52 protein-coding genes and 1 riboswitch (1 of these 53 cut by a window edge) are annotated in these 57,671 nt (G+C 56.5%); of the genes, 13 read left to right on the top strand and 39 right to left on the bottom strand.

Annotation, left to right across the window (positions count from 1 at the left end; translation table 11 throughout):
* Nucleotides 1-301 precede the first annotated feature (301 nt).
* Nucleotides 302-1,108 (top strand): MBL fold metallo-hydrolase, encoded by an 807-nt coding sequence (locus DWV16_RS09180; protein ID WP_118478887.1) that lies wholly within the window; start codon nt 302-304, stop codon nt 1,106-1,108.
* Nucleotides 1,109-1,147: 39 nt separating this feature from the next.
* Here the strand turns inward: DWV16_RS09180 and DWV16_RS09185 are convergent, their stop codons facing one another.
* Genes DWV16_RS09185 through DWV16_RS09200 form a run of 4 tightly spaced genes read right to left on the bottom strand, consistent with a single transcriptional unit; the run spans nt 1,148 to nt 4,032 of the window.
* Nucleotides 1,148-1,513, bottom strand: a complete 366-nt coding sequence (locus DWV16_RS09185; RefSeq protein WP_066457884.1) for a hypothetical protein — start codon at nt 1,511-1,513, stop codon at nt 1,148-1,150.
* A gap of 30 nt (nt 1,514-1,543) precedes the next feature.
* Nucleotides 1,544-2,815 carry a DUF1576 domain-containing protein gene (locus DWV16_RS09190; RefSeq protein WP_066457882.1) on the bottom strand — a complete coding sequence of 424 codons (1,272 nt, stop codon included), beginning with the start codon at nt 2,813-2,815 and terminating at the stop codon, nt 1,544-1,546.
* A 15-nt stretch (nt 2,816-2,830) separates the two neighbouring features.
* Nucleotides 2,831-3,643, bottom strand: coding sequence for an EcsC family protein (locus DWV16_RS09195; RefSeq protein WP_066457880.1), 813 nt, complete (start codon nt 3,641-3,643; stop codon nt 2,831-2,833).
* The gene (locus DWV16_RS09200; RefSeq protein WP_118478891.1) at nt 3,640-4,032 is read right to left on the bottom strand and encodes a hypothetical protein; all 393 of its coding nucleotides are present in this window, start codon (nt 4,030-4,032) and stop codon (nt 3,640-3,642) included. The genes DWV16_RS09195 and DWV16_RS09200 overlap by 4 nt, the downstream gene beginning before the upstream one ends.
* Before the next feature lie 226 nt (nt 4,033-4,258).
* Between DWV16_RS09200 and DWV16_RS09205 the strand changes: the two genes are divergently transcribed.
* The gene (locus tag DWV16_RS09205; protein ID WP_158572839.1) at nt 4,259-6,598 is read left to right on the top strand and encodes a diguanylate cyclase domain-containing protein; all 2,340 of its coding nucleotides are present in this window, start codon (nt 4,259-4,261) and stop codon (nt 6,596-6,598) included.
* Nucleotides 6,599-6,663: 65 nt separating this feature from the next.
* Here the strand turns inward: DWV16_RS09205 and DWV16_RS09210 are convergent, their stop codons facing one another.
* From DWV16_RS09210 to DWV16_RS09240, 7 genes are all read right to left on the bottom strand, one after another.
* Nucleotides 6,664-7,845 (bottom strand): sugar MFS transporter, encoded by a 1,182-nt coding sequence (locus tag DWV16_RS09210; protein WP_199719775.1) that lies wholly within the window; start codon nt 7,843-7,845, stop codon nt 6,664-6,666.
* Between the two features lie 101 nt (nt 7,846-7,946).
* On the bottom strand, nt 7,947-9,251 hold the full coding sequence (locus tag DWV16_RS09215; RefSeq protein ID WP_066457872.1) for a TRAP transporter large permease: 1,305 nt from the start codon (nt 9,249-9,251) through the stop codon (nt 7,947-7,949).
* A gap of 117 nt (nt 9,252-9,368) precedes the next feature.
* Complete coding sequence (locus DWV16_RS09220) at nt 9,369-10,673, bottom strand: TRAP transporter large permease (RefSeq protein WP_066457864.1); 1,305 nt, start codon at nt 10,671-10,673, stop codon at nt 9,369-9,371.
* 4 nt (nt 10,674-10,677) lie between these two features.
* Nucleotides 10,678-11,190: a TRAP transporter small permease gene (locus DWV16_RS09225; protein WP_066457863.1), complete on the bottom strand. Its 513-nt coding sequence runs from the start codon at nt 11,188-11,190 to the stop codon at nt 10,678-10,680.
* Nucleotides 11,191-11,460: 270 nt separating this feature from the next.
* The gene (locus DWV16_RS09230; RefSeq protein ID WP_079988216.1) at nt 11,461-12,534 is read right to left on the bottom strand and encodes a TRAP transporter substrate-binding protein; all 1,074 of its coding nucleotides are present in this window, start codon (nt 12,532-12,534) and stop codon (nt 11,461-11,463) included.
* Nucleotides 12,535-12,714: 180 nt separating this feature from the next.
* A complete protein-coding gene (locus DWV16_RS09235; protein ID WP_066457861.1) occupies nt 12,715-14,289 on the bottom strand; it encodes a response regulator in 1,575 nt (524 codons plus the stop codon).
* Nucleotides 14,274-15,818 carry a sensor histidine kinase gene (locus DWV16_RS09240; protein WP_079988215.1) on the bottom strand — a complete coding sequence of 515 codons (1,545 nt, stop codon included), beginning with the start codon at nt 15,816-15,818 and terminating at the stop codon, nt 14,274-14,276. The genes DWV16_RS09235 and DWV16_RS09240 overlap by 16 nt, the downstream gene beginning before the upstream one ends.
* Before the next feature lie 183 nt (nt 15,819-16,001).
* Between DWV16_RS09240 and DWV16_RS09245 the strand changes: the two genes are divergently transcribed.
* The 3 genes from DWV16_RS09245 to DWV16_RS09255 all read left to right on the top strand — a co-directional run bounded on the left by DWV16_RS09245 (nt 16,002) and on the right by DWV16_RS09255 (nt 19,301).
* Nucleotides 16,002-16,751, top strand: coding sequence for an N-acetylmuramoyl-L-alanine amidase (locus DWV16_RS09245; protein ID WP_066457858.1), 750 nt, complete (start codon nt 16,002-16,004; stop codon nt 16,749-16,751).
* 22 nt (nt 16,752-16,773) lie between these two features.
* Nucleotides 16,774-17,412 (top strand): superoxide dismutase, encoded by a 639-nt coding sequence (locus DWV16_RS09250; protein WP_066457856.1) that lies wholly within the window; start codon nt 16,774-16,776, stop codon nt 17,410-17,412.
* Between the two features lie 368 nt (nt 17,413-17,780).
* Complete coding sequence (locus DWV16_RS09255) at nt 17,781-19,301, top strand: sodium/proline symporter (protein ID WP_066457854.1); 1,521 nt, start codon at nt 17,781-17,783, stop codon at nt 19,299-19,301.
* Nucleotides 19,302-19,353: 52 nt separating this feature from the next.
* Here DWV16_RS09255 and DWV16_RS09260 read toward each other — a convergent pair whose 3' ends face one another.
* The gene (locus tag DWV16_RS09260) at nt 19,354-20,088 is read right to left on the bottom strand and encodes a DUF975 family protein (protein ID WP_066457844.1); all 735 of its coding nucleotides are present in this window, start codon (nt 20,086-20,088) and stop codon (nt 19,354-19,356) included.
* 174 nt (nt 20,089-20,262) lie between these two features.
* Here DWV16_RS09260 and DWV16_RS09265 point away from each other — a divergent pair, with 174 nt between their 5' ends.
* The gene (locus tag DWV16_RS09265; RefSeq protein WP_066457842.1) at nt 20,263-20,655 is read left to right on the top strand and encodes a Fur family transcriptional regulator; all 393 of its coding nucleotides are present in this window, start codon (nt 20,263-20,265) and stop codon (nt 20,653-20,655) included.
* Between the two features lie 17 nt (nt 20,656-20,672).
* Nucleotides 20,673-21,209, top strand: coding sequence for a rubrerythrin (gene rbr / locus DWV16_RS09270; protein ID WP_066457840.1), 537 nt, complete (start codon nt 20,673-20,675; stop codon nt 21,207-21,209).
* A 145-nt stretch (nt 21,210-21,354) separates the two neighbouring features.
* On the opposite strand, the gene gatB is transcribed toward rbr, so the two are convergent.
* From gatB to aspS, 4 genes are read right to left on the bottom strand one after another with little or no spacing between them, the layout of a single operon-like run.
* The gene (gatB, locus tag DWV16_RS09275) at nt 21,355-22,773 is read right to left on the bottom strand and encodes an Asp-tRNA(Asn)/Glu-tRNA(Gln) amidotransferase subunit GatB (protein ID WP_118478897.1); all 1,419 of its coding nucleotides are present in this window, start codon (nt 22,771-22,773) and stop codon (nt 21,355-21,357) included.
* Nucleotides 22,770-24,212, bottom strand: coding sequence for an Asp-tRNA(Asn)/Glu-tRNA(Gln) amidotransferase subunit GatA (gene gatA / locus DWV16_RS09280; RefSeq protein WP_118478899.1), 1,443 nt, complete (start codon nt 24,210-24,212; stop codon nt 22,770-22,772). The genes gatB and gatA overlap by 4 nt, the downstream gene beginning before the upstream one ends.
* A gap of 6 nt (nt 24,213-24,218) precedes the next feature.
* On the bottom strand, nt 24,219-24,497 hold the full coding sequence (gatC, locus tag DWV16_RS09285) for an Asp-tRNA(Asn)/Glu-tRNA(Gln) amidotransferase subunit GatC (protein ID WP_118478901.1): 279 nt from the start codon (nt 24,495-24,497) through the stop codon (nt 24,219-24,221).
* Nucleotides 24,498-24,509: 12 nt separating this feature from the next.
* The gene (gene aspS, locus DWV16_RS09290) at nt 24,510-26,258 is read right to left on the bottom strand and encodes an aspartate--tRNA ligase (RefSeq protein WP_118478903.1); all 1,749 of its coding nucleotides are present in this window, start codon (nt 26,256-26,258) and stop codon (nt 24,510-24,512) included.
* A gap of 221 nt (nt 26,259-26,479) precedes the next feature.
* On the opposite strand from aspS, the gene DWV16_RS09295 reads away from it, so the two are divergent.
* Nucleotides 26,480-28,108, top strand: a complete 1,629-nt coding sequence (locus DWV16_RS09295) for a DUF1653 domain-containing protein (protein ID WP_118478905.1) — start codon at nt 26,480-26,482, stop codon at nt 28,106-28,108.
* A gap of 61 nt (nt 28,109-28,169) precedes the next feature.
* Here the strand turns inward: DWV16_RS09295 and lpdA are convergent, their stop codons facing one another.
* The 23 genes from lpdA to hrcA all read right to left on the bottom strand — a co-directional run bounded on the left by lpdA (nt 28,170) and on the right by hrcA (nt 51,685).
* Nucleotides 28,170-29,552, bottom strand: a complete 1,383-nt coding sequence (lpdA, locus tag DWV16_RS09300; RefSeq protein WP_118478907.1) for a dihydrolipoyl dehydrogenase — start codon at nt 29,550-29,552, stop codon at nt 28,170-28,172.
* Nucleotides 29,553-29,677: 125 nt separating this feature from the next.
* Nucleotides 29,678-30,655 (bottom strand): lipoate--protein ligase, encoded by a 978-nt coding sequence (locus DWV16_RS09305; protein WP_118478909.1) that lies wholly within the window; start codon nt 30,653-30,655, stop codon nt 29,678-29,680.
* Complete coding sequence (gene gcvPB / locus DWV16_RS09310; RefSeq protein WP_066457821.1) at nt 30,648-32,084, bottom strand: aminomethyl-transferring glycine dehydrogenase subunit GcvPB; 1,437 nt, start codon at nt 32,082-32,084, stop codon at nt 30,648-30,650. The genes DWV16_RS09305 and gcvPB overlap by 8 nt, the downstream gene beginning before the upstream one ends.
* Entirely contained in the window at nt 32,081-33,397 is a 1,317-nt protein-coding gene (gene gcvPA / locus DWV16_RS09315; RefSeq protein ID WP_118478911.1) for an aminomethyl-transferring glycine dehydrogenase subunit GcvPA, read from the bottom strand. The genes gcvPB and gcvPA overlap by 4 nt, the downstream gene beginning before the upstream one ends.
* Nucleotides 33,398-33,401: 4 nt before the next feature.
* Nucleotides 33,402-33,782, bottom strand: coding sequence for a glycine cleavage system protein GcvH (gcvH, locus tag DWV16_RS09320; RefSeq protein WP_066457816.1), 381 nt, complete (start codon nt 33,780-33,782; stop codon nt 33,402-33,404).
* Nucleotides 33,783-33,964: 182 nt separating this feature from the next.
* A complete protein-coding gene (locus tag DWV16_RS09325) occupies nt 33,965-35,131 on the bottom strand; it encodes an aminomethyltransferase family protein (protein ID WP_118478913.1) in 1,167 nt (388 codons plus the stop codon).
* A gap of 143 nt (nt 35,132-35,274) precedes the next feature.
* Nucleotides 35,275-35,353: riboswitch (glycine riboswitch) on the bottom strand.
* A 69-nt stretch (nt 35,354-35,422) separates the two neighbouring features.
* On the bottom strand, nt 35,423-35,899 hold the full coding sequence (ybaK, locus tag DWV16_RS09330) for a Cys-tRNA(Pro) deacylase (protein WP_118478915.1): 477 nt from the start codon (nt 35,897-35,899) through the stop codon (nt 35,423-35,425).
* 97 nt (nt 35,900-35,996) lie between these two features.
* A complete protein-coding gene (locus DWV16_RS09335; RefSeq protein WP_066457809.1) occupies nt 35,997-36,701 on the bottom strand; it encodes an ABC transporter ATP-binding protein in 705 nt (234 codons plus the stop codon).
* Between the two features lie 11 nt (nt 36,702-36,712).
* The gene (locus tag DWV16_RS09340; RefSeq protein ID WP_066457807.1) at nt 36,713-37,480 is read right to left on the bottom strand and encodes an ABC transporter ATP-binding protein; all 768 of its coding nucleotides are present in this window, start codon (nt 37,478-37,480) and stop codon (nt 36,713-36,715) included.
* Complete coding sequence (locus DWV16_RS09345) at nt 37,473-38,519, bottom strand: branched-chain amino acid ABC transporter permease (RefSeq protein ID WP_066460365.1); 1,047 nt, start codon at nt 38,517-38,519, stop codon at nt 37,473-37,475. The genes DWV16_RS09340 and DWV16_RS09345 overlap by 8 nt, the downstream gene beginning before the upstream one ends.
* 9 nt (nt 38,520-38,528) lie before the next feature.
* Entirely contained in the window at nt 38,529-39,413 is an 885-nt protein-coding gene (locus tag DWV16_RS09350) for a branched-chain amino acid ABC transporter permease (RefSeq protein WP_066460363.1), read from the bottom strand.
* Nucleotides 39,414-39,689: 276 nt separating this feature from the next.
* Nucleotides 39,690-40,907: an ABC transporter substrate-binding protein gene (locus DWV16_RS09355; RefSeq protein WP_066460362.1), complete on the bottom strand. Its 1,218-nt coding sequence runs from the start codon at nt 40,905-40,907 to the stop codon at nt 39,690-39,692.
* 188 nt (nt 40,908-41,095) lie between these two features.
* Complete coding sequence (locus DWV16_RS09360) at nt 41,096-41,332, bottom strand: hypothetical protein (protein WP_118478919.1); 237 nt, start codon at nt 41,330-41,332, stop codon at nt 41,096-41,098.
* Between the two features lie 31 nt (nt 41,333-41,363).
* A complete protein-coding gene (locus DWV16_RS09365) occupies nt 41,364-41,927 on the bottom strand; it encodes a zinc dependent phospholipase C family protein (protein ID WP_066457802.1) in 564 nt (187 codons plus the stop codon).
* A 33-nt stretch (nt 41,928-41,960) separates the two neighbouring features.
* Nucleotides 41,961-43,286 (bottom strand): glycosyltransferase 87 family protein, encoded by a 1,326-nt coding sequence (locus tag DWV16_RS09370; RefSeq protein ID WP_118478921.1) that lies wholly within the window; start codon nt 43,284-43,286, stop codon nt 41,961-41,963.
* A gap of 103 nt (nt 43,287-43,389) precedes the next feature.
* A complete protein-coding gene (locus DWV16_RS09375) occupies nt 43,390-43,962 on the bottom strand; it encodes a hypothetical protein (RefSeq protein ID WP_066457797.1) in 573 nt (190 codons plus the stop codon).
* Nucleotides 43,963-43,965: 3 nt separating this feature from the next.
* The gene (locus DWV16_RS09380; protein ID WP_118478923.1) at nt 43,966-44,748 is read right to left on the bottom strand and encodes a D-alanyl-D-alanine carboxypeptidase family protein; all 783 of its coding nucleotides are present in this window, start codon (nt 44,746-44,748) and stop codon (nt 43,966-43,968) included.
* A 42-nt stretch (nt 44,749-44,790) separates the two neighbouring features.
* Nucleotides 44,791-45,516 (bottom strand): 16S rRNA (uracil(1498)-N(3))-methyltransferase, encoded by a 726-nt coding sequence (locus DWV16_RS09385; protein WP_066460361.1) that lies wholly within the window; start codon nt 45,514-45,516, stop codon nt 44,791-44,793.
* Between the two features lie 84 nt (nt 45,517-45,600).
* Nucleotides 45,601-46,524, bottom strand: a complete 924-nt coding sequence (gene prmA / locus DWV16_RS09390; RefSeq protein ID WP_066460360.1) for a 50S ribosomal protein L11 methyltransferase — start codon at nt 46,522-46,524, stop codon at nt 45,601-45,603.
* Nucleotides 46,525-46,674: 150 nt separating this feature from the next.
* Nucleotides 46,675-47,835, bottom strand: coding sequence for a molecular chaperone DnaJ (dnaJ, locus tag DWV16_RS09395; protein ID WP_066457791.1), 1,161 nt, complete (start codon nt 47,833-47,835; stop codon nt 46,675-46,677).
* A 78-nt stretch (nt 47,836-47,913) separates the two neighbouring features.
* Entirely contained in the window at nt 47,914-49,767 is a 1,854-nt protein-coding gene (gene dnaK / locus DWV16_RS09400) for a molecular chaperone DnaK (protein WP_066457788.1), read from the bottom strand.
* A gap of 228 nt (nt 49,768-49,995) precedes the next feature.
* Nucleotides 49,996-50,580: a nucleotide exchange factor GrpE gene (gene grpE / locus DWV16_RS09405; RefSeq protein WP_118478925.1), complete on the bottom strand. Its 585-nt coding sequence runs from the start codon at nt 50,578-50,580 to the stop codon at nt 49,996-49,998.
* A gap of 28 nt (nt 50,581-50,608) precedes the next feature.
* Nucleotides 50,609-51,685 (bottom strand): heat-inducible transcriptional repressor HrcA, encoded by a 1,077-nt coding sequence (gene hrcA / locus DWV16_RS09410; RefSeq protein WP_147349453.1) that lies wholly within the window; start codon nt 51,683-51,685, stop codon nt 50,609-50,611.
* Between the two features lie 249 nt (nt 51,686-51,934).
* On the opposite strand from hrcA, the gene DWV16_RS09415 reads away from it, so the two are divergent.
* The 5 genes from DWV16_RS09415 to DWV16_RS09435 form a co-directional block, all read left to right on the top strand.
* Nucleotides 51,935-52,159: an HPr family phosphocarrier protein gene (locus DWV16_RS09415; protein ID WP_118478927.1), complete on the top strand. Its 225-nt coding sequence runs from the start codon at nt 51,935-51,937 to the stop codon at nt 52,157-52,159.
* A 271-nt stretch (nt 52,160-52,430) separates the two neighbouring features.
* The gene (locus DWV16_RS09420) at nt 52,431-53,807 is read left to right on the top strand and encodes a hypothetical protein (protein ID WP_066457779.1); all 1,377 of its coding nucleotides are present in this window, start codon (nt 52,431-52,433) and stop codon (nt 53,805-53,807) included.
* Nucleotides 53,808-53,971: 164 nt separating this feature from the next.
* Complete coding sequence (locus tag DWV16_RS09425) at nt 53,972-54,673, top strand: winged helix-turn-helix transcriptional regulator (protein ID WP_147349454.1); 702 nt, start codon at nt 53,972-53,974, stop codon at nt 54,671-54,673.
* Nucleotides 54,674-54,709: 36 nt separating this feature from the next.
* On the top strand, nt 54,710-56,341 hold the full coding sequence (locus DWV16_RS09430; RefSeq protein WP_118478931.1) for an efflux RND transporter periplasmic adaptor subunit: 1,632 nt from the start codon (nt 54,710-54,712) through the stop codon (nt 56,339-56,341).
* A 6-nt stretch (nt 56,342-56,347) separates the two neighbouring features.
* On the top strand, nt 56,348-57,671 hold the beginning of the coding sequence (locus tag DWV16_RS09435) for an efflux RND transporter permease subunit (RefSeq protein WP_066457769.1). It continues 1,760 nt past the right edge of the window; the window shows 1,324 of its 3,084 coding nt (coding positions 1-1,324); its start codon is at nt 56,348-56,350; its stop codon lies off the right edge, out of view.

A 57,671-nucleotide genomic window follows, 5' to 3' on the forward strand; every position in this document is an offset into this window, starting at 1 on the left:
CCCGCGTCCGGGTGCGAGATGATTGCAAAGGTACGGCGTTTTTCAATTTCGCTTTTTAAATTCGACAAAGATGATTCCTCCAGATGCTATTGAGACGGCCTTTCGCCGCACTGCGCGCCGTTCGCGCTCTAAGTTTTAATATTACCATTTTTGCCTGTTTGACGCAATAGATTGTAGCTTTGCGGACAAAAATTTTCTTTCCGCGCACCAAAACAACTTCTCCGGGCGGTTCCCGCCTTGCATCCCGGCTTCTGTACGGTTATAATAGAGACTGTTTGAAACAATTCGGGAGGGACATCCAATGGATCAGCTCATTGTACTCGGGACGGGCAACGCAACCGTCACCAAATGCTATAACACCTGCTTCGCCATCCGCGGGGGCGCCGGCACGCTGCTGGTGGACGCGGGCGGCGGCAACGGCATCCTTGTGCAGCTCGAAAAGGCCGGGATTGGGATCGGCGACATCCACGATCTCATCGTCACCCACAAGCATTCCGACCATGTGGTCGGGGTCATCTGGATCGTGCGGCTTGCGGCCACGCTGATGAATAAAGGTAAATACGAAGGCGACCTGCGCATCTACTGCCATGACGGCCTCATTGATCCAGTCGTCACTCTTTGCCAGCTCACATTGGACAAAAAATTCCTAAAGCACATCGGGCAGCACATCCACTTTATCCCGGTCGCGGACGGCGAGACCCGGGAAATCTGCGGATACGAGACCACCTTCTTCGACATCCACTCCACCAAGGAAAAGCAGTACGGCTTTTCGCTGCTGCTTTCGGATGGGCAAAAGCTCTGCTGCCTGGGGGACGAGCCTTATAATCCCGCCTGTGAGCGTTATGTTTTGGGCGCGGATTGGCTGCTCTGCGAAGCATTCTGCCTCTACGCAGACCGGGAACGCTTCAAGCCCTACGAAAAGCACCACAGCACAGTCAAGGAAGCCTGTGAACTCGCCGGACAGATGAAAATTCCGAACCTGGTGCTCTGGCACACCGAGGACAAAAACTACGACCGCCGCAAGGAGCTTTACACCACCGAAGGCCAGAACTATTACCAAGGCAATCTCTTCGTGCCGTACGACCTGGAAACCATAACCCTCCGCTAAAAAAAAGCGAAAGCCATCTTGGCTTTCGCTTTTTTCGTATTATCCGCGCGGGTGGTCGAACTTTTTGAAGAGGGTCACCGCAACCGTCCGCTCTCCGATCTGCACCTCAGCCTGGTCAATCATCTGGCCGATCAGGTGGATTTCGCTGTCGCTGCCGGAACTGCTCACCCCCGCTACCTGCCAGAAAAACTCCTCAAGCCCCTCGTCCTTCTCCTTAACTGTCAAAAACCGGTTGAGATCCTCCAGCCGCTCGCGCTGACCGGGCAGATAGTTGCTGGTAATTTTCAGCTGAAATCCCTCGCTGAGCTTCCGCAGCTCCATCTGGATATCATCCGCTCCCATTCGCAGGAAGAAACCCGTCATCTCATCGATGATCTTTGACATTTTTTTCGCCGTGTAGTTCATCTCTCTAACCTCTTTTTTTCCTTGTCCTTGTTAACCTGTAAAGGCGTCTTTCTTTTGCAGCGCTTCAATCAGCGGGATCAGCACGATGCACACCAGGCCAGCCGCAAACCCGTTGTTATACAGGTTCAGCCCGCCGTGCAGGAATCCCACATTGAGCACCACCGACGCATGTACGACGCCCGCTATAACGCCCCATTTCCATCCAAACTGTCCCGCGATCGGCGCGAGCCCGGTGGAAAAAAGCGCCGCCAGCAGCACATCCGGATCGCTGAGCCGCCAGACCATAAAGAAAGAGCTCAGCACTACGCCCGCCATCACCGGGATGATATTGCGCAGATGTTTTCCAAACGCGCCAAACCCGCAGATGCTCAAAATACCGCCGATGGTCGGCCCGTTAAGCGAACCGCCCACCACCAGCACATAGACGGTGGCGAATGCCCCAACAATCCCCATGTTGATCAGCGTCACCGGGTAGTCGTCCAGCAGCACAAAGTCCGCAACCGCGCGGCCGGAGTGCCGGGTAACCGCAACCACCCCTTTAAAACTGCAGCCATTGTGCGCCCAGCCGCTCACGACCATTAAAAGGAACAGGGTGAACAAAAAAATGGCGAGTATCGCGTTGTTCCCGCTGCTCCATTCAAAGCGAGTTTCGAACACCCGCCCCATCGAACGGAAGAGCGACGCCATCACCATGCCGATAAGCCCGGCCGTAAAGCCGACGTTATAAAGGTTATAGCCCTGATGCACCCGCATGGTGAAAGCCGCGATCGGCGGCAGCAAAAATCCGATCAGGATCCCCATCCCGATGGTCAGCAGAAAACTCAGGGTAGGATCGGCGGTGATGGTCCGCATTTCAGTGACAATCGGCGCGAGCGCCGTGCCAAACAGCGAAATGTAGATGTACCGTCCAAAATGTTCATGCTGGTAGCGCGAATAGAGAAAACCGCCCAGGATGATGGGGAAAATATTGTACACATCCTTGCCGAAAAGCGCAAAGCCTGCCATCAGGAAAAGCGCGGCCACACTGATGCCGGAAAAGGTCAGTTTACAAAGCCGCAGCAGAACAATCGAGATCAGGGTCACCAGGCCGGAATTCACAAATGCCGCCCCCAGGCCGCCGACCACGATCGAGTCGGTGATGAGCCCCGCCTGCGTCCTGACAATGGCAATCACGCCGTCAAAAATATTGCGCGGCGTATCACACACGAAACCAAATGAGATCAGCAGCAATGAAAAAATCACCATTGTCCCATAAACGAAATCTCCCTGCTTATTTTTGTCGTAGGTGAGATATCTATACAAATTTTTGCTCCCTCCTCATTTTATTCCGTTTTGCCTGTTCAGGAAACGCTTTTTATACTTGAGCCCCGCCATCCGGCCCACCTGCCCGATCATTACGCTGTTGGTCACGCCGCCGACCACGCCGACCACCGGAAGCCCCTGCACCGATTTCGCGGCCAGCATCCGGTCGGCGAGCAGCGCGGACGCTTCCCGCAGGAGGTCATCCGGCTTCTGTGGGAATACCTTTCCCGTATCGATGGCATATCCGATCCGGTCAGCGCGCGCTGACCACTGCTGTTTCTCGTCCCCTTTGCTCACGCCCGCGCAAATGACCGCCAGCACAAACGTCCGCTCCGCTTCGTCTTCATAGGAAAAGCCATAGCTCACCGCCGCTTCATAAACCGTTTTAAGGATCACCCCAATGAACACCGGGACATCCGGCAGCCCGATCCCAAGCACGCCCAGCAGCGCGCCTTCCGCCGCCGAAAGCGCCTGGTTTCCGAGCGCCGCCCGCCCCGCCGCGCAGTCAAACCGCTTAAAATTTTTGCGGCTGGGGTCCCTTTGCAGCGCAAACGCGTTCAGCTCGTAGGAGTCGCGCTTCTTTTGGGCTGCGCCCGCCTTTTCAATGACGCCGGTGCCGTTTTGGAACACAAACGCAAACCCCTTCTCAAACGCGGCCCGCATGGCGTCGAGCGCCGGCTCCGGCAGCTTCTGCTCCACCTTTTTCCCAACGGCGGAAACCTTTTTCCCCAGCGGGGATTCTTTTTTTGCAAGGAGTTTTTGTTCCTGCTTTTGCACCTTGGCAAACTGTTTGGCAATCGTTTTGTTTTCCGGTTTCATCGGTCTCATGTTTTCTTCACGAACTGGGTTCTGCAGTTCGGGCAGGTGATGCTGAGTTTCCCTTTCCCGCGCGGCACGCGCAGCTTCTGCCCACAGGAAGGGCATTTGAAATGGCAGTGGGTGCGCGAATCCTTCACGGCGCTCACCGCGCTCGAAAAGTGCCGCCGCACCGGCCCAAACACCTGCAGGAAGCGCTGGTTTTCCTGGTAGCGCCGCGTGACATCACGTGAAAACATCCGCAGGTAGCAGACGGCCAGCGCCAGGAAGGAGAACAGATAGAGAAAATGCCATTCCGCCAAACGTTCCAATAACATCAGCGTCAACGCGAGCGCCAGCAGCGTGTAGTTGAGCTGATCGGTCCCATAGCGTCCCATCATAAACCTTCGCAGCCAATTCATCTTTTGAAAATCCCCTTTATACCGGTATCCTCTGTGCCGGTTTTTGTATAGATATTATTATTTTAACATACGCGCGGCAGCCTTTCATGAACGTAAAGTAAATACCATATTCTTAAGGTATCCCATCTATGCAAATTCCGAAATTCCTATTGTGTTTTTATGAAAAGTAGGTTAAATTAATGATATGGAAATGAATTCAGGGGCAAAGCGGAAAGGAGGACGTCCGATGGAACTTTTAGAAACCAGCGCTGTATCCTTCGTGCAAAAACTCTTGCACAGCTATCTGGTTTCCCGTGATATCCCGGCCGTCCTGTCCGCGTTGGATGACCGGATCACCTGGATCGGCACTGGCAAATTCGAAATCTGCCACAGTATCCAGAACGCCCGTGAGCTGTTGTTTGCCGAACGGGACGATTGGGGCGGCCGGTTTTCGATCACACGGGACTGGTATAAGGCCGTGGCTTTCGACTCGAAAATTGTGATTGTGTATGGGGAATTCTCCGCCGAACCCGATCTTCCAAATTCGGAAACCAGCGGGATCGATACCCGTTTTTCGGTTGTTCTGCGCGTTTGCGGGGATTCCTTCCGGGTTTTGCACCTGCACCATTCGGTGCCGAACCCGGAGCAGATCGCGGGGGATTATTTCTCCCGAAGCCTTGCGGGATTCAACGATCAGGATCTGCGCGAAAAAATTGAAGAAAAGGTCGGCGAGCTTGAACAGATCTATGCCCAGGCGCATGAAAATGAAGCGCGTTACCGGCTGGTACTGGAAGCAACCAACGATGTGATTTTTGAGATCGATTATGAAAAACTGCTCATCATTTGCAATGATTCCCCTTTGAGCGTCGAAATCGGCCTGCAGCCGGTCTATAAGATCACACCCGAAGACCCGTTCCCCCATCAGGCGTGCATCCATCCGGACGACCGCGAAAACTTCTACTGGACACTCTCCCGCCAGCAGATTTCCCAGATGGCCGCTGAAGACAAACGTTCGCTCACCTTTGAATGCAGGGTGCTCAATTCCCATAAGAAATATATCTGGATCAGTGTTACCATCGTCCCCATTGAAAATTCCCGTGGTCAGATCGTGAAGCTTATTGGAAAGGTCAGGGACATTGACGAACAGAAAAAGAAACTGCTTTCCATCGAGATGCAGTCAATGCGCGATCCGCTGACCGGGGTTTATAACAAGGCCTGCACCGCATCCCTGGTGGACGAATACCTGGCCGGTGAAGGCAAGGATCTGCTCGGGGCGCTTTTTATCATCGATATCGACGACTTCAAATCGATCAATGACAATTTTGGCCACCTGCTTGGCGATGCGGTGCTCAGTGACGTTGCGGCAAAAACCCAGAGCCTGTTCCGTTCCGACGATATTGTCGGGCGGATTGGCGGGGACGAATTCCTGGTCTTTATGAAGGGCCTGAAGGATGAATCGGTTATCCAGCAGAAAGCCCAGGCGCTGACCGAGATCTTCCGCCGCACTTTCACCGGGCGGCAGAGCGATTATAAAATTTCCGGCAGCATCGGCATTGCCATAAGCCCACGGGACGGCAGTTCTTACAGCATGCTCTTTGAAAACGCTGACAACGCCCTTTACCGCGCCAAAGACGGGGGAAAGAACCAGTATGCGCTTTACGACAGCCAGGTGGACCGGGAGTATGTTTACCGGGAGCGCACTCAATTGGAGCCGCCGCACAGCGGGCACAAGCTTCTGCGGGAAAATATCTCGGAATATATTTTCCACATCCTCTATGAGGCCAAGGATCTCGACAGTGCGGTCAACATGGTCCTGGAAATTATCGGGCGGTATTTCGGTGTCAGCCGGGTCTATATTCTGGAAAATTCCGACGACAACCAGCGGACCACCAACACCTTTGAGTGGTGCAACGACGGGATTTCTCCCGCCATGCCCATGCTGCAGGACATCCCGATCGCACCCGGTTATCTCGATTACTTCCGACCGGACGGCGTTTTTTACTGCGAGGACATCACCCGGCTTTCCCGAGCGGTGCGCGATGTGCTGGACCCGCAGGGAATCCATGCCATGCTCCAGTGCGCGCTCAAGGACGAAGGGGCGTTCAAGGGCTTCGTCGGATTTGACGAATGCGGCGGGCAGCGGTTCTGGACCCAGGAAGAGGTGGACACCCTTGCTTTCATTGCCAAAATCCTGAGCACCTTCCTCATTAAGCTGCGCACCCAGGCGCGGCTTCGGAAATCTTTCCAAATCGCTCAGTCAATACTCGACCACCTCAATACGCTGGCCTATGTCACCGCGCCAGGCAGCTATGAACTTCTTTTCCTCAACCGCAGACTGCTGGAACTGCTCCCCTATGCGCGGGTAGGGGATCTCTGCTACAAGGCCCTGTGGAACCGGCAAACCCCTTGTGAGCAATGTCCGATGGCTCTGATGCTCCGCGACCAAGCCGGCAATTACACGCGGGAGATGTATAATCCTTACCTGAACAAATGGGTCAATGCCACGGCGTCTCACATGCCGTGGCTTGACGGAAGCAATGTCGCACTGATCTCCTGTTACGATATTACACGTTTCCGAAAAGCATAAACGAAAAGGGCGGCTGCAAAAAATGCAGCCGCCCTTTCCTGTGTTATCCTGAAAAGAGCCTGTTTTCAGTCCGCTTTCCTCGAAAAGATAAAGTTGACAACAGTCAGCAGGAACAGGATCACCAGCGCGACCGAAATCGCCGCCATGCCCCCCGCGATGTCGGTGTGCTGAGCGATCGCGCCCACTACCATCGGCATGAGCACCGAACCAAGACTGGCCAGCGAGATGCAGGTGCCGACCGCCGCCGTGGAGGATGTGTGGCTGGGGTCCATGCAGGAAAGCGAGGTCGGATAGAGTCCCGCCATACTGATACCAAGGCCCATCAGCGTCGGAAAAATGATCCGGATATCCCGCGTGGAGATCATCAGCAGGTAAAAGCCCGCGATCGCGGCGCTCATCACGACCAGGAGCTTGTGCTTATCCACCTTGTAAGAGAAAGCCGCGCAAAGCAGACGGCCGGCAAGCATCATCATCCACAGCACAGAGGAGGTGCTCTGCGCCAGTGTCCCGCCCATAATACCGCTGTCCTTGAAATAGGTGATGAGCCAGCCCATAATGGTGGCCTCGGTACACAGGTAAGCAAACAGGATGGCGGTGACCAGCCAAAAGCGCGGCGAACGCACAAAGCTCTTACCGCCCTCTGCGGCCACCTTGGGGGAAGGCGTATCCGAGAGGGACGAACGCCCAAAAACAACAAGCATCAGAAGGCCAGCGGCCGCAACCAGCCACGCCGCGCTGCGCCAGTCAAGGCGCATGGGGCCGGTGAACAGGATGGTCAAAAACGGCGCCAGCAGCGCTCCAACCGCAAAGGTGGCATGCAGAAGGTTCAGGGAGCTGGTTTTGTTCACCGTGATCTCCGAAACGACCACATTTGCGATATTGCTCATCGTTCCGCGCCCAATCCCAGTGGCGGCGAACGCGATGAGCATCAGGATGGGATTTCCTGTGACGCTCATCAGCAGCATGCCCACCAGAATTCCCGCACCGAGCGAAATGGTGGATTTTTTCCGCCCGAGCAGGTACGGCAGGAACCCCGCGATAAATACCGCAGCCTGATTGCCGATCTGGTGCGCCGACAGCACCATGCCGCCCAGCGCGTAGCTCATCTTATATTCGGCCATCATGAACGGCAGAAGCGAGCCGAGCATGGTGCTCATCATGCCATTGGTAAAAAACGCAAAGAAAATAACAAGCAATAGCTGCGGATCGCTGGTTGCATTTTGCAGTTTTTCTTTTAACAGGTTCAACGGAATTGTCCTCATTTCTCAGATTCCCAAGGGCACGGAAACGGGATGCCAAATGGCACCCCGTTTCGTAAAATTGGGAAAGGAAGTTGTCGTATTCGGGTTTAGACGGCGGCCGGCATAACCAGGTTCGGCAGCCACAGAGAAACCTGCGGGACAAAGGTGACGACCATCAGCATGAAGAGCATGCCCAGATACATTGGAATCATCGCCTTGACCGTCTTTTCCACCGAAATGCCGCCGATGCCGCAGCCCACGAACAGCGCGGAACCGACTGGCGGAGTGCAAAGCCCCACCGCCAGGTTGAAGATCAGCACTACGCCGAACTGCACCGGGTCCATGCCGAAAGACTGCACAACCGGGACCAGGATCGGGGTGACAATCAGGATGAGCGGGGCCATATCCATGATGCAGCCGAGGATCAGCAGCATCAGGTTGATCAGCAGGAACACAACAATCTTGCTCGAGCTGACCGAAAGAAGCATCCCGGTGATCATTTTCGGTACCTGCAGGTAAGCGAGAATCCATCCGAACGCGCCGGCGGCGGCAATCAGGCTGAATACCATCGCAAGCGTCTTGACGCAGTTCATCAGGATACCGGGGATCATTTTCACCTTGAGTTCCCGGTAATAGAGGAAGGAAATGATCAGCGCATAGATGCAGGCGATTGCCGCGGATTCGGTCGCGGTAAAGATGCCGGCCGAAACGCCGACCAGAATGATAATTGCGGTGAAGAGCGCCGGGATCGCGTCAAGCGACATTTTGAGCGCCTGCTGCGGGGTGAGTTTTTCCCCCTTCGGGTAGTTGCGCTTGATTGCGATAAAGCCGCAGATGATCATCAGCACAATGCCCATCAGCACGCCCGGCACCAGCCCGCCCATGAAGAGGCGGCCAACCGAAACGCCGCCCGCGGCGACCGAATAGATGATCATGTTGTGGGAAGGCGGAATCAGGACGCCCTGGCAGGACGAGGTGACCGTGATGCCGACCGAGAAGTCCTCATCGTAACCGGCTTTTTTCATCATCGGGATGAGGATGGTGCCAAGCGAGGAAACGTCCGCGACAGCCGAACCGGAAAGGTGGCCAAAGAACATCGAAGCCAGGCAGTTGACCTGCGCGAGCCCGCCGCGGAAGCGTCCCACAAATACGTTTGCAAAATTGAGCATACGGGTGGAGATGCCGCCCGCACCCATGATTTCACCCGCCAGGATGAAAAATGGGATTGCCATCAATGAAAAACTGTTGATGGCTTTTGCCATCTGCTGCACCATGGACATCAGCGGAATATCCAGATAGAGCATGGTCATCGTCGACGAGGCAGCCAGTGCAAAGGTGATCGGCAGTTTGCACAGGATCATCACGAAAAAGCTGCCCAGAAGGATTGCTATGGCAAGATTGGTATCGATCATAGGTATTTCTCCTTCATTCATCTTTTCTCAGCGTGTATCCTGCGAAGATGAACGTCTTGCCACTGACCGGAAATTCTGTTCTCTATTGGAAAACCTGCCGCCGGACCCCTATGCCGGTTACACCGCCGCAGGCATGATCCACTGCGGGATCGCCAATGAAAGCGACGGAACAAAGGTCACCAGCATCAACACAACCACCATGCCCGCATACATCGGGAGCATCGCCTTGACCACCTTTTCCACCTTGATCTTGCCGATTGAGCAGCCCACAAAGAGCGCGGAGCCGACCGGCGGGGTGCACAGTCCAATCGCAAGGTTCAGGATCAGCATGACGCCGAACTGAACCGGATCCATGCCGAACGCGGTGACAACCGGCAGGAGGATTGGCGTGGTGATCAGGATGAGCGGGGCCATATCCATAATGCAGCCGAGGATCAGCAGCATCAGGTTGATCAGCAGAAAGACAACGACCTTGTTGTCACTGATCGTAAGCAGCATGTTGGTGATGAGCGACGGCACCTGCAGGTAGGCGAGGATCCAGCCGAACGCGCCAGCGGCGGCAATCAGGCTGAATACCATAGCGAGGGTCTTGACGCAGTTCATCAGGATCGCGGGCATCTGACTGATTTTGAGCTCCCGGTAAAAAAGAAGCGAGACCAAAAACGCATAGATGCAGGCGATCGCGGCCGATTCGGTCGCGGTGAAGATCCCGAACGAGACACCGCCCATGATGATGACCGCAGTGAAGAGCGCGAGCAGCGCGTCTTTGGTGATTTTCAGCGCTTCCCGGAAGGAAACGGCCCTTTCACGCGGATAATTTCGCTTCACCGAGATGACCGCGCAGACGATCATCAGGGAGATTCCGACCAGCACGCCCGGCAGAAAGCCTCCCAGAAAGAGTCTTCCGACCGAAACGCCGCCGGCCGCCAGCGAATACATGATCATATTGTGGCTTGGCGGGATGAGCACGCCCTGACAGGAACTGGTGACGGTGATTGCGACCGAGAAGTCGTCGTCGTATCCGGATTTTTTCATCATCGGAATGACGATCGAGCCGAGCGACGAAACGTCCGCCACGGCCGAACCGGAGATCCCCCCGAAGAACATGCTGTCCAGGCAGTTGACCTGTGCAAGCCCTCCGCGGAACCGTCCAACCAGGATATTCGCAAACGCCACCATGCGGTCGGAGATACCCCCGGCTCCCATGATCTCGCCCGCGAGAATAAAGAACGGAATTGCCATCAGTGAAAAACTGTTGATTGCCTTTGCCATCTGCTGAACCATCGCCATCAGCGGGATGTCCAGATAAAACATCGTAGACGCGGTGGCCGCGGCCAGCGCAAAGGTAATCGGCATCTTGCAGATGATTAAAATAAAGAAACTTCCAAGTAAAATTGCAATCGCTAAGTTCGTATCAACCATCGTTCTATTCGTCTCCCCCTTCAATGTTCTTATGCCGGAACTGATCCAACTTAAAGAAATCCAACAGGGTGAAATAGGAGATGAAAAGGCCGCCGACCGGCATCATCAGGTAAAGCATGCCGGCTGGCCATTTGGTGGCCGGAAGCGTCGAATTCATGGTGCTGAGCACCAGCTGCGTACCGTAATACATCAGTACAATCCCAAACAGGAAGATGATGATGTAGTTGATCTTTTCGAGGATCTTCTGCAGCTTTTTCGGGAACATGTTAAAGAACATCGAGATGGCGATGTGCAGTTTCTTCTCCACGCCGATCGCCATCGAAATGAACGCCATCCAGACCATGAGCAGCAGCGCGACTTCTTCGGACCACCGGATAGACTGGCCGATGAACTTGCGCGCAATGACCTGTGCGCTGACGATCAAAACGATGACCAGAAGCACGATCTTCGAGTATTCAAGCAGAATACGGTAGATAAAATCGAAAAATAAGGTGATCGCATTGAGTACCTTTTTCAAATTGCTTTCCTCCTCATAGATTTGTTGCTGCTGTACTGTCGCAAACCCCTTTTTGTTCGCGGCAATACAGCAGACTCAGCAATCCGGCAGCAAACTTCCGTCCGGATAAAACGGAAACAGCCGTCGGATGAAAACCGTATCATAATTTGTCAAGGATCGCCGGAGGCCCTGACGAACGGATAAAACGCCAAAGCTTCCTACTCTGAAAGCGGGAGCCGCCCGCCAGCGGGCGGCTCCCACACCGATGCTAGATTCTGTAAAGGGTTTTGCTTATTTGGTTTCGAGGATCTGGTTGACGATATCCATGTAGTCGGCCGCGAACTTCTCATAGAGCGGTTTGCAGGCATCCTGGAATTTCTGTTTCTCTTCCGCGGACAGCTCGGTGATGGTCGCGCCGCCGGCACGGACCTTTTCCTCAGAAGCTTTCTCACGCTCAGCCCAAGCTTCGCGCTCAAATTTCGCGGACTCGAGAGCCGCTTCTTTGATGATCGCCATATCTTCGTCAGACAGCTTCTCGGCGGTCTTTTTGCTCATCAGCTGCATCTCCGGAACACGGGTATGCTCGTCGAGGACGAAGTATTTCGCAACCTCATAGTGGGAGGTGGACTCATAGGAGGGCCAGTTGTTTTCAGCGCCGTCGATGGTGCCGGTCTGCAGGCCGGAGTAAACTTCACCGTAAGCCATCGGGGTCGGGTTCGCGCCAAGGGCGGAAACCATATCCATCATGAGCTCGGACTCCTGAACGCGGATGTTGAGGCCCTTCATGTCTTCGAGGGTCTTGACCTCACGCTTGGAGTTGTAGAAGGAACGGGCGCCCGCGTCGTACCAGGAAAGGCCGATCATGCCGGCTCCGTCGACCGAAGCGAGGAACTGGTCGCCAACTTCGCCTTCGAGGACTTTCCACATGTGCGCGCCGTCACGGTAGAGATACGGCAGCTGGAGCACGTTGAGGCTGTCGGCAAACTCTGCGAGCGGGGAGAGCGAAACGCGGGTGAAGTCGATGCCGCCGAAACCGAGCTGCTCGATAACCGACTTTTCGTCGCCGAGCTGCGCGCCGTGATAAACTTCGATCTGGATGCGGCCGTTTGTTTTTTCTTTTACGATGTCCGCAAATTTGTAAGCGCCCTGGGTGGTCGGATAATCCTGCGGCTGGTTCTCAGCATAACGGAAAACAAATTCCGGAGTGCCCGCCGCGTCGCCGGTGGAGGCAGCGTCACCGGTGGAAGCCGCCGGGGTGGAAGCCGCCGGCGCGGTGGAAGAGGCAGGAGCCTGGTTTCCGCCGCCGCAAGCCGCGAAGGAAGCCACCATGGCCGCTGCAAGTACGAGAGTGAAAATCTTTTTCATTTCATTTCCTCCATAACGTTCGTTCTTTAACGGGAGCGCCGAATTGCGATCCCCTTGTGAGTCTTATTATATCGGAAAAGATTTATTCAAGAAATCGTAAAATTTTGTGATTCGTAGTAAATTTTTAACCAGATTCGTTTCAATTTGCCCCGAAAAATAAAAATTATACCCAGAAGTTATTCAACTGGGTATAATTTCTTGTGCGCTATTTCCTGTCAGAACGCTTATCCGGTATTCGGACGGGCTCTTCCCAGTCGCGCGCCGGAACACCTTGGTGAAATAATTCGAGTCCTTATATCCCACCTGCGCGCCGATCTCCTTGATATTGACCGTCGGGTTTTTGAGCAGGTCCTTGGCCGCCTCGATACGCGCCTCGGTCAGGTAGGTAACAAAATTCTTGTTGAAGCACTGTTTAAAAAGCTTCGAGAAATACGCGTCCGAATAGTTCATCTCCCGCGCCACCTGCTGCAGGAAGATATCCCTTCGGTAATTTTTGCGCATGTAATCCTCAATTTCCTGCATGATCTGGGTCATCCTTCCGCCGCGGCTGCCGCTCACGTCGGCGGTCAGCTCCCGCAGAAGGCTCCCCGCCGCCGCGCGCACAGCCACGATGTCCCCCACACTGGAAAACGCCTCGTGCGGATCATACCGCTTGCGGTAATCGATTCCCGACTCATCCTGAAGGCAGGTGAGCACCCGCCGGAGCCTGCGCTCCATCTTTTCAACGATCGTACCGAAGTCGAGCTGCTGCGCGCATAACCCGTCCAGCGCCATGTTGATCGTGTTTTCCGCGCCTTCCGCATCTCCCGCCAGCACATAGCGGCAGATCGTCTCGGAAAGATTTTTGCGCTGCGCGGGATGTACCTGTCCCTCTTTTTCGAATAGACTGATGCGCCTTTCGTCGCTGCACCGGCCCAAGGCTGCCTGCGCTTCAAAAAAAGACTCCTGCGCGTCGCGCAATTCATAAAACTCGCTGCCAAGCGCGAAATAAAGACGTTTTTGCAGGATCAGGCCCAGTTTTTCGGAGAATTCCCATGCGAACTCCTTCATTCTCTGGGCGCTCGACCGTTCTTTTGCAGAACTGATCATCAGGACATAAAGCCGGTCGTCATAAACATAGGGCAGCAAGTGCAGACAGTCCGGCAGTATCCGCCCTTTTAGGATCTCACGCATCCGTTCCGGGTCCAGCCCGTCCGGGCTTGTCAGGATTGTGAATACGCCGTTTGCAAATTGAATGCCCAGTTCCGCCAGCTGGCCCTCCACCCATTCCGGGCGCAGATATCCGCCTATGACGGTCAGCACAAGCTGCTCCTCCAGCCATTGGGTCAGATTCTCGATCTTCTGGCTGGAAAGCTCCCGGCTGCGCTGCTCCTGGCGCTGCCGCTCGATCTGTTCAACCACCTTGCCGACCACTTGGAACAGGTCCTCATCCGAACAGGGTTTGAGCAGATAATTCACCGCGCCCATCTCGACCGCCTGCCGCGCATAGGCAAATTCCCCATAAGCGGTCAGGAAAATAATCCGGCAGTCCGGCGCCTCTGCGCGTACGGTACGGGAAGCCTCCAGGCCGTTCATACCGGGCATCTCGATATCCATGATGGCGATGTCCGCATGCAGCCGCCGCACCGCCTCAAGCGCCTCGCGGCCATTGGCGGCAAGCTCAATAAAGCAATTTTCTCCGAAGAACTTCTCAAGCGCACATTTCTGCGCTTCACGTTCAAGCTCCTCGTCGTCCGCAACTACGATCCGGTACATGCCGTTCCCCCTTTCTCCGCTTTGATCGCTGTTTCATCCGGCAGTTCCATCCGGATGGCTGTGCCCATCCCGACACGGCTGAAAATCCGGAACGTGCTGCCCGGGTGCAGCGTTCCAATCCGGGTGCGCACATTCCCCACACCAATCCCGGAAAGATGTCCCCTGTGGTTCTTGCCGCCGCGCATCAGGATCGCAAGCAGCTCAGGGGGGATTCCCTGCCCGCTGTCGGTCACAGTGATGACCGTCCTGCCGCCGCGCATCCGGATGCGGATGCGGATGCGCCCGCCTTCTTCCTTTGGCGCGACGCCGTGGATCACCGCGTTTTCCACCAGCGGCTGCAGGGTGAAGGTGGGCACCATCACCTGGTCGGTATCCACATCCCGGCAGTCCACGACATATCCCAGGCGGTCGCCGAACCGCTTGCGCTGGATATACATATAGTCGCTGATAATGTTGAGCTCGCGCGTAAGCGTCACACGTTCGCTGGCAGTCTGCAAATTGTAGCGGAACAGGTTCGCAAGCCGCCGGATCAGTTCCTCGGTATCCGGGGCGTGCTCAATCTTTGCCATACGGGAGATGATGTTCAGAGTGTTGAACAGGAAATGCGGGTTGATCTGGCTTTGGAGCAGCGACATCTGGGCTGTCTTGAGCATCTGTTCGGCGTTGATGCGCTGGACCTCCTCCAGATGCAGGCGGGACTCGATTTCATTTTTCTCCCGCAGGGTGGTGATCGACTGGTACATCGAATGCTTCATCACGTTGAAGGTCTGCACCAGTTCGCCGATCTCATCCCGGTTTTGGACCCTGAGGTCCGGGACGTACATATCGTTGGCGGCAATCCGTTTGGCGGCGCCGGCAAGTTTCAAAAGCGGGTTGATGATCTGCCGCACGGTCAGCGAGCAGAGCAGCGTGGCAAGGATCACGGTGAGTAAGCTCACGCTCACCGCGAGTACCGGCAGGATACGGAAAGTCTCAACCTTTTCATGGTAGCTCACATTTCCCTTTGCCACGGTGGTCTGCAAAAGTTCTTTCGCATATCCTTCGATATAGTTGCCGATCTTCACCACATAATAGTACTGGGTGATGTAGGAATCGGTGTCCGGAGTCATGCGCAGCAGCTTGGTGCATTCCTCCCGGTAGGTGAGGTGCGAAACCTTCAGGCCCTGGGTCTGCAGATAGCGGTGTCGGTCCATTGTCTCCAGATCGAACCGCAGGTTCTGCATGCTCTGGTTCGTTTCGGACATCGCCATTGTATAGTTCTGCCGGTTTTCGGTTGTCCGGTAATTGGCATAGGCAAAAAAACTGGTGTTCTCCGCCTCAAAGTCGCTGAGCACCGCATTGACCGCATAACTGTCCCCGAGGATCACATTGAAATCGCGCAGATAAAGGTTCACCATGCCCACACTGAACAAGGTGACAAACAGTACCATGAAGATCACGGCGCCGGTGAAGAGGAGCATCTTGCGGCGGATTGAAACCGAAAGCCACCAGTCGGCGCAGCGCCTGCAAAAACGGCGGATTGCTTTCACGGGCGACGCCCCTTCCCAATAGCTTTTTGCCGCAGCACGGCGGTATTCCTGCAATGGTTTCAGTATAGCATATTTTACAGGATTTTAAAATGGGCATGTTTATCCTCCGGCTCTTTTTCTCACCCGCCGGCGTGTTTTTGCATAGCCTAATAGTGGAAAAATGCAACCGACAGGAGGATTTTTATGCCGAATATCTACTTAAGCCCCTCCACGCAGGAGTGGAACCATTTCGTGAACGGCGGAACCGAGGAATACTGGATGAACCTCATCGCCGACGCCATGGAACCGTACTTACGTTCAAGCGGGATCCGTTTTACCCGCAACACCCCGCAGATGACCGCTGCAAGCTCAATCCGGCAGTCGAACCAAGGCAATTACGACCTGCATCTCGCGCTGCACTCAAACGCCGCGCCCGAAGGCGAAGCCGGAATGCGGCAGGGTTCCGAGGTCTACTACTACCCCACCAGCGTTCGCGGCCAACGCGCCGCGGATATCATCGCGGAAAACCTCAAAGCGATCTATCCCTACCCGTGGCTGGTCAAAACGGTGCCGACCACCTATCTTGGCGAAGTGGCAAAGACCCGCGCCCCAGGCGTGCTGATCGAGTTCGCCTATCACGACAACCCGGAGGACGCCACCTGGATCAAGGAACACATCGGGGAGATCGCTGAGAATGTCGTGCTCTCGCTCACCGAATACTTCGATATCCCATTTATTCCGGCGCAGCCCTCCAGGCAGGGTACCGTTACCCTTAACTGGGGATACCTCAACATCCGCCAGAAGCCGTCCACCGATTCCCCGGTGATTGGGCGCGCCTGGGACGGCAATCCCATCACCGTGCTCGGCCAGTGGGAAAACTGGTACGTGGTCGATTACTACGGCACCATCGGCTATGTGGACGACCGCTACGTGAAGCTCAGCCCCAAACAGTAAAAGGTAAAGGAGAACCGACAACATGTATGAACACTACCCGTTTGATCTCGCGCCCCTGCCCTACCCCTGCGACGCGCTCGCGCCCTGCATCAGCCCGGAGACTGTAAAGCTCCATCACGGCAAGCATCAGGCCGGCTATGTCGAGAAGCTGAACGCCGCGCTCGAAAACTGCCCCAAATACCACTGCTGGCCGCTCGAGCGGCTGCTCTGCGAATGTCCCCAGCTGCCGAAGAACCTCCAGCTCGCGGTGCATCGCAACGCGGGCGGCGTCTATGCGCACGAGCTCTATTTCGACGGCATGACGCCTTCACCGGTCACCTCCTGCCCGACCGGCAGGCTCGCAAAGGCCATAGACTGCTGCTTTACCTCGTTTGAATGCTTCAAAGACGTGATGACACAGACCGCCCTCGACCAGTTCGGCTCTGGCTGGTGCTGGCTGTGCTGCGAGCCGGACGGCAAACTGCGGGTGCTCTCCACCGCAAACCAGGATACGCCGCTTTCGATGGGGCTGCGGCCGGTCATTGCGCTCGACGTCTGGGAGCACGCCTATTATCTCGACTACCAGAACAAGCGCAAAGACTATGTTCAAAACTGGTGGAACCTGGTCGACTGGGAATTTGCAGAGCAAAATTATCTGCTGGTTTTTGAAAAAAACAGTTGACTTTAGCGATTTTACCTGCTAAAATAACAACAACGCTTTTAAGCAAAGCAAAAAATGGCAGTGACCGGAAACCAGTAGAAGGATCGCCGCCCGACAGAAAGCAGCCGGTCGATGAGAGGCGCAGGGACAGATCCTTTGAATACATTCCGAGAGCCGCGCACCCAAAGGGTCCGTCCCGAGTAGGCTGCGCCGGTCGCGCCCGTTACAGCGCCAGGGTATCCGCGATTCTTTCGCCTGTACCTGCTAAGGCCGTTTCCCGCGAGGGGGCGGTAAACCGAGGTGGTAACACGGGTTCATCCCCGTCCTCTGGAGAAATTCGGAGGACGGGGTTTTCTTTGTCCTCCAGCAGATTGAGGAGGCAAATTCCCATGTTCGAAAAAATCCTGATGATCGTCATTTTCTTTGCAGTCACCGTTTCGATCGGCGTCTACTGCAACCGCAAGGCCCAGAACGTCGGCGACTTCGTGCTCGGCGGGCGCAATGTCGGCCCGTGGGTCACGGCGTTCGCTTACGGTACCTCCTACTTCTCGTCGGTCGTGTTCGTTGGCTACGCCGGGCAGTTTGGCTACAATTTCGGCGTCGCCGCCACCTGGATCGGCATCGGCAACGCGCTTATCGGCAGCCTGCTCGCCTGGGTCGTGCTCGGACGCCGCACCCGCGTCATGACCAAACACTTCGAATCTGCCACCATGCCCGACTTCTTCGCAAAGCGTTACCAGTGCGACGCACTGCGGGTTGTTTCGTCGGTCATCATCTTCATCTTTCTGGTGCCATACTCCGCATCGGTCTATAAGGGCCTTTCCGGGCTTTTCGCAATGGCGTTCGGCATCGACTTCAAGTGGTGCGTTATCGGCATCGCGGTGCTCACCGGCATCTACGTCGTGGTCGGCGGCTACATGGCGGCCGCGCTCAACGACCTGGTGCAGGGCGTCATCATGATCGGCGGTATCTGCGTGGTCATCGCCGCGATCCTCAACGGCCGCGGGGGGTTCACCGCCGCGCTCGAACAGCTTTCACAGGTGCCGGTCGAATCAGCCCCGCAGCTTTCCGGCGCGCTCGTCTCCTTCTTCGGGCCGGACCCGCTCGGGCTGCTCGGCGTCGTGATTCTCACCAGTCTGGGCACATTGGGACTTCCGCAGATGGTACATAAGTTCTATACGATCAAAAACGAAAAATCAATCAAGGCCGGCACGATCATTTCGACCGTGTTCGCGCTGATTATCGCGGGCGGCAGTTACTTTATGGGCGCGTTTGGGCGGCTTTATTACACCCTGCCCGAATCCGGCAAGCCGGTCTTTGACAACATCGTCCCGGAGATGCTCGGCAGCTGCCTGCCCGACCTGCTCATCGGCGTGGTGATGATCCTGGTGCTTTCCGCCTCAATGTCCACCCTCTCCTCGCTGGTCATCACCTCCTCGTCGACCTTCACGCTCGATTTCCTGAAGCACCTCTTCATGAAGGACATGACCCATAAAGTTCAGCTTCGCTGGATCCGGCTGCTCTGCATCTTCTTTGTGGTGCTTTCGGTCGTGCTGGCGCTCAACCCCAACAACCTCATCACCACCCTGATGTCGCTTTCGTGGGGCGCACTCGCCGGTTCTTTCCTTGGCCCGTTCATCTATGCGCTCTTCTGGCGCGGCGCGACCAGAGCGAGCGTCTGGGCCTGCTTTGTCACCGGCATCGGCATCAATCTCTGGAACTTCTTTGCGCCGTTCGCCCCGCCGACCACCGCGGGCGCGATTGCAATTGTGGCGTCGCTTTTCGTGGCGCCGCTCGTCAGCCTCTTTACCCCGAAGCTTTCACAGGCGCATCTGGATGTCACCTTCTCCTGCTATGACCAGACCGTCCCCGCGCCGCACAAGTTCATGCTTGATCAGGTGTCCGAATAAAAACAAACAAAAAGAGGGCCGCTGCATGGCAGCGGCCCTCTTTTTGTGCCAATCAGAAATTCTGCTGGAAACCGGTCAGCTCATCCGGGCCTGAAAAGCCCATTGTAAAGGCCTTTTCACGCAGCGCGGTATAGAGCTCCGCCCAAGATGCCTGGTAATATGGATTCACGAATAGGACGCCGATCCCGCAGCAGAGTCCTCCGAGAATCCACCAGCCGATGAAGGACAGGTCGAGCACAAACATCTCCATCTTCTCACCGTCGGTCATCTGCTTGCTCAATTCGAACGCCCGCTGGTACGGCATATCCGGACGCTCCGCGAGAATGTAAGGCACCATGCGGTACTGGTATCCCTTGATGATGCCTGGCACAACCAGCAAAAGCGTCCACAGAAAAACCCACAGGTCCCGCAGAAACAGGCAGAACACGATGTTTCCATAATTCTTAGAGCCGCACTGAAACCCATGGAACAGCCGCTCGAAACGGCTCGGTGCAAGCCGGCTTTCCATAAAGAACCGGTACTGGCCGACCTCGACCACATTTTTGAGAAAGACGGTGATCGCCAGCGAGACAAGCCCCACCACTCCGGAAATCAACCCCAGAATCATCAGGGCGCCCGCCCGGACGGTCGGATCCTCAATCAGGTATTCCACATCCGATACACTGCCGCTTCCGCCGGAAGCCACCCCCATAATGATCGAGTAGCAAAGGCAAACCACAAAGCCCATCCAGTAGTAATTTCTGAGGATACGCTTCGCTTCCTCTTTGATTTGCGCACGCCGCCACATAGGTATCCCTCCTTAGTAAAACTATGGGAACAGTATAACATGTTTTCTGTGAAAAAAATATCTATTTCATTGAAATTTTACACTTGACAAACTGGAATTTCTGGTGTATCATAAAAACAAATCAGTAACGATTATCGTTATTGTTACTGAAATCGTTTTTCAAGGGTTGATCGCATGAAATATTCCAGGCAGAGGGAGCTGATCTATCAGACCGTTTTGCACAACCCCATCCACCCAAGCGCCGATACGGTCCATGCTCTGGTCCGTACGCAGGAGCCCAATATCAGCCTCGGCACCGTCTACCGCAACCTGAATCTCCTGGCTGACCAGGGAAAACTCCTCCGCATCCGTGTTCCAAACGGTTCCGATCGTTTCGACGGCTGGACCGAAGGCCATACGCACATCCTCTGCACCCACTGCGGACAGGTGTTCGATATTCCGTTTCAGGATCTGCCCGGGCTCGAGAAGCAGATCCACGGCATCCCGGATTTTACAGTGACCGGTTATCAGCTCCTTGTGGAAGGGGTCTGCGGGAACTGTATGGATAACCAAGACAAAAAAGCGTAAAGAAAGAGGTATGCAACATGAAAGAACTCAAAGGCACCAAGACAGAAGCCAACCTGCTGACCGCATTTGCCGGCGAATCCCAGGCTCGCAACAAATACACCTACTATGCTTCCAAAGCCAAGAAAGAAGGCTTCGTCCAGATCTCCAATCTGTTCCTGGAAACTGCCGCGAACGAGAAAGAGCACGCGGAAATCTGGTTCAAACTGCTCGGCGGCATCGGTGACACCGCTTCCAACCTCGCGGATGCGGCCGCTGGTGAGAACTATGAGTGGACCGATATGTATGCCAACTTTGCCAAGGACGCAAAGGAAGAGGGCTTTGATAAGATCGCTTACCTGTTTGAGATGGTCGCGAAGATCGAAAAAGAACATGAAGAGCGTTACCGCGCCCTGCTCAAAAACGTCGACACCAAGCAGGTCTTTGAAAAGACCGGCGTCGTGATCTGGCAGTGCTCCAACTGCGGGCACATCCATGTCGGCGAAAAAGCTCCGATGGTTTGCCCGGTTTGCGACCATCCGCAGGCATATTTCCAGCTTCAGGCGAAAAACTATTAATTCTTTCTGTTTCCCCATCTTGTAAATAGAACGAAAAAAGTCCGGCGCAGCGGATCATGCGCCGGGCCTTTTTTTATATGCCATGCCGCAGAAAAAGGCGGGACGCCTCATCGGACGCGCCCCGCCTTCACCTGTTTTTCCCATTTCACTGTTCGATCAGACGCAGCAGGATCTCCTCCGCTTTCGCGGCGTCAGCTTTGCCCCGGGTGGCTTTCATCACGCCACCAATAAGCGCCTTCATCGCCTTCTCCTTGCCCGCGCGGTAATCCGCGACCGCATTGGGATTCGCGGAGGCGACCTCTTCGCAGGCCTTTTGCAGCGCAGCATCATCCATCCCGGCCATGTCGCTCTCGCTGACGAGCTCCAAGACCGGTTTCCCGGTGTCCAACATCATTTCAAAGGTGGACTTCGCAAGGTTCATCCGGAGTTTTCCACTTTCGATGAGCGCGGCGAGGTCGTGCAGCATCCGGGGGGAAATACCCGGTTCACAGGCCTCCTTTTCGGCGTCGGTCGGCATCCGGCGGAACATCTGCCCGACAATCAGATTGGCTGCGGTTTTCGGGTTTTGCAGGCCTTGGGCCGCCTCGTCGAAGAATTCCGCTACCCTGCGGTATTTCACCAGCAGTGCCGCGTCAGACGCGGGCAAGCCGTATGCGTCCACATACCGCGCGGACTTCGCGCCTGGCAGCTCGGGCAAACTGGCACGCAGCCTCTCCACTTCGTCCGGATCGATCACGATGGTCACAAGATCCGGATCGCGGAAATACCGGTAGTCCTGCGCGTCCTCTTTTCCGCGCATCCCTTCGGTCGTTCCTGTGGAATCGTCATAGCGGCGGGTCTCCTGGAGGACTTTCTCCCCGCTTTCGAGGAGGTCCACCTGGCGTTCGAACTCATATTCCATCGCCTTCTGCATAAAGGCAAACGAGTTCATGTTTTTAATTTCGGCGCGGGTTCCAAGCGTTTCGGAACCCTGCGGCCGCACCGAAATGTTCACGTCGCACCGCAGAGATCCCTCCTGCATTTTACAGTCGGAAACGCCGATATATTTCATGATGAGCTGCAGCTTCTCGACATATTCGCGCGCCTCATCGACGCTGCGGATATCCGGTTCGGTCACAATCTCAATGAGCGGCACGCCGCCGCGGTTGTAATCGACAAAGGTGTCCCCGCGCTGGTGCACCAGCTTGCCCGCGTCCTCCTCGATATGGATGCGGTGGATACGGATGCGTTTGCCGCTGTCCAGTTCGATCCAGCCGTTTTTGCAAAGGGGCTGATCGAACTGGGAAATCTGGTACGCCTTGGAAAGATCCGGATAGACGTAATTCTTGCGGTCCATTTTGGAGATATGAGAGATTTCGCAGTTGGTGGCAAGCCCCGCCCGAATCGCGTAATTTACAACCTCACGGTTAAGCTTTGGCAAGGTTCCCGGCAGCCCAATGCAGATGGGGCAGCAATGGGTATTCGGCTCGGAACCAAATGCGGTGGTACAGGAACAAAAAATCTTCGTCCTGGTCGAAAGCTCAACATGGGTTTCCAGCCCCGCTACCAGTTCGTAGTCTTTCATAACCGCACCCCCATTTCACATGGTTTCACACAGGCGGCACTCTGCTCGTAAGCGTATGCCGCCGCGAGGATTCCCGCCTCGTCAAACGCCCTGCCGATCAGCTGCATACCGATGGGCAGGCCCTTTTGGTCCTGCCCACAGGGGACGGAAACCGCCGGAAGCCCGGCGATGTTGACCGACACGGTGCAGATGTCGGTGAGATAATCCTCGGTGGGATCACTCTGTTTTCTGCCGCGTGGGAAAGCGGTCATGGGGACAGTCGGCGCGAGGATCACGTCGCAGGTTTCGAATGCCTTTGCAAACGCCTGCACAATTGCGCCGCGCAGGTTCTGGGCCTTCTTGTAATAGGCGTCGTAGTAGCCGGACGAAAGCACATAGTTTCCCAGCAGAATACGGCGCTTGACTTCCGCGCCGAAACCCTCGCTCCTCGTTTTGCAGATCATCTCATGGATGCCGTGATAATCCTTCGTCTGGTAGCCGTAACGGATTCCATCGTACCGGCCGAGGTTCGACGCCGCTTCGGCACAGGCGATGATGTAATAGACCGGCAGCGCAAATTTAAGCTCCGGCAGCGGGAAACGCACCATTTCCGCCCCCAAGCTTTCATAAGCTTTCGCGGCATCCCCGAGCGCCGCACGCACGCTGCTGGTAAGGCCTTCGTAATATTCGTCCGGCAGGCCGATCCGCAGCCCCTTCACACCGTTTTTCAGCGCGCCGGAAACCGGCTTTCCGCCCTGCGATGTGGAATCCATCGGGTCATAGCCGCAGATCGCGTCATAAATGAGCGCGGCATCCTCCACCGACGCGGTGATCGGCCCGACCTGGTCAAGGCTCGACCCATAGGCGATCAGCCCGAACCGGCTGACCGCGCCGTAGGTGGGTTTGAGCCCCACAAGCCCGCAGAAGCTGGCCGGCTGGCGGATCGAGCCGCCGGTGTCCGAGCCGAGCCCATAGGCGGCAAGGTTACCTCCAACCGCGGCCGCGACGCCGCCCGACGAGCCGCCCGCGACATAGCTGGTGCTGCGCGGGTTGGCCGCGCCGCCGTAATAGGACGTTTCGCAGGAGGAGCCCATTGCGAATTCATCCATGTTGCTTTTGCCCAAAAGAACCGCGCCCTGTTGCCTGAGCTGTTTCCAGACGAACGCGTCATAGATGGGGCGGTAGCCGTCCAGGATTTTCGACGCGCAGGTGGTCAAAATCCCTTTGGTGGAGATGTTGTCCTTTAAGGTCATCGGGATACCTTCGAGCGGGCGCAGGCTTTCGCCCGCCGCGATCCGCGCGTCCACCAACCGCGCCGCCTTTTTCGCTTCCTCCGAAGTGACAGTGATATAAGCGTTCAAATTCGCATTTTCGTTTTCGATCGCAGAAAGGTATTTCTCAGTCAGTTCAGCGCAGGAGATTTCCCTTGTTTCGAGCATCCGGTGCAGCTTTCCAATCATTCCGGCCTACCCCCTTCTGCGCACGACAAAGCAGCCGTCCTCGCCGCCGCCGGCATTTTTAAGGATTTCAGCGCGGTCGCTGGACTGGACAACTTCATCCTCGCGAAAAACATTCTGAAGGCCGCTGACGCTGTCAAAACCGGTGTCCCCCACATTGGCGGCACTGATCATGTCGGCAAAGCCAATCATCTTCTGCATATCCGCGGTGAGAGCGTCGAGTTCGTCCTCCGGGACATACAGCTTTGAGAGCAGCGCGATGTTTGCAATTTCTTCCCTGGTAACCATCTTTTGGCCTCCTTACCGCAGTTTGATATGCACCTCGCGCAGCTGCGCTTCGGTGACTTCTGCCGGGGAACCCATCATGGCATCCTGCGCGTTTGAATTCATCGGAAAGGCGACAATTTCCCGGAGGTTCTCCTCCCCGGTGAGCAGCATAACCATCCGGTCGACACCCGGCGCCATACCCGCGTGCGGCGGCGCGCCGTACTGGAATGCCTGGTAAAGCGCCGAAAATTTTGTTTTCAGGTCTCCGTCCGTGTATCCGGCCAACGCAAACGCCTTACGCATGATAGCAAGGTCGTGGTTGCGCACCGCGCCGGAGGAAAGCTCCACGCCGTTCACAACAATGTCGTACTGATAGGCGAGGATATCGAGTGGGTTCTTTGTTTCAAGCGCTTCGAGGCCGCCCTGCGGCATCGAAAACGGGTTATGGGTAAAGACGAGCGCGCCGGTCTCTTCGTCCTGCTCATACATCGGGAAATCCACGATAAAGCAGAATTTGAAACAGCTTTCGTCGATGAGGCCAAGCCGTTTGGCCGCCTCAGTGCGGATAAGCCCGGCCAGCTTCGGCGCTTCGCGGGCGGTGTCCGCGATGAAATAAAGAACGTCGCCCGGAGTAAGCCCGGCACGGGAGGCAATTTCCGCCCGCTGTTCAGGCGTGAGGAATTTATCAATCGGTCCCTGGTAGGAGGCGTCCTGTGCGACCTTCACGTAGCCGAGCCCCTTCATGCCGGCCGAAAAGGCGAATGTTTCCATCCCCTCGAAGAAACTGCGCGGCTGCTTCGCCGCGCCCGGGACATTGATCGCCCGCACGCACCGGCCACAGAACGGCTTGAAGGCGCTCTCAACGAACAGATCCGAAAGGTCGATAATGGTGAGCGGATTTCTCAGATCCGGCTTGTCGGTACCGTACCGAAGCATCGCGTCGGCATAGGTGATGCGGGGAAACGGCGCGGCCGAAACCGCTTTGCCGGAAAATTTCGCAAAGGTCTCTGATAAAACCTCCTCCGCGACCGCGAACACATCCTCCTGTCCGGCAAAGGCCATCTCAAAATCGAGCTGGTAGAATTCGCCCGGCGAACGGTCGGCGCGGGCGTCCTCGTCCCGAAAACACGGAGCGATTTGAAAATACCGGTCGAAGCCGGAAACCATCAACAGCTGTTTAAACTGCTGCGGAGCCTGCGGCAGCGCATAGAAACGGCCCCTGTGCTTTCTTGACGGAATGAGATAGTCCCGCGCGCCCTCCGGCGACGAGACGGTAAGGATCGGGGTCTGAATCTCCAAAAAACCCAGCGCGGTCATCTTCTGCCGCAAAAATGAAATGATCTGCGAACGCAGCACGATCCTGTCGTGGACTTTGGGGTTGCGCAGGTCGAGATAGCGATATTTCAGCCGGATGTCCTCTTTGACATCGGTGGAAGAAGCAATCTCAAAGGGCAGGATATGATTCGCTTTGCCAAGCACGGTGCAGGTTCCGGCATTCACCTCGACCATACCGGTTGCAATTTTCGGATTCACGGTTTCCTCGTCACGACGGACCACCCGGCCCGCAAACGTGACAACGCTTTCCCTGGTAACGCCGGAAAGCAGGGCGTCGTCCCGCACGACCACCTGTACCACGCCGTACTGGTCACGTAGATCGACAAACTGGATTCCACCGTGGTCACGGATATTTTCCACCCATCCGGCCACGCGCACGTCCTCTCCGATATGGGATTCCCGCAATTCCCCGCAGGTATGGGTACGATAGCCATTGCTCCTTTGCATATAAACACAACCCTTCTTCAATTAAAGGGAAATATTCACACGCCTTTGGGCAAATATTTCTGCCTAAAATCTTACCACAATATTTGTGCGCATTCAATAATCATATTTTACAAGCTTCTCTTGCCCTCGCATCTCCTTTTTGCGCAATGAAACCGTTTTGTCTATTTACCGCCCCGGTTTCGGATGGTATACTGGGAAAAAGAAAAACTTAGGAGGCATCTATGAACTGGGTAACTCAGTCCATTTTCTATCATATCTATCCTCTCGGCTTCTGCGGCGCGCCGCCGCAAAATGACAATGGTGAAACTGTCAGCCGGATCGAAAAGCTCACCGAATGGATCCCGCATCTCAATGCGCTCGGAGTGAACGCCCTCTATCTCGGGCCGGTATTCGAATCGACCGCTCACGGTTATGACACCCGCGACTACTACGCGGTCGACCGGCGGCTCGGGGACAAGGCGTCTTTCAAAAGGGTTTGCGATCAACTGCATAAAAATGGCATCCGCATTGTGCTCGACGGGGTCTTTAACCACGTTGGCCGCGAATTCTGGGCGTTTCGCGACGTGCGGGAGCACGGACAGGCCTCCCGCTACTGCGGCTGGTTCCAAAATCTCAATTTCGGCGGCGGCAGCCCGATGGGCGACCCGTTCTGGTATGAAAGCTGGCAGGGCTGTTACGACCTGGTGAAGCTGAACCTCAAAAACTCGGAAGTCGTCGACCATCTGCTCGGCGCTGTCAATATGTGGATGGATGAATTCGGCATCGACGGGCTGCGGCTGGACGCTGCCGACTGCGTCGATCCGGAATTTTTTAAGCGCCTGCGGCAGTTCTGCAAGGGCAAAAACCCGGATTTCTGGCTGATGGGAGAGATCATCCACGGGGATTATAACCGCTGGGCCAATCCCGAGATGCTCGATTCGGTCACCAACTACGAATGCGCCAAGGGGCTTTATTCGTCCCACAATGACCACAATTATTTTGAAATTGCCCACTCGCTGAACCGTCAGTCCGGCCCGGGCGGCATCTATCAAAATCTCTGCCTCTATAACTTTGTGGATAACCATGACGTCAGCCGCCTTCTGTCGGTGCTGAAGGATCCGGCCCACCGCTACAACATCTATACCCTTCTCTATACGATGCCCGGGGTGCCGTCGGTCTACTATGGGAGCGAATGGGGCGTCAAGGCGCAAAAACAGAACGGGTCCGACGCGAACCTGCGCCCCTGCCTTACATTGGGACAGGTTCCGGACGCGGATGAAGCCCTCTGCGCGCATCTCGCGCGGCTTGGGAAAATACGTTCGGCTTTCCCCGCACTGCAGCATGGGCGCTACGCGCAGGCGCTCGTCAAAAATGAACAGTTCGCCTTCTGCCGCGCGGACGGTGGGCAAAAAATCTATGTCGCGCTCAACTGCGCGAATCATCCGGAGTTTGTGGAATTCCCGGTGGAGGTTCCCGCGCTTACCGACCTTTTCTCCGGCGTAACGTTTGAGACGAACGATGGGAACCTGAAAATCGAGCTGCCTGCCTGCGGCGCGCGCATCCTGGTCCCGGCGGGGGATGACCGGACGCTCGCGGATTTGGACGAGCCTGCGGACCATGCGCAGAAGTCTTCCGAAACACCGTCCCGTCCCGCGCCCGGCGTGGTCTGGCTGGGCCGTTACCGCCATTTCAAGGGCAACGAATACGAGGTTCTCGGCGTGGCCAGGCACAGCGAAACGCTGGAGGATTACGTTGTCTACCGTGCGCTTTACGGAGAGGGCGGGCTCTGGGTACGCCCAGCCAGCATGTTCACTGAAACCATTGAGCGAAACGGCAAATGTATCCCGCGCTTTGAATATATTGGCGAATAGAACAGCGAATCGAAAAAGCGGCCCGCAAGGCAATGTCTTGCGGGCCGCTTGGTTTTTTCTTTTATCTTCTGGGAGGAACCGCGTGAATGGCACGCCCATCCGCGGCCTCGACCGCTTCGGTGAAGCTCTCGCAGAAGGTTGGATGCGGCCGTACAACCGAAATGAGCTGTCCGGTGGTCAGCCCGTTTGCAACGGCGGTGGCCGCCTCTCCAATGAGGTCGGTCGCGCGCGGACACATCATCTGCACACCGATCAGCTTTTCGCTCTGCGCATCAAAAACCGTCTTTATAAAGCTGCGTTCACACTCCTCGATCAATGCTTTTCCGGTTGCGGTCAGAAGGAACTTCCCGGTCTTGACATCCATCCCACGCATCTTCGCTTCGTCCACTGTCAGCCCCACGCTGGCAATCTCAGGGTCGGTGTAAATGCAGGCCGGAATCACATCGAGGTTGACCGAACGCGGCTTTTCAGCCAATGCGTCCGCGATACAGATCCCCTGCGCCGACGCGGCGTGTGCGAGCTGGATTTTTCCGATGACGTCCCCGATCGCATAGACACCCTCCACATTGGTTCGGAAGGCATCGTCCACCTGGATATGTCCGTGTTCGCACGCGACCGAAAAGCCTTTGGCAAAGAGATTTTCCGTGTTGGCCCGGCGGCCGACGGCACAGAGCACTGCGTCCGCCGAAATTTCCTGTGCGTTCCCCTTCGCCGTAAAACGGCAGGCAAAACCGTCCTTCTCTTTTTCGATTGCTTCCACCCTTGCTCCCGCAAAGATCCGCACGCCGCGTTTTTTGAGGATCATCCCGAGGTTTTGGGAAATCTCCCTGTCCATGGTGGGCAGGATGCGGTCCATCGCTTCAATCACGGCGACTTCGCAGCCAAACGCACTGTAAAGCGAAGCAAATTCCATCCCGATGACGCCGCCGCCGATGATCACGAGGCGTGGATAAAGCCGCGCTTCGGCAAGCAGGCTGTCGCTGGTGAGCGCAAATTCGATCCCTGGGATATGCGGCAGAGCGGGCTTCGAGCCGGATGCAATCAGGATGCTCTTGCAGCCAAGCGTTTCATCTCCAGCCCGCACCCGGCCCTGGCCCAGAATTGCGGCCCGCGCGCGGATCAGATCAATTTTATTCGCCTTCAGGAGCTGTTCAATCCCGTTTTGCAGCTGGGAAACGACCGCGTCCTTGCGCGCGTGGATTTTCGCAAGATCAAACCGGACATTGTCCGCCAAGATCCCGATGAAGGACGTGTTTTGCAGTTCCTGATAGGCTCGCGCGCTGTGCAGAAGCGCTTTTGTCGGGATGCAGCCCCGGTTGAGGCAGGTCCCGCCAACCGCATCCGCCTCGCAGACCGCAACGGCAAGCCCATTTTGCGCGGCGCGGATCGCGGCCACATAGCCGCCTGGGCCCGCGCCGATCACGATCAAATCGTATGTTTTCATAGAATCTCCTTCCTGTAACTCCGGCGAAAACTACGCGGGGCCGGTTTTCCGCCGGCGAATGCCGGCGCGCCGCTTTGCGGCGGCGGGAATGCGCAGCGTTTCCCGCGAAAACCGGCTGTCTCTGCCTAAAGCTGCTGCGCCCGGATGAGCGAACGGATATCGCACAGTTCCGGCGCGTCCCCTGTCAGGGCTGCGCAGAGCGCGTCGGTCGAGCAGGCCGCGCCTTCAAGCATCCGCGGGATCGAATCGATCAGGTCGGCATCCATCGCATCGGAAAAGACTTCACAGCCTGCTACCTGTCCATTTTGCACCGCAAGCCGCAGTTCGATATTCCCCCAGCCGAACCGTTTGCCAAAAGAACAGGTGAACGGAAGCGGCTGTCCGAGCCGCCACTGCCAGGAAGCATATTTCTCCTTCAGGCCTGCCCATTCATCCGGATCGAACTGCGCTGGACGAATTTTTTGCGGGATGCCGCCGTAAACTTCTCCGAATGCACGCAGCAATGCGTCACGCATCGTGTCCACGGTGATACGCCTCTCCAGTGAATGCAGGTTCACCACCCGCGACCGCACCGAATCAACCCCTTTTGCGGCAAGCTTCTCGACCGAAACAGACAGATAGTCGGACAGGTGCGCAAGATCCACGTCGATGAGCAGCGTCCCATGGTGATAGCAGCCGTGCGCAGTCCGGTAAAAAGCGTTGCCGGAAAATTTCCGTCCCGCGGCAGTCACATCGTTGCGGCCGGATTTTTCCGCCCGCAGGCCAAAACTTTCCACCGCCCGCAGGATCACCGCAAGCTGCCGGTCAACATCGTAATCCGGCCGGTTCGCCAAAAAAGTGAAGTTGAGGTTCCCAAGGTCGTGGAACACCGCGCCACCGCCCGAAAGCCGCCGCGCAAGCTTGCCGCCGTCCGCTTCGAGCGCGGCGATCCGGCATTCCTTCCACGCGTTCTGGTTGCGCCCGATAACCACCGTCTTCTGGTTCTGCCAGAGATAGAGGATCACAGTGTCCCTGGGTATCCGACGCACCAACAGCTCCTCAAGCGCCAGATTTTCATACGGATCATAACCCGCCCCAATCAGATAGCAGAGCCGCTCAGCCATCGTTTTCTCCAAACCGGTACCGCAGGCGCGGATTGCGGGCAGCACCTACCTCATCCAGCCGGCGCACCGGCGTGTGCAGCGGCAATTCATGCATGCAGTCCGGATTTTTCCGCGCCTTTTGGATGCTGTCCAGGAAGATCCGGGACGCTTCATCGAGCGTTTCCGGGCTTTCGGTTTCGGTCGGTTCGACCATCAGAGCTTCATGCACGATGAGCGGGAAATACATCGTGGGCGGGTGCATTCCTGCGTCAAGCAGGCTCTTGGCGATGTCCATCGCGGTCACGCCGCATTCCTTTTTCAGTGGTTCGAGCGTCATGACGAATTCGTGCATGCAGGGGCGCCGGTAGGCCATCTCGTATTGGGACGCGAGCTTGTGCATCAGGTAATTCGCGTTGAGCACCGCGTTCTCACTCGCTTCGCGCACCCCTTCAGCGCCCAGCGTCAAAAGATAGGCAAGCGCTTTCACCACGACAAGGAAGTTCCCATAGAAAGATTTTACCTGTCCAATGCTCTGCGGCGCGTCATTCGAAAGTCCACTCGGTGCGATCTGCGGTTTTGGCAGGTACGGCGCGAGAAATTCCTTACAGCCGACCGGGCCGGCGCCCGGACCGCCGCCGCCATGCGGAGTCGAAAAGGTCTTGTGGAGGTTGAGATGCACGCAGTCGAAGCCCATGTCGCCCGGCCGCACCACGCCCATGACCGCGTTGAGGTTCGCGCCGTCATAATAGCACAGGCCGCCCGCGTCGTGGACAATTTTTGTGATCTCCAGGATATTCTGATCGAACAGGCCAACTGTGTTGGGGTTGGTGAGCATGAGCCCCGCCGTATCTTCCCCCACCGCTTCGCGCAGGTCGGAAAGGCTGACGCAGCCATCCCGGCCGGATGGGACATTCACAATCGACATACCTGCCATTGCCGCCGAGGCAGGATTGGTCCCGTGCGCTGAATCCGGCACAATGATCTTGGTGCGTTTTGTGTCGCCGCGCAACTCGTGGTATTTCTTGATGAGCAGCAGCCCGGTGAACTCGCCATGCGCGCCAGCCGCGGGCTGGAAGGTCATCGCATCCATACCGGTGATCTCACAGAGATATTTCTCCGCAAGCTGCAGAACTTCAATGCAGCCGCGCGCCGTTTCCGGCGGCTGGAGCGGATGGATCTTTGCAAAGCCCGGCAGCGCCGCCATTTCATCGTTCAGTTTGGGGTTATATTTCATGGTGCAGGAGCCGAGCGGGTAAAATCCGTCGTTCACCCCGTGGGTGCGCCGTGCGAGCGCCGAATAATGCCGCGCCAGGTCGCATTCCGCAATCTGAGGCAGACGCGGCGGGGCACTGCGCCGCATGCCCTCCGGCAGGCTGACCGCCGGGGTGCTGCTTTCGGGCAGATAGTCGTTTCGGCGTCCGGGGCGGCTCTCTTCAAACAGCAGTTTCATGCGATCGCCTCCTTTATGAGCGTTATCAGACGGTCGATATCCGCTTTGGTGTTCTGTTCAGTCGCGCACCAGAGAATGCCGGAATTTACCGGCAGCCCGCCAAGCACACCATGCGCCGCGAGTTTTTCATTCAGCAGAACCGGATCGACGGGACATTCGGTGACGAATTCGTGGAAGAACCGCCGGGCGTACCGGCGTTCAAAGCCGGGGACGCGCCCGAGCTCGCAGGCAAGATAATGGGCGTTATCCATACACTGCCGCGCGGCTTTCATAAGCCCTTCCGGACCCATCGCCGCCAGATAGACCGATGCGGTAAGCGCGCACCACGCCTGGTTCGAGCAGATGTTCGAGGAGGCCTTCTCACGGCGGATGTGCTGTTCACGCGCCTGCAGGGTGAGCACAAAGGCCCGCCTGCCGTCCACGTCGGTGGTTTCGCCCACGATGCGGCCGGGCAGTCTACGGGTCATGGCCGCCTTGCAGGCCATAAAACCGAGATACGGCCCCCCAAACGCGAGCGGAAGCCCCAGCGGCTGGCCTTCTCCCACAGCGATGTCCGCACCGCAATCAGCGGGCGTTTTGAGGATTGCCGCTGCAATGGGGTTCACATTGAGAACGAACTTCGCCCCTGCGGCGTGCGCCGCCTGCGCGGCAGCTTCCGCATCCTCCAGCACGCCGAAATAGTTCGGCTGGGAAAGGATCACACAGGCAGAGTCTTCCCCAAGCAGCCCGGAAAGCGCCTCCAGGTCGGTAGCGCCGTCCTTTTCCGGGATCACCTGTATTTCGCAGTCCGCCGCCCAGCAGTAGGTCTTGACCGTTGCAATCACATCCGGATGGCAGGCGGCCGAGATGAGCGTTCTCATGCGTTTGCGGTCGCGGCACATGGCCGCGGCTTCAGCGGTTGCGGATGCGCCGTCGTAGACCGAGGCGTTCGCGCTGTCCATGCCTGTCAGTTCGCAGATCATCGTCTGGAACTCGAAAATTGACTGCAAAATGCCCTGGGAAATCTCCGCCTGATAAGGCGTATAGGCGGTGACAAACGCTTCTTTCGCGGTGATCTGTTTCACGATTGACGGGATATAGTGGCTGTAGGCGCCCGCGCCGCGGAAGATGCTCCGGAAGGCCACGTTTTTCTCTGCGAGAGCTTCCAGTTCCCGGCGGACGTCAAATTCGCTCTTCCCGGCCGGAATACCGAGCTTCGGGTATTTCGGGACGCTTTCGGGGATCATCCCGAAAAGCGCCTCCATATTCGCACAGCCGATGCTTTCGAGCATTCTTTGACGCTCGGCGGCTGTAGACGGTACGTAACTTCCCATGGGCTTACTCCTCCGACGTGGCGATAAAGACTTCGTATTCGGACGGGCTGAGCAGCTCTTCCTTCGCCGTCACATCCGAAACCCGAAAGAGCCAGGACGCATATGCATCCTCATTGATCTTCTCGGGCGAATCCAGCAGCTCCTCATTGACCTCACAAATGGTGCCGGTCACCGGGCTGTAAATATCCGAAACCGCCTTGACGCTCTCGACATCCGCGATCGTTTCGCCCGCGACCGCTTCGTCTCCCACCTGCGGCAGATTCACAAACACCAAGTCGCCCAGCTCCTGCTGTGCGTGGTCGCTCAGCCCCACCTCAACGATTCCGCCGTCCAATTCTCTGACCCATTCATGAGATTTGGTATACATTACCTTATTATTTACCATAATTATCCTCCTTGTATAGAATCATTCTTGTTATACCGTGTTTTTCTTGTAAAAGAAAGAACCAAAAAATGCGCCTAAAGCAGGGCTGCTGCCCAAACAGGATTCCACTTTCTGTGGAAAGCGGCCAAAGGCGCTGCCTTTGGAAACCGCAAGCTTTTGAAAAAGCTTGACGAAAACTTTGACTATTTCGCGCGCTTATAGAACGGCAGTTCGACCACCTCGGCCGCGATCCGCCGTCCGCGCACGTCAACCTCCAGCGCGTCGCCAAGCTGCGCCGCCTCCGTTTCGACCAGCGCCATTGCGTAGGCGCCGCCAAGATACGGGCAGTGGGTTCCAGACGTTGTAAAGCCGATGGGCTTTCCATCCTGAAAGACTTCACAGCGCTCCCGCGCGATGCCGCGCCCGGTCATTTTAAGCCCAATCCGTTTACGCGGCGGGGGATTTTGGGTCTCCAGAGCCGTCTTCCCAAGAAAATCCGCTTTCTTCAGCTTCACCGCGAAGCCAAGTCCAGTCTCGAGCGGCGTCACCGTTTCATCCATCTCATGCCCATAAAGCGGCATCGCGGCTTCCAGCCGCAGGGTATCCCGCGCTCCCAGCCCGCAGGGTATGAGACCGTCCTCCGCGCCCGCCTCGAGCAGCGCGTCCCAGAGGAACACCGCGTCCTGCGCGTCGCAGTAAAGTTCATAACCATCCTCGCCGGTGTATCCGGTTTTTGAGATGATGCAGGTGACCTCGGCGGGCTTCACCCGCTCAGAGTGCCCGCCGCTTGTAAATACCGCGATCGGGCCGTCTCCACCCATGCCGCCGGGAATTTTAACCGCCGCGTTTTCCACAAAGGAATAATATTTCTGTGGGATGCTGCCTGGCGCACAGAGTTTTGAAAGGATCATATGCGCATGCGGTCCCTGGAGCGCGACCTGCGCGACCTGGTCGGAGATGTCCTCCATCCGCATGTCGCCCCCGATATGCGCACGCATCCAATCGACATCTTTCTGCCGGTTTGCCGCGTTGACCACCACAAGGTATTTCTCTGCTTCCACCCGGTAGACCAGCAGGTCATCGATCACGCCGCCCGCGTCGTTGCACATCGGGCTGTATCGCACCTGGCCGTCGTACATATTGGTAAAGTCGTTGGTCATGAGGTTGTTCAGATTTTTCAGCGCGTCCGGGCCGCTGAACGTGACCTCTCCCATATGGGAAACATCGAAAAGCCCCGCCCTTTCGCGCACCGCCAGATGTTCGGCAATCACGCCGGTCGGATACTGCACCGGCAGAAGATACCCCGCGAATGGCACAATTTTGGCGTCACGCGCAACATGGGCCTCGTAGAGCGGCGTTTTTTGTTCCATTTCGATTCCTCCTCACTGATTGACAAAGAATAAACAAAAAAACAGAGGCATGCTGAAAATTCAGCATGCCTCTGTTCGATAACCTGAAAGATTCGCCCCTAAGGGAGCTTGCTTCTTCGGTGCCTTGCGGCTTTCCAGAGTTTCGTCCCAATCCGGTCCTTTTGCCTGAGAGTTTCTTGCAGTACCCCTTCGGCGCCTTGCGGTCTCTCCCGGATTGATCATCCGCATATTCTTTTGTTCAGTATACCTGAAGTTTCCGTCAATGTAAAGATCTGTTAAAAAATAAACAGTTTAAAAGGTGATATCCGCGGTCTTTGCCTTCACGAGCGGCAGCAGGTCAGACGGCGCGGCCTCGATCTGGCAGCCGATTCTCCCGCCGCTCACGACCACCCGCGGCAGGCTGTTTACCGCCTCGTCAAAAACTGTCACAAAGAGCTTCTTCATCCCAACCGGTGAGCAGCCGCCCCGGATATATCCGGTCGTCTTATTGATTTCATCCACATGGATCATCTCCACCGATTTTTCCCCAACCGATTTTGCGGCCTTCTTAAGATCCAGCTCCTTTGCCACCGGGATGACAAAAACATAATTCGCCCGGCTTGCGCCGCGGGTCACCAGCGTTTTATAAACCGTGTCCACATCCTGCCCAAGTTTTGCCGCGACGCTCACGCCGTCAATCTTTCCGTCGCTGTGTTCATATGTGTGAATCTGATACGGGATCTTCGCTTTATCCAGCATCCGCATCGCATTCGTTTTTTGTTCCGCCATAATAACGCTCCCCAAAGGATACCAAAAGTCCAAAGGCTTAGATCAAACTTTCGAGAAAGTTTGCAGGGGCGCGGCCCTGCCTGAATATGAAATCTGCTTACATTCCCAAATATGCTTTGCGCACCTTGTCGTCCGCGAGCATCTCTTTGGCGTCGCCGCTCATGACGATACGCCCGGTTTCAAGCACATACGCCCGATTCGCGATCGAAAGCGCCATCTTCGCATTCTGCTCGACGAGCAGGATGGTCATGCCGGTGCGGTTGAGCTCCACAATGATGTTGAAAATCTCTTTCACCAGGAGCGGAGAAAGACCCATCGACGGCTCATCCATGAGCAGAATCTTCGGGCGGGACATGATCGCGCGGCCGATCGCCAGCATCTGCTGCTCGCCGCCCGAAAGGGTCCCTCCCGCCTGTTTGCAACGCTCCCGCAGGCGCGGGAAATGACTGTACACATTCTCGATATCCGCTTCGATCTGGGATTTATCCTTCACAATGAATGCTCCCATCTCGAGGTTCTCTTCCACCGTCATCTGTGAAAAAATCCGTCTGCCCTCCGGCACATGCGCCATCCCAAGCCCGATGATCTTCGATGGGTCGGTGGCCAACAGGTTCTGCCCGTTCAAAAGCACTTCACCCGAGGTGGCTTTCTTAAGCCCGGTGATCGTATGCAGCGTGGTCGTCTTGCCCGCGCCGTTCGCGCCGATAAGCGAAACGATCTCCCCTTCGTTTACTTCCAGGCTCACATCGTGGATGGCATGGATCGCGCCATAGGAGACGTTCAGATTTTTGACATTCAGCATTGCGTTTCCTCCTATTCTCCGCCGAGATATGCGCCGATCACCTTCGGGTTGCGCGCAATCTCCTGCGGGGTCCCGGTCGCGATGATCATGCCGTAGTCGATGACGACCAGCCGTTCGCAGATACTCATGACAAGGCTCATATCGTGCTCGATAAGCAAAATCGAGATCCCGAATTTCTTGCGGATGATCGAGATGGTCTCCATCAGCTCGGCCGTTTCGGTAGGATTCATGCCCGCCGCCGGTTCGTCGAGCAGCAGCACCTTCGGATTGGTCGCAAGCGCGCGCGCAATTTCCAATTTCCGCTGCTGGCCATACGGCAGGTTTGCCGCCACATGGTCGGCCAGATCTTCCATATGGAAAACCGCCAGCAGTTCCCGGGCCTTACGGTCGATTTCGGCCTCCTCCCGCCAAACGAGCGGCGTGCGCAGGATCGACGAGAGCACCGAATATTTCATATTGAGATTAAAAGCCACCTTGACATTGTCAAGGACCGTCATCTTCTTGAAAAGCCGGATGTTCTGGAAGGTGCGCGCAATCCCGGCCTTGGCCACCTGATGCGGCTTTTTGCCGTTCATGAGCGTCCCGTCAAGATAGACCGCGCCCTCGGTCGGCTGGTAGACGCCGGTGAGCATGTTGAAAACAGTGGTCTTTCCCGCGCCGTTCGGACCGATCAGCCCGACCAGCTCGCTTTCTCCGATCTCCAATTCGAAGCCTTCGACCGCCTTGAGGCCGCCGAACGCGATACCGAGGTTCTCTGCCTTAAGTACCGTTTTAGCCATTCTGCGCACCTCCCTTCTTCACGCGCCTGGGCTTATTGGGATTTCTGAGCCAGCACAGAAATTTGGTGAGTGAAAACTCATAGGTTCCCAGCAAACCGGATGGCTTGAAGATCATGACCGCGATCAGCGCGACCGAATAGATGAGCATCCGGTATTCGGAGAAGCCGCGCAGCGCCTCCGGCAGCACGGTGAGCCCGATCGCCGAAAGGATCGAACCGGTCAGCGAACCCAGTCCGCCGAGCACGACGATCACAAGGATATCGATCGAGCGCATGAAGTTGAAGGTTTTCGCGCCGAGCACCTGCATCTGTTGGGCGTAGACCGCGCCCGCTACACCCGCGAAGAAGGCGGACATGGTGAATGCGAGCACTTTATAGTAGGTGTTCGGGATGCCCGACGCCTCGGAAGCGATGTCGTCCTCACGGATCGCGATGATCGCACGGCCATGGCGGGAACGCCCGAACGCAAACAGAATTGCAATGGTGAGCACCGTCACCCAGTAGACGGTATTGAAGCTCGAGAGTTTCGGGATTCCGGAAAGGCCCTGCGCGCCGCCGGTGAACTCGACGTTCTCGATGATGACGCGGATGATCTCCCCAAAGCCAAGGGTAATGATCGCCAGATAGTCGCCCTTGAGCCGCAGCGCCGGGATGCCGACCACAAGGCCGAACAGCGCCGCCACAGCGCCCGCCACCATGAGCGAAGCCAAAAAGATACCGGTTCCCATTGCTGTGGGACCGTCCGCGTCAACCAGCACCATACCGCTCTCTGCGATCTTCATCGAGAAAAGCGCGGCAGCGTACGCGCCGACCGACATGAACCCCGCGTGGCCGAGCGCAATCTGCCCGAGCACACCGGTTGTCAGGTTTAAAGAGGTTGCCAGGATAATATTGATCATGACGAGCATCATGACGCCCGCCCAATACTGGTCGATAATCCCGGTCTTTATCAGTGCGGCCAATGCCGCAAACAGGAGCACCGCGGAAACGGCGTTCACCAGATAGGACTGTAAAGTTTTCTTATTTCGATCCGTTGCCACCGCGCTCACCTACACTTTCTCTCCGACGTTTTTCCCAAGGATACCGGTCGGCTTTACCAGCAGCACAATGATCAGGATGCCGAACACGACCGCGTCCGCGAGATGCGAGGAGATATACGCCTTGGTCAGGCTTTCAACCAGCCCAATCACAAAACCGCCAAGCATCGCGCCCGGGATGATGCCGATGCCGCCGAGCACCGCGGCGATGAACGCCTTGAGGCCGAGCATCGAACCCATATATGGGTTGGCGAGCGGATAGGCCGAGCAGTACATTACCGAGGCCACCGCCGCAAGGCCCGAGCCGATCGCAAAGGTCATCGAAATGGTGGTGTTGCTGTTGACCCCCATCAGCATCGCGGCGCCAGCGTCCTCGCTGACTGCCCGCATCGCCTTGCCCATCCGGGTCTTTTTGATGAAGAGCTGCAGAAGCACCATGCACACGACCGACAGCACGATGGTCAGAATGGTCACCATATTGGTCTGGATCTTCCCCAAAGAGATAGTTTCCGCGGAAAAGACCGCCGGAAACGGCTTGGACGCGGATGAGAAGAAGATCATGAAAAGATTTTCCAGGAAAAGGCTCACCGCAATCGCCGTGATGAGGACCGAAAGCGACGGAGAACCGCGCAGCGGCTTATAGGCGATCTTCTCGGTTACCACGCCCAGAAGCGAGCAGGCTGCTACCGCAATAATGATGCAAAGCCATGCGGGGATTCCCATCCCCACCAAGACGGGAATACTGAACAGGGACACATAGGCTCCCACCATGATAAAATCGCCATGTGCGAAGTTAATCAGCTTTACAATGCCGTAAACCATCGTATAGCCCAGTGCGACGAGAGCGTAGATGCTGCCAACCTGTATTCCATTAATAACCTGATTGATAAATAGAATAAGATTGTCCATTTGGCACCTGACCTTTCATTCGGAATAAACCGCATCGCCGCCGCATGCTGCCAGACACACGGCAAACGGTTCGGGCGGTCTTTTCGCCCATAGAGTCTATTTTACACGATATCTGCCGGAATTGCCAGATCTTTGTAAAAAAAAGAAAATTTCTCGGGGCCAAAAAACGCCCCCCGGATAAACGGAAAAGGGAAGGCGGGGCAAGCTTAGCCCCGCCTTCCTGTAAATCCTTCGTAAAAAAGCCCTGTCTTTGTGTATCCCGGATTATTCAGCGGTCAGAAGCGTCTCCAGAGAAGTCTGGCCATCCTGCAGCTTGATGATCGCGGCGGTTTTGACCGGATCGCCGTTTTCATCGAAGGTCATGTGGCCGGTGACGCCGGAATAATCAGTGGCTTTCATCGCTTCCACAACCGCAGCTTTGTCGGTCGAACCGGCTTTTTCCATCGCGGCCTTCATAATGTAAACCGAATCGTAACCCAGTGCGGAAAACGCGGTCGGTTCATCGTTGTAGGTGCTTCTGTAGTTCTCAACGAAGCTCTTGACGGCTTCCGCTTCGTCGTTCACAAAGTAATGGCAGGAGAAATAGCAGCCGTCCACAGCGGAGGCGTTCGCTTCGCCGAGCGAACCCAGCACGCCGTCCCAGCCGTCCGCGCCGAGCATGGTGCCTTGGAAGCCGACCTGGCGGGCCTGGGTCGCGATCAGCGCGATCTTTTCATAGTAGTCAGGCAGCATCAGGACATCCGGGCCGGCCGCATTGATCTTGGTCAGCTGGGTCTTGAAGTCCTGGTCGTCAGCGCCATAACGCTCGTCTCCGACAACCTCCAGGCCGAGCTCCTGCGCCTTGGCAGCGAATGCCTTCGCAATGCCGTCCGAATAATCGTCAGAGGAGTTTGCCAGTACCGCAACCTTCTTGGCGCCCAGGTTCTTCGCGGCAAAGGTGGCCATGACTTCACCCTGGAACGGGTCGAGGAAGCAGGTGCGGAAGATGTTTTCGCCGTTTTGGGTGACCGAAGCGGCGGTCGCGGTCGGCGCCAGCATCGGGGTTCCGTCGCCCGGCGCCGCGGCAATCTTCGCAACCGCGTCGCACGGTTTTGAGGTGACGTCGCCGATCAGAAATTCCATCCCGGCGCTTTTCAGTTTGTTGTACGCGTTGACCGCGTCCTGAACTTCGCCCTTTTCATCTTCGGGCATCATCTCGATCTGACGTCCGAGCACACCGCCCGCCGCGTTGATCTCATTGACAGCCATCTCAATGCCGTTTTTGGTGGTGATTCCGTAAACCGAAACGCTGCCGGTCAGCGGCGCAAGCACGCCGAGTTTGATCGGGTCGGTGGAAGCGGCCGCGTCGCCCGCGGGGGCACTTGCGGCAGAATCGCCATCCGCAGCCGGTGCGGAAGAATTATTGCTGCCGGAGCCGCCGCACCCGGTCAGCACGCTGGCGGCGAGAGCTGCCGACAGCGCCAAAGCAAGAAACTTTTTCATTTTTCTTTCCTCCATCATACGCGAAAGCGCCCGGTTTTGGGGCGCTATCGCTTTAAAGTAACATATGGTTTCCATAAAAGTATATTGCAAATCAGCATCAAAATCCATTGCCTTTTTCGCCAATGATGCTGTGGGAATTCCTGCAAGTTTTAGAAAGAATTATGAATTTTACCTAAATTCCATACGTTTTATAGAAGTTTTCCAAAATATATCCACAAATTCAGCAGATCCGGCAACAAAATCGGCATTGTCCATAGAATTTTTTCTCCGTTTTTTTCCCTCACTCCGCCCATCGCGCACAGCCGTAGCCCTATCAAAGTTTCCACTTCCTTGCATGCCGGGCCACGGGCGGCCGGCTCCCGCGCCGTTTGCAGGAATTTATCCAGCCTCCCTGCAAAACCGGCGGTAAAAAAACCGCCGTCCAACGGACGGCGGCCATTTTTCCAAGTGAACGAATCACGCGTGGGCAGGTACCAGGGATTTGGTCATCCCGATCACCAGATCTACACAGGCGGTCAGCGAAAAGACAAAGTCCACGCCATAGGACGGCGCGACCTGCGAATATTGCTCGTGCAGCTCGTTGATCTGCTCATAAAGCGCCAGACTGTGATCGATTTCCGCCGCGTTCGAGATCAGATCGACCGCATGCAGCATATCACGGCGGCGATAGCCATAAAACTGCATGAAAATTTCATATTTCAGATGCCCGATCTTGCTGCCGTCAAAGTTCTCGCTGTGCGCGTAGCAGAAAAAATCGGACATGAAGTGGCAAAGGATCCCAAGCTGTTTGCTGAACTCCTCGGTCGACATGTTCTCCCCTTCCCTGGCGAGATAATCGGCCTTTTCCATCACAAGGTCATAGATATCCTTTTTAAAATGGGAAAGTTTCAGCAGGCTGGGCGCGACATCCGGCAGGAAGTTCCATCGGACGAACGTACCCTTATCCAGCTTCAGATTCATATTCTCCGTGAAATAAGCGTAAAGATACCTGCCCATTGTGATGTGGGAAAATAGGTTCATGGGACTCACCACTTTCTAAAAGATCAATTTATTCTATGCCTCTACCGGTGGCGGAGGATTCCCGCGCCTGCGCCGCCTGCCGGCCCGCAGCATACGCAGCGGATGCGCAAACCGAAAGCGGACGCGGCGGTAAGAGATGTGCAGCACCACCGCCAGCAGCACGAAATAGAGGACAAGGTTGACAAAGGAAAGGTTGCGCAGGATTTCATCGAAATGGACCATCCATGCGTGTTTTTCCGCACCTGCGAACACCTGCTCGAACACGAGGAAATGGTTGAGGAAGGTCATGCCCGTGAGCGCGAGATAGCCCGCGAAGAGCGCTCTGCTTTTATGGCAGACGCTGGCGATCAGCGCAAAAATGAGCACCGGGATCTGATACCGCTCGTGCATCCGGGCGGTGAACAGGAAGATGGTCTGCATAAATGCGAAGCCCAGAAGCCACACGCTTTTTTCGGCGGCGGTGAAATACCACGCCACCAACGCAGCCAGCGAAGCGGCCAGCATAAACGCGGAAAGCCCGCCCGCGGTGACCGGCTGGTAAAGGACCGTGTCCACATGCGAAAAGTTCGCGCCGAGCGCTGAATAAAGGTTGAACGCATTGAGCGCCGCGCCCGGGTATTGTTCAAAGCCGCCGAAATAGATTTTCCACGGTAGATTCCATCCGGAACGCACCATGAATGGGAAAAATACGGCCAGCGCGGTTCCCATCCCCGCTCCAGCCGCAAGGGCCACCCGTTTCCACGGGAACCGCATGGTCAGCAGCGCAAGGGCAAAAAGCGGCGCGAAATAGAGAGATTGAAATTTCATCAGGCAGGCCAGCGTCATTCCCCCGCCCGCCGGCACCGGTCTGCGTTCGGTCAGCAGCCAGAAAGCCAGCACCAGAAGAAACATCATGATGCAGTCGGTCTGCCCCCAATAGGAGGAGTTGAAGATAGCGGTCGGATTGACCGCCCAGAGCGCCGCGCATCCAAGCGCCGCCAGCCGGTCCACCTTTTTGAGTACCAGGTAAAGCAGCGGAATAATTGCGAGATCAAAGAGCATCTGCCAGCCTTTGAGCGCCAGCATGGCATAAGGATCGAAGGAGGCGACCGCATCCAGCGCCAGAAGCTTCCCCGTCAAAAAAAGCGGAAAAAGGAACAACGGCGGGGAATCGAGATTTCCAATGTTGTTGTAGGCGCCGAAGAAATCTTCCTCCACCCCCGCCGACCATCCGACATAATAGCTCAAGTCGAAGTAGTGTACGCTTGTGTAAGCGATCATCAGCCGCAGTACCAGCGCGGATGCAACCAGCGCGAAAAGAAACCAGGCCTCCTGTTTTTTGCCGAGGGTGAAGCTGTAACCGGGAATGCGACGATCCATAAAAAGCCTATACTTCCGATCATACAAATTTTATCACATTGCGCCAAAAGAGTCTGTTAGAAGTGTGATAATTATGTAAACTTTCTATATTTTCGTGGATTTTTCATAAATCGTCATGTGAAAAATAGCAGTTGATTGTGAACTCTTGCCCATTTTCTTCACGATTGACGGAAAGTTCCGTCTCACAAAAACACCCGGACGCACCCAGGCTTTCCTGAAAAGCCTTTGCCGCCTGCGGCGCGCCCCGCGCTTGCACCGACAGCATCTGCAGCCGTCCCGCCGGATCGTCGCACAGAAAGCTTTCGATTTTCACCCCTGAGGCCTCCTGCGCGGCCAGGATCGCTTCAAACTGCTTGAACTGCTCGGCCGGCGACTGCTCAAGGTTTGTAAGCACCGCCGCCATCGCGTTGACATATTTCAAAAACAGTTCGGAACTTTCCGGGTCGGCCAGAATCTGCGTGATCCTGCTCTTTTCTCCGGAGGCGGTCAGAGCCGCAACAAACTGGCTGTTTTTCAGTTCTTCCTGCATTTTATCCACCCTGTCCGCAAGAAAAATCCCGGCTCCAACAGCCACCGCCACCGCCACAAAAGCGGCCGCAACCATTGTCGCCCCGTTCCTGCCGCCGATCAGCCGGGTGGCCTTGTTCGCAAAGGCAACCTTATCCAGCGGCGCCACCTCCTATCTGTCGAGATATTCTTCGAGGCAAATCCCCGCGTCCGTAATCTCCCGCGCGACCGTTTCTCCCACATAGCGGAAATGCCACGGCTCATAGGCAATCCCGGTGATTTCGGTCTTATCCTTCGGGTAGCGCAGGATGAATCCGTACTCGGCCGCATGCGCGGCCATCCATTTCGCAGCTGCAGTCTCGGCAAAACCGCTGTCAAGCGTCTGGTAGGCCGGCGTCACAATGTCCGCCGCAAGCCCGGTTTGATGCTCGCTGTAGCCCGGCACCGCGATATACGCCGCTGTCATCGCGTAGGCATCTGCCTGGCTGTAGCCCTGCGCCAGATAAGTCTGGATGCTGTTATTGAAATTGCGTTCCTGCGAAGAATACGGCCGGTAGGCCGAACAGACCAGCAGATCGACCCCCTCCTCAGCTGCATCCGCGATCATCCGCTGCAAAGCCGGGACAGCCCGCACATCCATCCGGTAACCGTTCTGGACCTCGGCGAGCTCCGGTTCGTAATCCGCATCAATGCCATTCTGCGCATTGACCAAAAGCAGCATCCAGTCCTCCGTCCCTTCTTCCGGCTTTGCCGCGGACGGGATAGCTCCTTCCGGCAAGCTTCCGGCCGTTTCGGAAGAATCGATCTCGGATATCCGGCTTGACGGCTCCGATCTTTCGGAAGAAGCCGCCTGCTTTTCAGGCTGCGGCGCCGAATGATTCGGCGTGCCGGCGCTGCGCGGCGTGCAGGCCGCCAACAGCGCAACCGCCAATGCCATCGAAACAATCCGTTTCATAACTATGCGTTCACCTCATCTGTTAGTATCCCGCGCGGCTGGTTAAATATCCCCCGCCTGATAAAGGATCGCGGTGACTGCCGCGAGCGGCGCAGTTTCGCACCGCAGAATCCGGCTGCCAAGAGAAAGCGAGACCAGCCCGTTTTCCTTTGCATAAGCGGCTTCGGACGGCTCAAAACCACCCTCGCTGCCCACCAGAACCGACACGCTTTTCCCAAGCCTGCGTTCCAGCAGAGCCTTCAGCGGTTCGTCCGCATTCTCATAAAACAGGATCGCAAGCGCGTCCTGTTTCATGCGGGCAACCGCCTCGGGAAATTCACAGAGCGGCTCCACTTCCGGCACGCGGCCGCGGCCGCACTGCTTTGCGGCTTCGGCCGCGATCTTGCGGTACCGCTCCAGCTTCTTTGCCATCGATTTTCCATCCGGCCGGGAGACGCAGCGCCGGGTCAGCACCGGTACGATCTTTCCCACTCCAAGCTCGACCGCTTTCTGCACAATCGTTTCAAATTTATCGCCTTTGGGCATCGCCTGATACAGTGTGACAAACACGCCCGGCTCGCCTGCAGACGGTTCCACCGCTTCCACCGTGAGCTCCACCCGCGCCGGCTGAACCGACGCGATCCTGCACTGATAGTCCCGGCCGTCCCCGTCGCAGACGGTAAGCCTTTCTCCCACCTTCATCCGCAGCGACAACGCGATATGCCGCGCGTCCTCGCCGTCGATGACGGCATTCTGTTCATTCACCTGTCCTGTAAAAAATCTCGGCATAATTCTCACCAAATCAAAAGTTTTATGCGTTTTTTTCAAAAAAACGCAGGGAATTGCGCGGTACAGCTTCCCCGGCCCGCACGGCTATCCCCGTTGTTTGGCGGCCAGCGCCACCCATCCGCCCGATTCCCGGCGCTCGACCACTTCGTAGCCCGCGGCGGCCAGCGCGCCGGTCACATCTCCAGCGCGGGTGTCGATGATACCCGACGCGATAAAAACGCTGTCCGGCCGCAGGAACCGTTCCAGGTCGGGGATCAGCCGGATAATCACATCCGCAACGATATTCGCGGTAACAACCGCAAATTTTCCGTCCACCTTCGCGGTCAGATCCCCTGCCAGAAATTCCACCCTGTCCGCCACACCGTTGGCTTCGGCGTTCTCCTTTGCGACCCGCACCGCGACCTCGTCAATGTCGATCCCCACCGCGCTTTCAGCTCCCAGCAGCAGCGCCGCCACCGCCAGAATGCCGCTGCCGGTGCCCACATCAAGCAGATGCGCGCCCGGTGAGACGTATTTTTCCAAAAGCTGCATACAGAGCCGGGTGGTGTCGTGGGTTCCGGTGCCAAAAGCCATGCCCGGGTCCATCGTGAGCACCACCTCCCCCGGTTTTGGCGCGTAAGTCTCCCACGAAGGGCAGACGACCAGCCGCTCCCCGACCTTGGTTGGGTAATAATATTTTTTCCAGGCTGTAGCCCAGTCTTCCTCATCCACCTTCTCGCTCTCCACCGAAAAACCGATCCCGGCCGCGCCGAGGCGTTCGCTCACAAACGAAACCGCTTCCATCGGGTTTTCCTCGGGCGCGATGTAAAAATGGATCACCGCGTGTTCGCGGTCGCGTTCCAGAAGCTCCTGTTCGATCAGATCGACGTGCGCGATCTGCGGCGCGAGTTCTTCGATGTCGCTGTAATCCTCGATATATAACCCGTACGGCACCACCAGGTTTGCGATCGCCGCCGCTGTTTCCGCATCCCTGGTCGCAATTTTCAGCTTGACTTCGCTGTACTGCATCCGTTTTGCCCTCTCTTTCTTTTTGTCCTTGCGCAAGCTACTTCATGATACATTATATAATAATGCGCGGGTAAAATCCACCCGTAAAATCCGGATGGATTTTATCCAGTAAAAAACCGCGTGAAACGACTGTTTCACGCGGTTTTCCATTTATTTCATCGCATCTTTGAGCTTATCGAAAAAGCTTTTGCGCTTTTCATAGTTTTTGTCGCTTGAAAGCTTTTCAAATTCCTTAAGCGCGTCTTTCTGCTTGCCGGTCAGGTTACGCGGAACCTCGATATTCACCTTGACATACTGGTCGCCGCGTCCGCGCCCGTTCACATACGGAATGCCCTTATTGCGCAGGCGAAATACCGTTCCGGACTGCGTGCCCTCCGGCACATCATATTTCACTTTGCCGTCGATGGTGGGAACGGTGATCTCATCGCCCAGCACCGCCTGCGAGAAGGTGATCGGGATGTCGCACCAGACGTCGAATCCGTCGCGCTCAAAGAGCGGGTCGGGCCGCAGGTTTACCATGATGTTCACATCGCCCGCCGGGCCGCCGTTGAGGCCGTGGTCACCCTGTCCGCGCAGCACAAAGGTCTGCCCGTCGTCGATACCAGCCGGGACCGAAACCTCCAGCGTCCGGGTGTGGCGCACGCGCCCCATTCCGCGGCAGTCGCTGCACGGCTCCTTGACGACCTTACCCTTGCCGGAACATTTTGTACAGGTTCGGGTGGTCTGGATCACGCCGATCGGCGTACGCTGCTGGACGCGCACCTGACCGGTGCCGCCGCATTCCGGGCAGGTTTCCGGGGCGGTGCCCTTCTTGGCGCCGGTACCGTCGCAGGTATCGCACTTTTCAAGCCGCTGCACCTGCACCTGCTGCTTGCAGCCCTTGGCCGCGTCCATAAACGACAGGTTGATGGTGATATTGACATCGTTGCCGCGGATCGGCGCATTCGGGTTGCGGGTGCGCCCGCCCCCGCCAAAGCCGCCGAAGCCGCTTCCGCCAAAGAAGCTTTCGAAGATATCTCCCACGTCGAAACCGCCAAAGCCGCCTCCAAAGCCCGCCCCGCCGGCGCCCGCCCCATAGGACGGGTCGACGCCCGCGTGCCCGAACTGGTCGTAGCGCTGGCGTTTTGCCGGGTCGTTTAAGACCTCATAGGCCTCGTTAACCTCTTTGAATTTTGCCTCGGCGGTCTTATCCCCCGGATTCATGTCGGGGTGATACTGCTTTGCAAGCTTGCGGTATGCTTTTTTCAGGTCGTCCGTGGATGCGTCCTTGGACACGCCCAATACTTCATAATAGTCCCGTTTTTCAGCCATATGCCTCACCCCTGTTTATCTGCGTTCACAGGTTCAGGCGGGAGGATTACCCCCGCCTGAACGCACCTGCTTATTGTATTATTTTTTGTCGTCCTCGTCAACCTCTTTGTAATCCGCGTCGACATAATCGCCGCCGGGAGCCGCTCCAGCGCCGGCGTCCGCGCCGCCCATGTCCGGGCCGGCCGCGCCCTGGGCGCCCTGCGCCTGCTGGTACATCTTGGATGACATCTCATAGAAGTCCTTCTGCAGCTCTTCCTGTTTTGCTTTGATTTCTTCGACGTTGGTTCCCTTGAGGGCTTCCTTCAGCGCGTCGACCTTCGCCTGCACGCGGGATTTTTCGTCGGCGGAAACCTTGTCGCCCAGGTCGGTCAGCGCCTTCTCGCACTGATAAACCATCTGATCCGCACCGTTTCGCACGTCGATCTCCTCGCGGCGTTTCTTGTCCTCTTCCGCAAATGCTTCCGCATCTTTAACCGCTTTGTCAATGTCGTCCTTGGACATATTGGTCGAAGCGGTGATGGTGACGTTCTGCTCCTTACCGGTGCCGAGGTCCTTCGCGGTCACGTGCACGATGCCGTTGGCGTCGATGTCGAAGGTGACTTCGATCTGCGGCACACCGCGCGGAGCCGCCGGGATACCGTCGAGCCGGAACATGCCGAGGGTCTTGTTATCCTTGGCCATCTCGCGCTCGCCCTGCAGGACGTGGATCTCGACCGAAGTCTGGCCGTCCGCGGCGGTGGAGAAGATCTGCGATTTCTTGGTCGGGATGGTGGTGTTGCGCTCGATGATCTTGGTGCAGACGCCGCCGAGGGTCTCAAGGCCCAGGGAAAGCGGGGTGACATCGAGCAGCAGCAGGCCTTTTACATCGCCGCCGAGCACGCCGCCCTGGATCGCCGCGCCGACCGCGACGCACTCATCCGGATTGATGCCCTTGAACGGGTCTTTTCCGCAGAACGCCTTGACCGCTTCCTGCACAGCCGGGATACGGGTCGAACCGCCGACCAGCAGCACCTTGTCGAGGTCGGAAACCTTGAGGCCGGAGTCGGCCATCGCCTTGCGCACCGGCACCATGGTCGCTTCGACCAGGTCGGCGGTCAATTCATTGAATTTCGCGCGGGACAGGGTCACATCGAGATGTTTCGGGCCGGTCGCGTCCGCCGTGATGAACGGCAGGTTGATGTTCGCCTGGGTCATGCCGGAAAGCTCGATCTTCGCCTTTTCCGCTGCTTCTTTCAGGCGCTGCATGGCCATCTTGTCGCCGCGCAGATCGATGCCGTTTTCTTTCTTAAAGGAATCTGCCAGGAAATCGATGACGCGCTGGTCGAAGTCGTCGCCGCCCAGGCGGGTGTTGCCGTTGGTGGCGAGCACCTCCTGCACGCCGTCGCCCATCTCGATGATCGAAACATCAAAGGTGCCGCCGCCGAGGTCATAAACCATGACCTTCTGATCGGCTTCCTTATCGATGCCGTAGGCGAGCGCCGCGGCGGTCGGTTCGTTGATGATGCGCTTTACATCAAGTCCCGCGATGCGGCCCGCGTCCTTGGTTGCCTGGCGCTGCGCGTCGGAGAAATACGCCGGGACCGTGATGACCGCTTCGGTGACCTTCTCGCCGAGGTAAGCTTCCGCGTCGTCACGCAGTTTCTGCAGGACCATCGCGGAAATTTCCTGCGGAGTGTAGTTTTTGCCGTCGATCGACACCTTAAAATCGGTGCCCATGTGGCGCTTAATCGAAGAAATCGTGCGGTCCGGGTTGGTGATCGCCTGGCGTTTTGCAACCTGGCCGACCATACGCTCGCCGGTTTTCGAGAATGCAACGACCGAAGGGGTCGTGCGATTGCCTTCCGCGCTCGCGATGACGACCGGCTCGCCGCCTTCCATAACCGCTACACAGCTATTTGTAGTACCAAGGTCAATACCGATGATTTTTCCCATAATGAATGCCCTCCATATATATTGGAATAAATTTTAACGTGGTGAATGCCTGCTTTCTTTTCCTTGAAAAAGCAGCAAAAAAACCGCCTGAAGCAGGGCCCGCGGGAAAGGCCGGCCCCCATGTCTCCAGCCTTTAAAAAGGTCGACGAAACTTTAAGATCTTCGCGGCGCGGCAGGACCGAAAGCCCCGAGGGGCTTCAAAGGAGACTTTTCAAAAGCGCCCCCTGGTCAGTTTGCGACCTTGACCATCGCGTGCCGGATGATCCGGTCGCCGATTTTATATCCCTTCTGAAACACATCGGTGATGATGTTCGTCTCAAGCGATTCATCGTCAATGTGCATCACAGCGTTGTGCAGATCCGGATTGAACTGCTCGCCCGCAGCGCCGAACGCTTCGACTCCGAGCTTTTCGAGCACATCCTTAAAGTTCTGCAGGATCATCTCCACGCCCTTTTTAAACTCCGCGTCCGCGCATTCCACCGCGAGCGCACGTTCAAACGTATCGATGATCGGAACGAACTGCGCCACCGCATTTGCGGTTGCCTGCGGGTAAATCGCTTCCTTCTCCTTCTGGCTGCGCTTACGGAAGTTGTCATACTCGGCCATTGTGCGCAGCAGCTTGTCACCCAGCTGCGAAACCTGCTCTTCCAGCAGTTCCGCCTCGGTCTTTTCAGGCTCTTTGCGCTCCGCTTCCGGCTGTTTTTCTTCCCCGGTTTCCTCGGACGCTTCCGGAGTCTTTTCTTCCGGCTGCGTCTGTTCCTGGACCTCGTCCGCCTCGCCTATGGGCTGCTCATGCTTATGCTTCTGAGACAATCTGTTCCCTACCTTCTATGTGTTTTTATTACGCATCCTGTTCAAAAGTCTCCGCCAATAATTTCCCTAATGTCTGCGAAAAATATTCAAGATGCGGGATAATCTTTGCGTAATCCATCCGGACCGGGCCGATTACGCCAATCGCGCCCGCGTTCTGCTTTCCGATGGAGTAACGGGTGACCACCACAGACGTGTCGGCCAGCTCGCTTCGGCTGTTTTCCTTGCCGATGGTGATGAAAACGGCGTCGTCCTTCGAGCCGATAACGCCAAGCAGATGGTCGCGGTTCTGCATGGTGAGCAGCAAATCGTGCGCCACATCGGAAAACTCCTTATATCCCAGCAGGTTGGTCCCGCCGGAAGTATAGAACTGGCCTTCATCGATCTCTTTGCAGAGCTCGTAAACGGTGGCCAGAATCGGGGTAAACAGCCGGGAATATTCGCCCAGCGTGACCGCAACCGAATTGATGTACCACTGGGAGATGTCGTTGACCGATTTGTCGACCAGACGGCCGTTGATAAACTTATTGATAAATTCGAGCAGCTCCGCGGTGATGCCGAAATCCACCCGGCAGACCTTGTCGCGGATGACGCCGTTCGAGGCGATGACCAGGATGACCACCGTGCGCACGCCCGCCGGAACAATTTCGATATGCTTGACGCGCACTGTTTTCGGTGTGATCGTGGTGGAAACGGTCGCGCAGTTGGTGTAATCCGCGAGCGCCTGCGCGGCATCCTCCAAAAGCCGGTCCGGGTCGGGGTTATGCACATTGAAAAGCGCGTCAATCTCGCCGCGCTCCTCATCAGACAGCGGTTTGCAGTGCATCAGCTGATCGACATAAATCCGATAACCCAGGTGGGAGGGGACGCGTCCGGCGGAAGTGTGCGGCTGCTCAAGGAATCCCATATCAAAAAGCGCCGCCATGTCGTTGCGGATGGTCGCGGGCGAGACGTTGATATCAAGTTTCTGCGCCAGCATCTTGGAGCTGACAGGCTCGCCGGTATCGATGTAAGTCTCGACGATCGCGGTCAGGATTTTCAGTTTTCTCAAGTCGAGCTTCATCGCATACACCTCACATTCCACAACTGAGCAAAGTCCGCTTAGCACTCATAATCTCCGAGTGCCAACAACTATAATGTACCACATTTTTTCAGGATGTCAAGAAAGGGAGATCGGAATTCATGAATTGTTTACAGAATTTTTAGCACTCATATATTTCGAGTGCTAATTTTATCTATTTTGCGCAAATTCAATTTTGTTAATTGTGTATATTGACATTTTAATCCCGATGGTGTTTAATGATATCAAGAAATTGATAAATATTTAACAGCTTTGACGCAAAAGGAGGCTATCAAAATGACCACAAAAGAAGTAATGCTCCAATCCGCGGAGGACCTGCGCCAGTTCATGTTCCTGGCGATGCAGTCCGCACAGGATATTGGCGTGCACACTGTTGACGGCAGCATCGCAGATGCAAAATCCGTGCTCGGTCTCATGGCGCTCGATTACAGCAAGCCGGTCAAAGTCGTCACAGACGACCGCACCTTCCTGCAGGAACTGCGCAAATGGGCCGTGGCGTAACCCGCCCAGCAGATCCGGACCTTCGCCCCGCCATTGGCGGGGCTTTCCTGTTGTCATATAATTTTCCGTTTTTCTTACAATCCCCGTACAATCTTTTCACACGCTCCCGAAGCGAATTGCCGGGGCCGTTTTTCTTTGTTCAAAATCGACAAATTTCGACAAAATTTTCCTTCTGTTCCCAATTTCAGAAGCAATTGGGAATATGGGAAATCGACAGCAGCGCGGCGCTTTTCTATACTGATCTGGACAATATCACAAGGGGGATTTTATTATGGTCCGGCTCAGACAGCATCCTTTCTTCCGCGGCCTGCTCATGCTTGCCGCCATTTCCTGTATTTTCACAGGCGCTTTCAGCCTTGCCGTTGCCGCCGCGGCAAGCTACCATCCTGGCGGCCTCTCAGCCGGGCAGATTTTGCAGCCCGGCGATACGGTTGAAATCGGCGCGGGCGGTTCCATCTCCTACTATTACCGCGACGATATCATCGGCGACCCGATAGCAGACCGCACGCTTTATACCCTTGCGCAGGTTGAGCAGCTCGGTTCCTGCGACCGGGTGGAAGACGAAACGGACTTTGACGGCTGGGAAGTTATGTCGGTGAACGGCCTGGGCGGCGGAAACTATGAGGTTTCCGTCCGGGAGCATTTTTCCGTTTCCGGACCGGGGCCCGAACCTGTCCCGGATACCGCCGAAGCGAAACTGCGCGCATATCTTGCGCCGACCTCGGACGCGTCCAGCCTGTTCGTGGACAAAACGTCCAAGCTCCTTTCCGCCGCGTCCGGCAACGACGCGGTTCGTTCGGACAACAAAGTGTACTATTATCCGTTCTCGGCCACGCTGAACGATGCGTTTTTCTCGGTCAGGATTGCCAAAGAGAAAGGCGGCAAACAGGTTCTCTCCGCCAAATGGCTTGAGAAGAAACTCGATAACGCCTACAGTGTTTTTTCGGGGGCGCAGGAGTCCGCGCTGAGCGGCACACGCAAATCCTTTGCGGAAATCTCTCTGCGGGAAACGAACGACGACAGCGAAACCAAAATTCAGATAAAGGTGACGGTTAAGGCCAAAAAGGAAATTCGGGAAAACGGGGCGGTGATCGTGCCAAAAGGCGCCGAAGCCACCTTTCTTTCCCCCGCTTTCTACCTCACAAATGAAACGCTTCGCGGGGACCGGGACTTTTCAGCGGGCGACGGCGGCATGGTTGCAAAACCTGTGAAAAACGAAGACAACGAAGTCACCTGGACGGATGAAAACAACACCCTCGCGGTACTGTACTTTACCGCAGACAGCAATGTAAAGATCTACTATCCGAAGCTTTCCACCAGATGGAACCATTCCGATTACGCCGGCCGGTTCGCGGGCCAGGACGCTTTTATCCGCAGTTTTGTGGGCAATCCGGAGATTTCCGCCGTGTCCCGCGCGACGCTCGATCTGAACGTCCCCTATCTCAATGAGGACGGAGATCCGTCCATTGAAACGGAGGCCATCGCCGTCTACGAAGAGATTGATGGAATCCTCACCGACATCACAGGCAAAGGCAAATTTTGTGAAAATGAAAACGACGAGCTTGTCTTTCGCCTCAAGGTGCGCCAGCTCGGCACCTATATCTTCGCCAGCGCACCAGCGGCCAAAACAGCCGTGGAAAACACCTGAAACACCGGCACATCTAACGCGCCATTCCCAAAACGGGAATGGTGCGTTTTTCTTTTTCCTTTCGTATTCAAAATATTTATGGAAACGACACAATTTATTCATAATTTTTTGTACTTTCGCCCACATTCAAGCTCAAAAATAGGTGAAGTGATTTTCGCCGGGAGGTGATATGCATCAGGATTCTGATCTTTGAAAGCCATATGGCGCTTTGCCGCCCGCTTGCGGTATGTCTCTGGCGGCAGGGCTTCTTCCCCGTCTTCGCACAGGGGCTCGGTCAGATCCCGCAGGCGCTATCCCCGCCGCCCGCCGCAGTCGTATTCGGCGCCTCGCTCGGGTTGCGCCCTTCGTTTGACGCCAGTCGCGGTATCCGAAGATTTCTGGAAGTTCCCACGATCATTGTCGTTTCCCCTGCGGAAAACAAGCGATGGATCCGCGACCTGCGCAACCGTTCCGGCGTCTACTTCATTGAAAGCGGCAAACCGGGCCTGCTCGCGGCAAAACTTTCCGCACTGCTCGAACGTGCCGGGCGGGGGGAAGCCGCTCTGTGCGCTGGCGGATTGTGCCTTTTCCCGGATGAGCGGCACGCCCTGTGCGACGGCAAACCGCTCGCCCTGACTCCGCTCGAATTCGACCTGCTTTGCTGCCTTGTCAAAAATCAAAACCGGCCAGTGAGCTGTGAACAGCTGATGCAGGCCGTTTGGGGACGGTCGGACGAAACGCTGCTGCACACCCTGCGCGCTCACATCACCGCTCTGCGCGCAAAGCTTGGACCCTATCGCACATCCATCGCCGCGGTACGCAAAACGGGATATCTGTTCCGCTGGGACGGGGAGTATCCCCGGCAGACCGTCCCGCGGGCAATCTGAGAAACCCTACATCATCTGGAGATTGGAGCGTTTAACATGAAAATATCGTTGAGCAAAAAGAAACTTGCCTCCGGCATCGCGATTCTCACACTCGGCGCGGTCGCTGTATCCACGGTCGTTTTCGCTGCGGGCGGCGGCCCCGGCGGCGGGATGGGCGGTCCCGGCGGAGGAAATATGGGGCAAGTCGAGCTCTCCGAAAGCGTCATCAGCGTAAAATTGCAGACACCCACCACCGGCGGCCTCACCCGGAGCACCGAGTTCATCGGCAAGATCGAGCCAGCTGAAAGCGTCAGCGTCTACCCCGAGACCAGCGGCAAGGTGACCGAAATCTATTTTGAAGCTGGCCAAACCGTGCAGAAGGGAGAACTTCTCTTCACAATCGACGACACCGACGCGCAGCTCGCCTATCAGATCGCGCAGGCCAGCTACGAACAGAAACAGATCAGCGCCGACACCACCCTCGGCAGCAACTACGAATCGAAGGTTGCTTCCGCAAAGTCGCAGCTCGAATCGGCGCAGCAGAACCTCAATAATGCCCGTCTGAAACTGAAGGACTATAACGACGGCTATGACGACAGCCTGCTCTCGGCCGAACGCGCCGCGCAGAAAGCGCAGGACAATATGCAGGCCTACGACAAGACGATCGACGAGCTGAAGGATAAGCTCGCCGGAGCGGGGGAGGCTGAAAAGGAGGCCATCGAAAAAGAAATCGCCGAATATGAAGAAAAATACAGCCAGGCGTACCAGGATTATTCGATGTATTACAACGCTGTCAAGGATCTCGAGGCAGATGAGGACAGCGAGGCCCGTGATCTGCGCAACTCCTATAACACCGCCAAAACCAACTACCAGCAGGCGCTCGACAACTACAATCTCGTGACCGGCGGCTCGTATGAGGACACCGAGAAGGCCACCGAGGCGGAGCTCAAATCCGCGCAGCTCTCGCTCGAGCAAAGCGCCTCCTCGCTCGATAAATACAAGGTCTACGCGCCGATCTCCGGCGTAATCGAATCAAAAAACATCACTGCCAACGAACCCGCCTCCACCCAAAACGCGGCCTTCGTCATCTCCAACAAAGACACCCTCACCGTCAAGTTTAACGCGTCGGCCGACGCCGCCACCGCCCTTTCGATCGGCGACGAAGTCACCGTGACCAAGGGCAGTAAGGAATATACGGCCACCATCATCGAGATCGATTCCAAAGCGGACGATTCCACCGGCCTGTTCCCCATCAAGGCCCGTATTGAGGATGGTGACGGCAGCTTGCTCACCGGCGTTTCGGTCAAGGTGACCGCGGCCACCCAGAAGGTGGAGGACGCCATCCTCGTCCCGATCGACCTGGTCTATTATGACGACGGCCAGGCTTACGTCTTTACATATGCGGACGGCAAAGCCCACCGCACGGATTTTGAAACCGGCATGTCCAACTCTGAAACGGTTGTTGCCGTGTCCGGGCTTTCGCTTGACAGCGAGATCATCACCACCTGGCATCCCGACCTGAAGGACGGGGCGGCTGTGGAACTTGCAGAAGGCCAGGAAGCCCCCGCCGCCGCGCCCGACAGCGCCCCTGGAGCCGAGCCGACTGAAAGCCGGTCCGCGAAAGGCACTGATGCGCCGGACGCCGCCACAGCCCCCAACGCTCCCGAAATGCCCGCACAGGAGGATTAACCGCCCATGACACTTCCAAAATTATCCGTCACGCGGCCGGTTTCGGTCCTGATGTGCGTGATGTGCCTGCTCTTCTTTGGGATTTCCTCGGTTTTTGACATGGAGATGGAATCCACTCCGGAAATGTCAATGCCTGTCTTTATGGTAATGACCCGCTATGAGGGCGCTTCCCCGGAGGAGGTGGACAGCCTCGTCACCGACGTCGTCGAATCCGCCCTTTCCACTGTCAGCGACGTGGACAGCATGACCTCCCGTTCTTCCGAGGGCTCTTCCATGACCATGCTGGAATTCGGCTACAGCACCGACATGGACGAAAAATACGACGAGATCAACGAAGCACTCCAGCGGCTGCGGCTGCCGGACAGCTGCGACGATCCCACCATTATGGAGATGAGCATGGACTCCTCTTCCATCATGGATCTTTCGATCTCCACCAACGCGAGCGACAATATCTATACTTATATTGAAAACACCGTTGTCCCAGAGATTGAGAAGATCTCCGGCGTATCGGAAGTCAGCATGCGCGGCGGTAAGCGCGAATATGTCCAGGTGCTCCTGCGCGAGGAGGAGATGAACCAGTACGGCCTTTCAATGACCGACGTTTCCTCCGCCATTGCCAGCGCGGATTTCAACACCACCGCCGGCACGATCAACCGCGGCCAGATCGAGCTGACATTGCAGGGCGGCGTCAGCTACGACACCTATGAAAGCCTTGAAACCATCCCGATTTCCCTTCCCTCCGGCGACATCATCCATGTATCGGATGTGGCAACCATCTCTATGGCGGAAGAAACCAGGTCCTCCATCAGCCGTTATAACGGCATGGACAACATCTCCCTTTCGGTCTCGAAAAACCAGAGCGCCAACACGATCGAAGTCTGCGACGAGATCGTGGAGGTGGTTGACGAGCTGAACCAGCAGGGCCTGGGCCTTGCGGTCACCATCACGAACAACTCCGGTGAAACCATCTTCGAAAACATCATGAACGTTGTGCAGACGCTCGTCCTGGGCCTTACGCTTGCCATGCTCGTCCTGGTGCTCTTCCTCGGCGACTGGCGCGCGGCGCTCATCGTCGCCACCTCGATGCCGCTTTCGGTTTTCGCGGCGCTTGTGCTCATGGCCTGCTTCGGCATGACCATCAACATCATGTCGCTCGGCGGCCTGGTCGTCGGCATCGGCATGATGGTGGATAACTCAATCGTTGTGCTCGACAGCTGTTTTCGGGCGCGCGACGGTGTCCGCTCGTTTGAGGAGAGCGCCATCCAGGGCGCAAACCTTGTCAATTCCGCCGTCATCGCTTCCACCCTCACCACCATCGTCGTTTTCCTGC

It is taken from the genome of Anaerotruncus sp. AF02-27 (assembly GCF_003465835.1).
Classification (GTDB): domain Bacteria; phylum Bacillota; class Clostridia; order Oscillospirales; family Ruminococcaceae; genus Anaerotruncus; species Anaerotruncus rubiinfantis.

What these genes read in the sequence shown, in the direction of transcription:
- DWV16_RS09180 (WP_118478887.1), top strand. Translation starts at nt 302, where the DNA reads ATGGATCAGCTCATTGTACTCGGGACGGGCAACGCAACCGTCACCAAA.
- DWV16_RS09185 (WP_066457884.1), bottom strand. Translation starts at nt 1,513, where the DNA reads ATGAACTACACGGCGAAAAAAATGTCAAAGATCATCGATGAGATGACG.
- DWV16_RS09195 (WP_066457880.1), bottom strand. Translation starts at nt 3,643, where the DNA reads ATGAGACCGATGAAACCGGAAAACAAAACGATTGCCAAACAGTTTGCC.
- DWV16_RS09200 (WP_118478891.1), bottom strand. Translation starts at nt 4,032, where the DNA reads ATGAATTGGCTGCGAAGGTTTATGATGGGACGCTATGGGACCGATCAG.
- DWV16_RS09205 (WP_158572839.1), top strand. Translation starts at nt 4,259, where the DNA reads ATGGAACTTTTAGAAACCAGCGCTGTATCCTTCGTGCAAAAACTCTTG.
- DWV16_RS09215 (WP_066457872.1), bottom strand. Translation starts at nt 9,251, where the DNA reads ATGATCGATACCAATCTTGCCATAGCAATCCTTCTGGGCAGCTTTTTC.
- DWV16_RS09220 (WP_066457864.1), bottom strand. Translation starts at nt 10,673, where the DNA reads ATGGTTGATACGAACTTAGCGATTGCAATTTTACTTGGAAGTTTCTTT.
- DWV16_RS09230 (WP_079988216.1), bottom strand. Translation starts at nt 12,534, where the DNA reads ATGAAAAAGATTTTCACTCTCGTACTTGCAGCGGCCATGGTGGCTTCC.
- DWV16_RS09235 (WP_066457861.1), bottom strand. Translation starts at nt 14,289, where the DNA reads ATGTACCGGATCGTAGTTGCGGACGACGAGGAGCTTGAACGTGAAGCG.
- DWV16_RS09245 (WP_066457858.1), top strand. Translation starts at nt 16,002, where the DNA reads ATGCCGAATATCTACTTAAGCCCCTCCACGCAGGAGTGGAACCATTTC.
- DWV16_RS09250 (WP_066457856.1), top strand. Translation starts at nt 16,774, where the DNA reads ATGTATGAACACTACCCGTTTGATCTCGCGCCCCTGCCCTACCCCTGC.
- DWV16_RS09255 (WP_066457854.1), top strand. Translation starts at nt 17,781, where the DNA reads ATGTTCGAAAAAATCCTGATGATCGTCATTTTCTTTGCAGTCACCGTT.
- DWV16_RS09260 (WP_066457844.1), bottom strand. Translation starts at nt 20,088, where the DNA reads ATGTGGCGGCGTGCGCAAATCAAAGAGGAAGCGAAGCGTATCCTCAGA.
- DWV16_RS09265 (WP_066457842.1), top strand. Translation starts at nt 20,263, where the DNA reads ATGAAATATTCCAGGCAGAGGGAGCTGATCTATCAGACCGTTTTGCAC.
- rbr (WP_066457840.1), top strand. Translation starts at nt 20,673, where the DNA reads ATGAAAGAACTCAAAGGCACCAAGACAGAAGCCAACCTGCTGACCGCA.
- gatB (WP_118478897.1), bottom strand. Translation starts at nt 22,773, where the DNA reads ATGAAAGACTACGAACTGGTAGCGGGGCTGGAAACCCATGTTGAGCTT.
- gatA (WP_118478899.1), bottom strand. Translation starts at nt 24,212, where the DNA reads ATGATTGGAAAGCTGCACCGGATGCTCGAAACAAGGGAAATCTCCTGC.
- gatC (WP_118478901.1), bottom strand. Translation starts at nt 24,497, where the DNA reads ATGGTTACCAGGGAAGAAATTGCAAACATCGCGCTGCTCTCAAAGCTG.
- aspS (WP_118478903.1), bottom strand. Translation starts at nt 26,258, where the DNA reads ATGCAAAGGAGCAATGGCTATCGTACCCATACCTGCGGGGAATTGCGG.
- DWV16_RS09295 (WP_118478905.1), top strand. Translation starts at nt 26,480, where the DNA reads ATGAACTGGGTAACTCAGTCCATTTTCTATCATATCTATCCTCTCGGC.
- lpdA (WP_118478907.1), bottom strand. Translation starts at nt 29,552, where the DNA reads ATGAAAACATACGATTTGATCGTGATCGGCGCGGGCCCAGGCGGCTAT.
- DWV16_RS09305 (WP_118478909.1), bottom strand. Translation starts at nt 30,655, where the DNA reads ATGGCTGAGCGGCTCTGCTATCTGATTGGGGCGGGTTATGATCCGTAT.
- gcvPB (WP_066457821.1), bottom strand. Translation starts at nt 32,084, where the DNA reads ATGAAACTGCTGTTTGAAGAGAGCCGCCCCGGACGCCGAAACGACTAT.
- gcvPA (WP_118478911.1), bottom strand. Translation starts at nt 33,397, where the DNA reads ATGGGAAGTTACGTACCGTCTACAGCCGCCGAGCGTCAAAGAATGCTC.
- gcvH (WP_066457816.1), bottom strand. Translation starts at nt 33,782, where the DNA reads ATGGTAAATAATAAGGTAATGTATACCAAATCTCATGAATGGGTCAGA.
- DWV16_RS09325 (WP_118478913.1), bottom strand. Translation starts at nt 35,131, where the DNA reads ATGGAACAAAAAACGCCGCTCTACGAGGCCCATGTTGCGCGTGACGCC.
- ybaK (WP_118478915.1), bottom strand. Translation starts at nt 35,899, where the DNA reads ATGGCGGAACAAAAAACGAATGCGATGCGGATGCTGGATAAAGCGAAG.
- DWV16_RS09335 (WP_066457809.1), bottom strand. Translation starts at nt 36,701, where the DNA reads ATGCTGAATGTCAAAAATCTGAACGTCTCCTATGGCGCGATCCATGCC.
- DWV16_RS09340 (WP_066457807.1), bottom strand. Translation starts at nt 37,480, where the DNA reads ATGGCTAAAACGGTACTTAAGGCAGAGAACCTCGGTATCGCGTTCGGC.
- DWV16_RS09355 (WP_066460362.1), bottom strand. Translation starts at nt 40,907, where the DNA reads ATGAAAAAGTTTCTTGCTTTGGCGCTGTCGGCAGCTCTCGCCGCCAGC.
- DWV16_RS09365 (WP_066457802.1), bottom strand. Translation starts at nt 41,927, where the DNA reads ATGAACCTATTTTCCCACATCACAATGGGCAGGTATCTTTACGCTTAT.
- DWV16_RS09370 (WP_118478921.1), bottom strand. Translation starts at nt 43,286, where the DNA reads ATGGATCGTCGCATTCCCGGTTACAGCTTCACCCTCGGCAAAAAACAG.
- DWV16_RS09380 (WP_118478923.1), bottom strand. Translation starts at nt 44,748, where the DNA reads ATGAAACGGATTGTTTCGATGGCATTGGCGGTTGCGCTGTTGGCGGCC.
- DWV16_RS09385 (WP_066460361.1), bottom strand. Translation starts at nt 45,516, where the DNA reads ATGCCGAGATTTTTTACAGGACAGGTGAATGAACAGAATGCCGTCATC.
- prmA (WP_066460360.1), bottom strand. Translation starts at nt 46,524, where the DNA reads ATGCAGTACAGCGAAGTCAAGCTGAAAATTGCGACCAGGGATGCGGAA.
- dnaJ (WP_066457791.1), bottom strand. Translation starts at nt 47,835, where the DNA reads ATGGCTGAAAAACGGGACTATTATGAAGTATTGGGCGTGTCCAAGGAC.
- dnaK (WP_066457788.1), bottom strand. Translation starts at nt 49,767, where the DNA reads ATGGGAAAAATCATCGGTATTGACCTTGGTACTACAAATAGCTGTGTA.
- DWV16_RS09415 (WP_118478927.1), top strand. Translation starts at nt 51,935, where the DNA reads ATGACCACAAAAGAAGTAATGCTCCAATCCGCGGAGGACCTGCGCCAG.
- DWV16_RS09420 (WP_066457779.1), top strand. Translation starts at nt 52,431, where the DNA reads ATGGTCCGGCTCAGACAGCATCCTTTCTTCCGCGGCCTGCTCATGCTT.
- DWV16_RS09430 (WP_118478931.1), top strand. Translation starts at nt 54,710, where the DNA reads ATGAAAATATCGTTGAGCAAAAAGAAACTTGCCTCCGGCATCGCGATT.